This is a genomic window from Sporocytophaga myxococcoides DSM 11118, from assembly GCF_000426725.1.
In the GTDB taxonomy this organism is placed as follows: Bacteria; Bacteroidota; Bacteroidia; order Cytophagales; family Cytophagaceae; genus Sporocytophaga; species Sporocytophaga myxococcoides.
On record NZ_KE384560.1, the window covers coordinates 1,149,015 to 1,206,685 of the forward strand.

At 35.5% G+C, this 57,671-nt stretch carries 59 protein-coding genes (2 of these 59 cut by a window edge); 31 read left to right on the top strand and 28 right to left on the bottom strand.

The annotated features are described in order from the left end of the window. The 3 genes in view from K350_RS0123185 to flxY are tightly spaced (at most 12 nt apart) and all read left to right on the top strand, a layout consistent with a single transcriptional unit that may run on beyond the window. Positions 1-796: the final stretch of a C45 family peptidase gene (locus tag K350_RS0123185; protein WP_037577078.1), read on the top strand. The gene continues 869 nt to the left of window position 1, outside the view; only the last 796 of its 1,665 coding nucleotides appear in the window; its start codon lies off the left edge, out of view; its stop codon occupies positions 794-796. Then, positions 786-1,484 carry a hypothetical protein gene (locus K350_RS0123190; protein WP_028981951.1) on the top strand — a complete coding sequence of 233 codons (699 nt, stop codon included), beginning with the start codon at positions 786-788 and terminating at the stop codon, positions 1,482-1,484. Before K350_RS0123185 ends, K350_RS0123190 begins: the two co-directional genes overlap by 11 nt. Positions 1,485-1,496: 12 nt before the next feature. Then, the gene (gene flxY / locus K350_RS0123195; protein WP_028981952.1) at positions 1,497-2,801 is read left to right on the top strand and encodes a flexirubin biosynthesis putative acyl-CoA ligase FlxY; all 1,305 of its coding nucleotides are present in this window, start codon (positions 1,497-1,499) and stop codon (positions 2,799-2,801) included. Here flxY and K350_RS0123200 read toward each other — a convergent pair whose 3' ends face one another. Next, complete coding sequence (locus K350_RS0123200) at positions 2,802-3,836, bottom strand: alpha/beta hydrolase (RefSeq protein WP_028981953.1); 1,035 nt, start codon at positions 3,834-3,836, stop codon at positions 2,802-2,804. 85 nt (positions 3,837-3,921) lie between these two features. Between K350_RS0123200 and K350_RS0123205 the strand changes: the two genes are divergently transcribed. Continuing rightward, positions 3,922-4,554 (top strand): hypothetical protein, encoded by a 633-nt coding sequence (locus K350_RS0123205; protein WP_028981954.1) that lies wholly within the window; start codon positions 3,922-3,924, stop codon positions 4,552-4,554. Between the two features lie 4 nt (positions 4,555-4,558). Here the strand turns inward: K350_RS0123205 and K350_RS0123210 are convergent, their stop codons facing one another. Together K350_RS0123210 and K350_RS0123215 are read right to left on the bottom strand one after the other, a co-directional pair. Then, entirely contained in the window at positions 4,559-7,024 is a 2,466-nt protein-coding gene (locus tag K350_RS0123210; RefSeq protein ID WP_028981955.1) for a DUF5686 and carboxypeptidase-like regulatory domain-containing protein, read from the bottom strand. 48 nt (positions 7,025-7,072) lie between these two features. After that, positions 7,073-8,311: an NAD(P)/FAD-dependent oxidoreductase gene (locus K350_RS0123215; protein ID WP_028981956.1), complete on the bottom strand. Its 1,239-nt coding sequence runs from the start codon at positions 8,309-8,311 to the stop codon at positions 7,073-7,075. A gap of 557 nt (positions 8,312-8,868) precedes the next feature. Between K350_RS0123215 and K350_RS0123220 the strand changes: the two genes are divergently transcribed. Both K350_RS0123220 and K350_RS0123225 read left to right on the top strand, forming a co-directional pair. After that, entirely contained in the window at positions 8,869-9,774 is a 906-nt protein-coding gene (locus tag K350_RS0123220) for an NHL repeat-containing protein (protein ID WP_037577080.1), read from the top strand. 165 nt (positions 9,775-9,939) lie between these two features. After that, positions 9,940-10,227 carry a muconolactone Delta-isomerase family protein gene (locus K350_RS0123225; RefSeq protein ID WP_037576691.1) on the top strand — a complete coding sequence of 96 codons (288 nt, stop codon included), beginning with the start codon at positions 9,940-9,942 and terminating at the stop codon, positions 10,225-10,227. A 1-nt stretch (position 10,228) separates the two neighbouring features. Here K350_RS0123225 and K350_RS30085 read toward each other — a convergent pair whose 3' ends face one another. Then, positions 10,229-10,891: a DUF2461 domain-containing protein gene (locus K350_RS30085; RefSeq protein ID WP_037576693.1), complete on the bottom strand. Its 663-nt coding sequence runs from the start codon at positions 10,889-10,891 to the stop codon at positions 10,229-10,231. A 447-nt stretch (positions 10,892-11,338) separates the two neighbouring features. Between K350_RS30085 and K350_RS0123235 the strand changes: the two genes are divergently transcribed. Continuing rightward, positions 11,339-12,544 (top strand): aminotransferase-like domain-containing protein, encoded by a 1,206-nt coding sequence (locus K350_RS0123235; protein WP_028981959.1) that lies wholly within the window; start codon positions 11,339-11,341, stop codon positions 12,542-12,544. Between the two features lie 12 nt (positions 12,545-12,556). Here K350_RS0123235 and K350_RS0123240 read toward each other — a convergent pair whose 3' ends face one another. Then, entirely contained in the window at positions 12,557-14,125 is a 1,569-nt protein-coding gene (locus K350_RS0123240) for a hypothetical protein (RefSeq protein WP_028981960.1), read from the bottom strand. 272 nt (positions 14,126-14,397) lie between these two features. Here K350_RS0123240 and ilvB point away from each other — a divergent pair, with 272 nt between their 5' ends. The 3 genes from ilvB (at position 14,398) to K350_RS0123255 (ending at position 16,965) form a co-directional block, all read left to right on the top strand. After that, the gene (gene ilvB, locus K350_RS0123245; protein ID WP_028981961.1) at positions 14,398-16,113 is read left to right on the top strand and encodes a biosynthetic-type acetolactate synthase large subunit; all 1,716 of its coding nucleotides are present in this window, start codon (positions 14,398-14,400) and stop codon (positions 16,111-16,113) included. A 68-nt stretch (positions 16,114-16,181) separates the two neighbouring features. Continuing rightward, positions 16,182-16,478, top strand: a complete 297-nt coding sequence (ilvN, locus tag K350_RS30090; RefSeq protein ID WP_051313552.1) for an acetolactate synthase small subunit — start codon at positions 16,182-16,184, stop codon at positions 16,476-16,478. 55 nt (positions 16,479-16,533) lie between these two features. Further along, entirely contained in the window at positions 16,534-16,965 is a 432-nt protein-coding gene (locus K350_RS0123255; RefSeq protein WP_028981962.1) for a hypothetical protein, read from the top strand. Between the two features lie 62 nt (positions 16,966-17,027). On the opposite strand, the gene K350_RS0123260 is transcribed toward K350_RS0123255, so the two are convergent. From K350_RS0123260 to K350_RS0123275, 4 genes are all read right to left on the bottom strand, one after another. After that, positions 17,028-17,384 carry a diacylglycerol kinase family protein gene (locus K350_RS0123260; protein WP_028981963.1) on the bottom strand — a complete coding sequence of 119 codons (357 nt, stop codon included), beginning with the start codon at positions 17,382-17,384 and terminating at the stop codon, positions 17,028-17,030. Positions 17,385-17,473: 89 nt separating this feature from the next. Further along, complete coding sequence (locus K350_RS0123265; protein WP_028981964.1) at positions 17,474-18,820, bottom strand: sensor histidine kinase; 1,347 nt, start codon at positions 18,818-18,820, stop codon at positions 17,474-17,476. 68 nt (positions 18,821-18,888) lie between these two features. After that, complete coding sequence (locus tag K350_RS30095; protein WP_081671130.1) at positions 18,889-19,434, bottom strand: NUDIX domain-containing protein; 546 nt, start codon at positions 19,432-19,434, stop codon at positions 18,889-18,891. Further along, complete coding sequence (locus K350_RS0123275; protein ID WP_028981966.1) at positions 19,422-19,979, bottom strand: thioredoxin family protein; 558 nt, start codon at positions 19,977-19,979, stop codon at positions 19,422-19,424. The genes K350_RS30095 and K350_RS0123275 overlap by 13 nt, the downstream gene beginning before the upstream one ends. A gap of 80 nt (positions 19,980-20,059) precedes the next feature. Between K350_RS0123275 and K350_RS0123280 the strand changes: the two genes are divergently transcribed. The 3 genes from K350_RS0123280 to K350_RS0123290 are packed head-to-tail and all read left to right on the top strand — an operon-like array spanning position 20,060 to position 22,348. Then, positions 20,060-21,037 carry a YpdA family putative bacillithiol disulfide reductase gene (locus K350_RS0123280; protein WP_028981967.1) on the top strand — a complete coding sequence of 326 codons (978 nt, stop codon included), beginning with the start codon at positions 20,060-20,062 and terminating at the stop codon, positions 21,035-21,037. Between the two features lies 1 nt (position 21,038). Beyond that, a complete protein-coding gene (locus tag K350_RS32475; protein ID WP_156027162.1) occupies positions 21,039-21,215 on the top strand; it encodes a hypothetical protein in 177 nt (58 codons plus the stop codon). Further along, complete coding sequence (locus K350_RS0123290) at positions 21,212-22,348, top strand: glycerate kinase (RefSeq protein ID WP_028981968.1); 1,137 nt, start codon at positions 21,212-21,214, stop codon at positions 22,346-22,348. Before K350_RS32475 ends, K350_RS0123290 begins: the two co-directional genes overlap by 4 nt. Positions 22,349-22,488: 140 nt before the next feature. On the opposite strand, the gene K350_RS30100 is transcribed toward K350_RS0123290, so the two are convergent. Then, a complete protein-coding gene (locus K350_RS30100) occupies positions 22,489-23,115 on the bottom strand; it encodes a type 1 glutamine amidotransferase domain-containing protein (RefSeq protein ID WP_081671115.1) in 627 nt (208 codons plus the stop codon). Between the two features lie 215 nt (positions 23,116-23,330). On the opposite strand from K350_RS30100, the gene K350_RS0123300 reads away from it, so the two are divergent. Together K350_RS0123300 and K350_RS0123305 are read left to right on the top strand one after the other, a co-directional pair. Next, positions 23,331-23,543, top strand: coding sequence for a hypothetical protein (locus K350_RS0123300; RefSeq protein ID WP_028981969.1), 213 nt, complete (start codon positions 23,331-23,333; stop codon positions 23,541-23,543). A 55-nt stretch (positions 23,544-23,598) separates the two neighbouring features. Continuing rightward, positions 23,599-25,059, top strand: coding sequence for a Do family serine endopeptidase (locus tag K350_RS0123305; protein WP_028981970.1), 1,461 nt, complete (start codon positions 23,599-23,601; stop codon positions 25,057-25,059). Positions 25,060-25,180: 121 nt separating this feature from the next. Here K350_RS0123305 and K350_RS0123310 read toward each other — a convergent pair whose 3' ends face one another. Beyond that, positions 25,181-26,272, bottom strand: coding sequence for an AI-2E family transporter (locus tag K350_RS0123310; protein ID WP_028981971.1), 1,092 nt, complete (start codon positions 26,270-26,272; stop codon positions 25,181-25,183). Between the two features lie 209 nt (positions 26,273-26,481). Here K350_RS0123310 and K350_RS0123315 point away from each other — a divergent pair, with 209 nt between their 5' ends. After that, positions 26,482-26,691, top strand: coding sequence for a hypothetical protein (locus tag K350_RS0123315; protein WP_028981972.1), 210 nt, complete (start codon positions 26,482-26,484; stop codon positions 26,689-26,691). A 469-nt stretch (positions 26,692-27,160) separates the two neighbouring features. Here the strand turns inward: K350_RS0123315 and K350_RS0123320 are convergent, their stop codons facing one another. The 9 genes from K350_RS0123320 to K350_RS0123360 form a co-directional block, all read right to left on the bottom strand. Next, positions 27,161-27,565, bottom strand: a complete 405-nt coding sequence (locus K350_RS0123320) for a response regulator (RefSeq protein WP_037576698.1) — start codon at positions 27,563-27,565, stop codon at positions 27,161-27,163. 392 nt (positions 27,566-27,957) lie between these two features. Further along, the gene (locus K350_RS0123325) at positions 27,958-29,034 is read right to left on the bottom strand and encodes a site-2 protease family protein (protein WP_028981974.1); all 1,077 of its coding nucleotides are present in this window, start codon (positions 29,032-29,034) and stop codon (positions 27,958-27,960) included. Positions 29,035-29,088: 54 nt separating this feature from the next. Next, on the bottom strand, positions 29,089-29,604 hold the full coding sequence (locus K350_RS30105) for an SET domain-containing protein (protein ID WP_051313554.1): 516 nt from the start codon (positions 29,602-29,604) through the stop codon (positions 29,089-29,091). A gap of 93 nt (positions 29,605-29,697) precedes the next feature. Beyond that, complete coding sequence (locus tag K350_RS0123335) at positions 29,698-30,381, bottom strand: alpha/beta fold hydrolase (protein WP_028981975.1); 684 nt, start codon at positions 30,379-30,381, stop codon at positions 29,698-29,700. Further along, the gene (locus K350_RS0123340; RefSeq protein WP_028981976.1) at positions 30,368-31,171 is read right to left on the bottom strand and encodes an alpha/beta hydrolase; all 804 of its coding nucleotides are present in this window, start codon (positions 31,169-31,171) and stop codon (positions 30,368-30,370) included. The genes K350_RS0123335 and K350_RS0123340 overlap by 14 nt, the downstream gene beginning before the upstream one ends. A 54-nt stretch (positions 31,172-31,225) precedes the next feature. Further along, on the bottom strand, positions 31,226-32,317 hold the full coding sequence (locus K350_RS0123345; protein WP_081671116.1) for an agmatine deiminase family protein: 1,092 nt from the start codon (positions 32,315-32,317) through the stop codon (positions 31,226-31,228). Beyond that, positions 32,286-33,152 (bottom strand): carbon-nitrogen hydrolase, encoded by an 867-nt coding sequence (locus tag K350_RS0123350; RefSeq protein ID WP_028981978.1) that lies wholly within the window; start codon positions 33,150-33,152, stop codon positions 32,286-32,288. Before K350_RS0123350 ends, K350_RS0123345 begins: the two co-directional genes overlap by 32 nt. Before the next feature lie 90 nt (positions 33,153-33,242). Further along, positions 33,243-33,836: an IMPACT family protein gene (locus tag K350_RS0123355; protein WP_037576702.1), complete on the bottom strand. Its 594-nt coding sequence runs from the start codon at positions 33,834-33,836 to the stop codon at positions 33,243-33,245. Positions 33,837-33,884: 48 nt separating this feature from the next. Then, positions 33,885-35,021, bottom strand: coding sequence for a tetratricopeptide repeat protein (locus tag K350_RS0123360; RefSeq protein ID WP_081671117.1), 1,137 nt, complete (start codon positions 35,019-35,021; stop codon positions 33,885-33,887). A 413-nt stretch (positions 35,022-35,434) separates the two neighbouring features. Here K350_RS0123360 and K350_RS0123365 point away from each other — a divergent pair, with 413 nt between their 5' ends. The 6 genes from K350_RS0123365 to K350_RS0123390 are packed head-to-tail and all read left to right on the top strand — an operon-like array spanning position 35,435 to position 40,564. Continuing rightward, the gene (locus K350_RS0123365) at positions 35,435-35,848 is read left to right on the top strand and encodes a sugar 3,4-ketoisomerase (protein ID WP_037576706.1); all 414 of its coding nucleotides are present in this window, start codon (positions 35,435-35,437) and stop codon (positions 35,846-35,848) included. Continuing rightward, positions 35,826-36,761 (top strand): GNAT family N-acetyltransferase, encoded by a 936-nt coding sequence (locus K350_RS0123370; RefSeq protein WP_211236770.1) that lies wholly within the window; start codon positions 35,826-35,828, stop codon positions 36,759-36,761. The genes K350_RS0123365 and K350_RS0123370 overlap by 23 nt, the downstream gene beginning before the upstream one ends. Before the next feature lie 55 nt (positions 36,762-36,816). After that, positions 36,817-38,061 carry an MATE family efflux transporter gene (locus K350_RS0123375; RefSeq protein ID WP_028981983.1) on the top strand — a complete coding sequence of 415 codons (1,245 nt, stop codon included), beginning with the start codon at positions 36,817-36,819 and terminating at the stop codon, positions 38,059-38,061. Beyond that, positions 38,058-38,996, top strand: a complete 939-nt coding sequence (locus tag K350_RS0123380) for a glycosyltransferase family 2 protein (protein WP_028981984.1) — start codon at positions 38,058-38,060, stop codon at positions 38,994-38,996. The genes K350_RS0123375 and K350_RS0123380 overlap by 4 nt, the downstream gene beginning before the upstream one ends. A gap of 10 nt (positions 38,997-39,006) precedes the next feature. Beyond that, positions 39,007-39,441 (top strand): hypothetical protein, encoded by a 435-nt coding sequence (locus K350_RS0123385; RefSeq protein WP_156027164.1) that lies wholly within the window; start codon positions 39,007-39,009, stop codon positions 39,439-39,441. Then, on the top strand, positions 39,410-40,564 hold the full coding sequence (locus K350_RS0123390) for a hypothetical protein (RefSeq protein WP_028981986.1): 1,155 nt from the start codon (positions 39,410-39,412) through the stop codon (positions 40,562-40,564). Before K350_RS0123385 ends, K350_RS0123390 begins: the two co-directional genes overlap by 32 nt. Positions 40,565-40,567: 3 nt before the next feature. On the opposite strand, the gene rsgA is transcribed toward K350_RS0123390, so the two are convergent. Both rsgA and K350_RS0123400 read right to left on the bottom strand, forming a co-directional pair. Next, positions 40,568-41,476, bottom strand: a complete 909-nt coding sequence (rsgA, locus tag K350_RS0123395; RefSeq protein WP_245598690.1) for a ribosome small subunit-dependent GTPase A — start codon at positions 41,474-41,476, stop codon at positions 40,568-40,570. 64 nt (positions 41,477-41,540) lie between these two features. After that, positions 41,541-42,785 carry a 3-deoxy-D-manno-octulosonic acid transferase gene (locus K350_RS0123400; RefSeq protein WP_028981988.1) on the bottom strand — a complete coding sequence of 415 codons (1,245 nt, stop codon included), beginning with the start codon at positions 42,783-42,785 and terminating at the stop codon, positions 41,541-41,543. 110 nt (positions 42,786-42,895) lie between these two features. Here K350_RS0123400 and K350_RS30110 point away from each other — a divergent pair, with 110 nt between their 5' ends. After that, complete coding sequence (locus K350_RS30110) at positions 42,896-44,197, top strand: MFS transporter (RefSeq protein WP_051313556.1); 1,302 nt, start codon at positions 42,896-42,898, stop codon at positions 44,195-44,197. A gap of 103 nt (positions 44,198-44,300) precedes the next feature. Here K350_RS30110 and K350_RS0123410 read toward each other — a convergent pair whose 3' ends face one another. Continuing rightward, positions 44,301-44,930 (bottom strand): peroxiredoxin, encoded by a 630-nt coding sequence (locus K350_RS0123410; protein WP_028981989.1) that lies wholly within the window; start codon positions 44,928-44,930, stop codon positions 44,301-44,303. A gap of 27 nt (positions 44,931-44,957) precedes the next feature. Then, positions 44,958-45,401 carry a Fur family transcriptional regulator gene (locus K350_RS0123415; RefSeq protein ID WP_028981990.1) on the bottom strand — a complete coding sequence of 148 codons (444 nt, stop codon included), beginning with the start codon at positions 45,399-45,401 and terminating at the stop codon, positions 44,958-44,960. A gap of 655 nt (positions 45,402-46,056) precedes the next feature. Between K350_RS0123415 and K350_RS0123425 the strand changes: the two genes are divergently transcribed. Both K350_RS0123425 and K350_RS30115 read left to right on the top strand, forming a co-directional pair. Beyond that, the gene (locus K350_RS0123425) at positions 46,057-46,533 is read left to right on the top strand and encodes a low molecular weight protein-tyrosine-phosphatase (protein WP_037576710.1); all 477 of its coding nucleotides are present in this window, start codon (positions 46,057-46,059) and stop codon (positions 46,531-46,533) included. A gap of 8 nt (positions 46,534-46,541) precedes the next feature. After that, positions 46,542-47,384 (top strand): fructosamine kinase family protein, encoded by an 843-nt coding sequence (locus K350_RS30115; RefSeq protein WP_037576713.1) that lies wholly within the window; start codon positions 46,542-46,544, stop codon positions 47,382-47,384. Here the strand turns inward: K350_RS30115 and K350_RS0123435 are convergent. Continuing rightward, a complete protein-coding gene (locus K350_RS0123435; protein ID WP_028981992.1) occupies positions 47,352-47,690 on the bottom strand; it encodes a hypothetical protein in 339 nt (112 codons plus the stop codon). The two genes, K350_RS30115 and K350_RS0123435, sit on opposite strands and share 33 nt — an antisense overlap. 77 nt (positions 47,691-47,767) lie before the next feature. Between K350_RS0123435 and K350_RS31620 the strand changes: the two genes are divergently transcribed. Next, a complete protein-coding gene (locus K350_RS31620) occupies positions 47,768-48,370 on the top strand; it encodes a porin family protein (RefSeq protein ID WP_028981993.1) in 603 nt (200 codons plus the stop codon). Positions 48,371-48,482: 112 nt separating this feature from the next. Here the strand turns inward: K350_RS31620 and K350_RS0123445 are convergent, their stop codons facing one another. From K350_RS0123445 to yihA, 3 genes are all read right to left on the bottom strand, one after another. After that, positions 48,483-49,043 (bottom strand): DUF5606 family protein, encoded by a 561-nt coding sequence (locus K350_RS0123445; RefSeq protein WP_028981994.1) that lies wholly within the window; start codon positions 49,041-49,043, stop codon positions 48,483-48,485. A 24-nt stretch (positions 49,044-49,067) separates the two neighbouring features. Further along, on the bottom strand, positions 49,068-49,421 hold the full coding sequence (locus tag K350_RS0123450; RefSeq protein WP_028981995.1) for an energy transducer TonB: 354 nt from the start codon (positions 49,419-49,421) through the stop codon (positions 49,068-49,070). A gap of 65 nt (positions 49,422-49,486) precedes the next feature. After that, positions 49,487-50,098 (bottom strand): ribosome biogenesis GTP-binding protein YihA/YsxC, encoded by a 612-nt coding sequence (gene yihA, locus K350_RS0123455; protein ID WP_028981996.1) that lies wholly within the window; start codon positions 50,096-50,098, stop codon positions 49,487-49,489. A gap of 313 nt (positions 50,099-50,411) precedes the next feature. Between yihA and K350_RS0123460 the strand changes: the two genes are divergently transcribed. The 5 genes from K350_RS0123460 to porT all read left to right on the top strand — a co-directional run. After that, positions 50,412-52,403, top strand: coding sequence for an OmpA family protein (locus K350_RS0123460; RefSeq protein WP_028981997.1), 1,992 nt, complete (start codon positions 50,412-50,414; stop codon positions 52,401-52,403). Positions 52,404-52,463: 60 nt separating this feature from the next. Beyond that, the gene (locus tag K350_RS0123465; RefSeq protein WP_028981998.1) at positions 52,464-54,452 is read left to right on the top strand and encodes an OmpA family protein; all 1,989 of its coding nucleotides are present in this window, start codon (positions 52,464-52,466) and stop codon (positions 54,450-54,452) included. A gap of 32 nt (positions 54,453-54,484) precedes the next feature. Next, positions 54,485-56,749 carry an OmpA family protein gene (locus tag K350_RS30125; protein ID WP_051313563.1) on the top strand — a complete coding sequence of 755 codons (2,265 nt, stop codon included), beginning with the start codon at positions 54,485-54,487 and terminating at the stop codon, positions 56,747-56,749. A 76-nt stretch (positions 56,750-56,825) separates the two neighbouring features. Continuing rightward, positions 56,826-57,554 carry a bifunctional demethylmenaquinone methyltransferase/2-methoxy-6-polyprenyl-1,4-benzoquinol methylase UbiE gene (gene ubiE, locus K350_RS0123475; RefSeq protein WP_028981999.1) on the top strand — a complete coding sequence of 243 codons (729 nt, stop codon included), beginning with the start codon at positions 56,826-56,828 and terminating at the stop codon, positions 57,552-57,554. Further along, on the top strand, positions 57,500-57,671 hold the 5' portion of the coding sequence (porT, locus tag K350_RS0123480; protein ID WP_051313565.1) for a type IX secretion/gliding motility protein PorT/SprT. It continues 551 nt past the right edge of the window; the window shows 172 of its 723 coding nt (coding positions 1-172); the start codon lies at positions 57,500-57,502; its stop codon lies beyond the right edge, outside the window. Before ubiE ends, porT begins: the two co-directional genes overlap by 55 nt.

A 57,671-nucleotide genomic window follows, 5' to 3' on the forward strand; every position in this document is an offset into this window, starting at 1 on the left:
CTTTGTGTCTGAATCTATATTAGTCGGTTCTGCAAATGAAAACAAAGCTGCAATCATAGAAAAATCGCCTAACAAGCAAGGGCTTTTCAAATCAAATCAGAATTACATTGTTTGTTCAAATCACTACCAAAGTGAAGTTTATGCCAATGATCCTCTGAACATTCAAAATAAAAAAGAAAGCTCTTCTCTTTACAGATATGAAAGAATGAATCAGCTTATTGGCAAATATCCTAAGATTGGAGTAACGGAAACAGCCCAGATTTTAAGAGACAAAAATGGATTAAATGATAAAGAACTGGGGTATGGCAATGAAAGAGCCATGAATCAGCTTATCGCTCATCATTCGGTAATATTTAAACCTGCATTGAGACAGGTATGGGTATCTTCCAAGCCCTATGTATTAGGGGCTTATGTTGCTTACGATCTCAATAAAATATTCCAATTGAAAGGTCTTGATAAGGACACTGCCATTTATGAAAAATCATTAGTAATTCCTGCCGATCCTTTTATTTCTACTCAGGAATTTAGAAATTATGAATCATATAAGAGATTAAAGCAATTTCTGAAAAAGCAGATTAGCAAGGAATCTACTGTTGCTGAGGACTCAATTGTAAAAATTGTAAAATGCAATCCGGAAAGTTATGAAGCACATTGGATAGCCGGTGATTGCTATAAATATCTTGGGAAAAGAGATGAAGCTTCTGCCATGTACAAGGAGGCTCTGAAAAAGGAAATACCTACTTTAATTGAAAAGAATAAAATTGAAAAACTATTAAGTACTTTATATGAAAACTAATTTTATTAAATCATTTTTTGCTTTATGCATTCTATTTTTTGCTGTGACAGTTTCTTTCTCACAAGACCTGATTTTGAAAAGAGGAGGAGAAGAAATTTATGGTAAAGTATTGGAAATAAAAGAAGACAAAATCTTTTTCAAAAACAATGTAAATGATTCTATTATCAACAGTATAGATAAAAGACTTGTTTTCATGGTAAAATTTGAAAACGGAGCAAAGATTGTTTTTGATAATCCGATCATAGCTGAGCCTGTAACCGCGGCACCAGTGGAGGAGAAAGAAGAACCTACAGGTCCTATGCTTATTGAAACCAGAGGTAGAGGGTTGTATTATTATAATGGCAGGTATTATTCTTCGAAAAGACTGAGTCCTTTATTGCTTTCAACAAATGATAGAGAAATAAGGGACCATATTACCACTGCAAAAGCTGCGAACATTGGAAGCTGGGTATTATTTGGATTGTCATTCCCTCTGGGTACTGTTGGTTTAGTTGGTCTCGCTGAAATTAACGATGCTGCTACCTATGGAACTCCTCAAGATCCTTTAGCAGCACCTCTAGCCGTTGCTGGCATTGGCTCTTTCCTGATTTGCCAGGTAGGAAATATAGTTCTTAAGAAGGTCGTAAGAGAAAATAGTAGCAGAAAGGCTGTAGAGCGTTACAATCAATTACAACTTTTAAATAAATAATAACCAATTAGCATGCAGGCGCCCGGAATAGAATTTAAGGATAAAGAGCAGGTTAAAAGGTTTCAGGAAAAAAAGCTGGGAGAGTTATTGGACTATCTTCTGGCTTTTTCTCCTTTCTACAAAGAATTGTTTGAAAAAAATAAGATTCAAAGATCTGATATTAACACATTGGAAGACCTTACAAAAGTACCGGTATCTTCTAAGTATGATCTTTATTCAAGAAATTTTGACTTTTTGTGTGTTCCCAAAAATAAAATAGTTGATTATGTTACTACTTCCGGAACACTCGGTGATCCTGTAACATTTGCTCTTACGGATGGCGATTTGGACCGTCTTGGCTATAATGAAGCCATTTCATTCCTGTGTGCAGAATGTGGTCCCGATGATATCTTTCAGCTTACAACTACCATTGACAGGAGATTTATGGCTGGCCTTGCATATTTTCTCGGTGCAAGAAAGCTTGGGGCGGGGCTTGTAAGAGTGGGTTCAGGTATACCGGAACTTCAATGGGATACTATCCAAAGAATAAACCCTACAGTGCTGGTGGCTGTTCCTTCTTTTATTATTAAGTTGATTGAATATGCTGAAGCTAACAATATTGATTATAAATCCAGTTCTGTACAAAAGGCTATTTGTATAGGAGAATCTGTAAGAAATCCGGATTTTTCGCTGAATACATTAGGCCAAAAAATACAGGACAAATGGGGTATTAAATTATTCTCTACCTATGCTTCCACTGAAATGGTTACAGCCTTTACTGAATGCGGAGCTTCTCAGGGAGGACATCATCATCCTGAATTAATCATCGTTGAGTTTCTGGATGATAATAATGTTCTTGTAAAAGAAGGTGAGCCTGGTGAAGTAACCATTACAACACTTGGCGTAGAAGGCATGCCTCTCCTTAGATTTAAGACCGGGGATATTTGTACAGCTAACTATGAGAAATGTGAATGCGGAAGAACCAGTATGCGTCTTGGGCCAATATTGGGCCGTAAAAATCAAATGATCAAATACAAAGGAACAAGTCTTTATCCTCCTGCTTTGTATGATATACTTGATACAATGCCTATGATTAAAAACTACATTGTTGAAGTCTTTACCAACGAAATAGGCACTGATGAAATCTTAATCAGAATAGGATGTTTTGAAGTACTTGAAAATCTTGAAAAGGAGATAAAAGACCATTTCAGAGCAAAGTTGAGAGTTGCTCCAATGATCAGGTTTGAAGATCCGAAAGAGATCCAGTCTCTGCAATTCCCTGAAATAAGCAGGAAGGCAATTAAATTTTTTGACAAAAGAAATACAGTATTATCCTGATCATCGGATATCAAAACCTTTACCATCTTCCCTTTTGGAAAATCTGGACGAATCTTCAAGCGGTATAAGTTGTCCGTGAAGAATGTCCATATAAAATTTCTTTAGACTCGGGTGGGTCCTGAATAACTTTGTATTACGATAATAATTGTGCTCCTTATGCGCAATGTTTTGAAAGTTTATATAATGGCCATTACTTGCTAATGGCTTCTTCGGACGTTCTCCTAACTGCTTTCTGAATGTAATGAAATGGGCTCCGTTTAGTGTATGATCCTTTTTATTATAAGTTATATAAATGTTTTTCTGGATATGACTTTTTTCCAACCAGCGCTTATGTCGCTTTTGCTTTACTGCTGCGGCATTCATAAGTATTGTTTCAAATATTATAGGGCAATCAGCTAATCGATTTTTCTTAAGGGATTCCATATAAACATAATTACCTAAACTGTGCATGTGCATTACTAATGTCAGATTTGGCTGCTGTTCTTTTATCTTTTCTAAGGCTTTTACATATTCTGCAAACAGATTCACAGATTCTTTATAGTTGTGTTTGGAATTATAAAAGTTTTTGATCTTGTTACTTGTGGGCAGCAGGCTTGGTACATCAAAGGCAATGACAGGTATGTCGAAAAGAAGCCTGATATCTGCAGCTCTGTTAATAGCTAATGGAAAATCCTTTCCATCTCCATGAATGAAGGTTACTGCCTCTTTTGTGCAGCCTGATTTTTGTAGGGCTATTTCCAACGATGATACTTCCATAATGTGCCAATCAGGATTTTTCCAAAGACAGATCAAAGTAGTATATTGATCTGGACGAATTGACTTGTCAGAGAAAAGCTTCTGACTTCCGGCAACTTTATCTCTTACAGTAACCATGATAATGGTTGTATCGGAGGAGCTAAGCTGCAAGGCTTCAGCCCATTTAAGGTTGGTTCCGTTAAACTTATCATAAGGGAAGTATGTCTGGGAAAACGAAGTATATTGAAGGGTTGTAAATGTAAAGAACAGAAGTATGCTTATAAGTTTTCCCTGTTTCATCGATCCTGATTTGCTTGTTTTTTTGATTTTAATTTAATTTAATGAGATAAACAGTTTTGTCTCAAATTTTGATTTTAAATAAACCATGAAAAAATTTTTTACATTTTTAATCGTATTTTTTTCAGTAATTTTTACTGTCTCCGCACAAGAAGAATTGTTTCATTCAGAAGAAATTGTGTGGTATGGAATAGACTTTTCGCATGCTAAATTTATAGGTGAATTTAGCCAATTTGCGGATGCGGGAAGCAAAAGTAATAAAGAAATTCAGCTAATGTATTTTCCTGCATGGAATGACCTCATCATAAACGAACCTGGTAAGTATAATATCAGTAAGTTTTACGGCTTTGAATTTTTTGCAAATGAGTCGGATCTGGTGAAGAAGAATAATGCAGCTGCAGACATCAATGTCATTTTTGATCCTTCTATTCCAAATAGACTTTCAAAGGAGAAAATACAGAAATTGATTAATAGTTATAATATCAAGGGGAAAAAAGGGCTTGGTCTGGTTTTTATTGTTGATAGTTTCAATAAATTAGAAGGACAGGGCTATATCTATGTTACCTTTTTTGATCAGGCTACTAAAAAGGTATTAGCAACAAACCTCTATGAAGGAAAACCTGGTGGTATCGGTATCAAAAACTACTGGGCAAGGGTTATTTTGCATGTGATGGAGATTAGTGGTAAAGAATTTAAACAAATGAAAAAAGAAGGATTGTAAGCCTTTAGAAGTCTATATGGACACTGAGTTTTAAATAAAATTTTTCTGTTCCGGGGTGGTCATGATAGTTCAGCCTCCAAATGCCATCTAATCTGATCACCCTGAAAATATTCTCAATTCCCACACCCGCCTCCATAAAAGGTTCTTTAGAAAGGCTATACATTTCAGGTAGCAAAATCATCTGAGCTTTATTCTTGTCTGATAAGGATCCTATAACACCTTTGAAAGATATAACTTCTCTCCACTTTAATTTTCTTATCAAAGGAATTTTATTGAAGAAATACCCATCAAAGTGATGTGAAAGCTGGATGTTTACATATTGATCACTTACAAACTCAAAGAATCGCATTGAATTAAAAATATAATCATCATAGAAGATTGTCTGATTTCCGTTGTGTAGCTCCAGCAAAGGGTAGGGAAGAGTTCCGAAAATTTTTCCTGCTTCAGCGTGGTATCTTGTATATCCGATATTTTTTATCCTCAATCTTTGTCTTATACTCAAAGCTATTTTCTGATAATTATAATTGCTCCCCAATAAATCCTTTACACCGCAAACCACTGCTGCATCAAACACGGGATACGGTGTGCCTAAGCTTATCCTTCTATAGTCTCCTCTAAGGAACTTTTCTTTATAGGCATAATGAGTATAGAAAGAAATCTCCGTCGTCGTAATTGATGATATATTAGCAGTATCATTCGTTTCAGGAATTTCTTTGTTGTATTCGAGCTTGCCTACAGGCCTGATAGTAGCATTCCTTATCTGTAATTTGTTGGATAAGTTTGGCGTCCAAAATTTTTCATAATACAATTTGTATTCATCAATAAAGTTTAATCTGTTTTGTGCGGAAATTTTAAATAGCGCATTTAGCAGATTGTCTGGCCGCATAAAAGTGACCTGACTAAAGCCTAACTGTTCTATGTCATGCTTTACTCTAAAGCTAACTATCTCATCAGGGTCCTTTTTTCTGAAATAAGTAATACCTGCTCCATATTTTATTTTCTCATCCCTAAGCCCATAAGCTCCATAACCATCCAGTAAAATTCTCTTGCTAAATTTTGGATTGGTTCTGAAGCCCAGCCTGAATTTATTTCCTTCAACCGGGTTGTATGAATATACTTTGTAAATAGGACCCAACTCAATTTTTCTTACAGGTATATATCCTTTAAATAAAATCAGATACCTCTTAAAAGCTTTGGTATTTTTGAGGGAATCACTTAACTGGTACAATGCCTGTTCTGAATTTGAAAGGGTATCATGCCTTACTGACTCCCAATAAGTATCATCTTTTTCTCCTGCTTCTTTCTCTACTATCGTAGTCGCTTTGTCATCAAAAAAACTATTTGTAAATGATGGACTCAGATTAAAGTTTTTATTGGAAGTACTTCTTGATGCAAAAAACTTTTGTGTTTTACCTGAATGAGGAATAAGCACCTCTCCATAAATATATAGTTGTTCTGAAGAGGCTAGGGATTTACCTTTTACATCAGTATAGGTTTGTCTCCAACCAAATGATGTAATAAAGTTGAGGTTGATTTCCTGCCCGGCTTTAGCATCAATTTCCTTAATGGTGAATGTGGAGTCCCTTATCCACATGATACCTGATAAAGTTAACTCCTGTTTCCTGGAAGGGAAGTAGCGTACCTTATAACACCAGTTGTTATCTATGTATCCACTGTCAAGCAGCTCATAATCGTAGTGACGAAAACATGAAGAGCTTACAGGACTGATAAAATTTTTGTTAAACATCAGTAAGAAATCGTCATATACATAAACATTCAATGCAAGATTGGAGAATAGTTTGCCAATACTTTCATTTTTCATCCCTGAAAGTCTTGTTGCCTTTATGATTTCCTTTTGTTTATTACCATCTTTCTGATAGAAATTATCTGAAACAGTTTCAAGAAGCATTACAGGAAGATAGGGCTTACCCTCTGTGGTATCCATGTTTTCAAAAAAGAAAGCAAAGGGCTTAAGGTAAAATTGTTTCTTCAAATCTTCATCGAGTTCTCTTAAGCCGATTTTTGACTTATTATAAGATTCATAGGAATAGCTTTTGATGGTCACCCTTCTAAAGTTTACTTTGTTGGACACAACATTCCTTATAATTCTATAAGCTGGATTTTCAGTAACAGAAACTGTAATTTCATTGAGGCTTCCAACTTCTTCTTCCAGATATATATTGATTTGCTGTACCTGATTTTTTTGAATGGAAAGTCTCCTCATAGAATAACCTACGCTTGTGACAATAAGGCTGTCGGGCGCGGTTGATGTTTCTATAATGTAATTTCCTTCAAAATCAGAAACGGTTCCTTTAGACTTATCGGAAAAGTATATGTTGGCAAAGGGTATCAGTTCTTTACTATGAGCATCAATGATCTTACCTGTAACTCTTGTAATCTGTGAAAAGGCGGGGCTTATAAAAAATGAAATGAATAAAATAAAAAATGCAACCCTTGAACAGAGTTGCATCTTCTGATTTCTAAAAATATAACTTAATGAAATGATCTGTTTCAAAGGTTAATTTGCTCCTTCTTCTAATCGGATAAGATGCGAAAGGTTCTTTATAACCCTGTCGTGCTTCTTCACGAAAGGATTGTTTAGATCCCAAACGTAACCTGCAAGCACGGAACAGATCTGCTTTTTGATTTCTTCATCCGGCTTAGGTGCAAAGAATATATCCTGAAGTGTACCATCATACCATCCCATTACATAGCTTCTGAATGTATTGACACCCTGCATAGTTGGCTCCATGAATTCTTTTTCCCAATCAACATTCTGACCTTTTAGTTTCTTTACTACCAGATTTGCGGCAGTTGCTCCTGAAACTGTTGCAAGCGTTACTCCTGAAGAGAAAATAGGATCAAGGAACTCAGTAACGTTACCTGTAAGTACAAATCCGTCACCATAGAATTTATTGGTTGTTACAGACCAACCTTCCAGCGTTCGTGGTTCGAATACAAGATCTACTCCGTCAAACCTTCTCTGAGTATGGGGCTGAGTTTTGATCATTGCTCTAAAGCGTTCTTCAGGTGTTCCTTGGAATCTGTCAAAGAATTCAGTTTCACCAACAAAACCAACTGAAGTATTGCCATTAGAGAATGGAATGATCCAGATCCATACACCTGGTTCGTGAGATACTATAGTTATTCTGTTTGGTTCTTCATCTACAAACCTGTTTACGTCTACGGTGTGTGCAAACAGGGTTCTTCTGGCTGGAAGGTTTGATGGTTGGTCCAGATTGAATAATTTAGGAATTACTCTGCCATAGCCACTCGCATCAACAATAAATCTGGCCTCTATGGAACTCTTGTTACCATCCTTATCTTCAATTGTGGTTATGCTATCGCTACCGTTAAATTTAATATCAGTTACTCCTGTTTCGAACAAAATCGGGATACCTTTGCGCTCCATTTCATCTGTAAGTGTTTTGTCAAAATCAGCTCTGGGTACTTGCCAGGTCCAGGACCAGCCTTGAGTAAACTGGTTGGAGAAGTTAAAATCACAAATTTTTCCATCCTTTACGAATTTGGCTCCAAACTTTTGCTGAAACCCCTTTGCCTTTACAGCTTCAATTAATTCAGCTTCTTCAAGAGCTTCCATACATCTTGGAAGCAGGCTTTCTCCAATTACAAAACGAGGAAATTTCAGTTTCTCAACGACTTTAACTTTTAATCCATGTTTATGGATAATAGAAGCGGCCACGGCTCCGGAAGGACCTGCTCCTATTACCAGTACGTCAACTTTTTCAGAACTCATAATAATTTTAATCTGGTGTTTTTACGAATTAAATATTTAAGAAGGCTACTTTGGAAATAAAATAAATTTTTAATAATCACCTTGTAAAAATTATATTAAATATGATTTAATAATCAACTAATTAATAAAATTACCTTAAATGTAAGAAATTAATAAAGTAAAGGAAAAATTAGAATTGAGTTTGTGGTAAAGTGCTAGAAATCAGAATTTTTATTTTACCTAATTTGAAGAGGCTTTCTTCTCTCATTTTTAACCTGGGATTCAATAGTAAATTTTTCTTTGCAGTGGTTTTAAGAACTGCTCTTCAGTATGCTTTTTTGATTAAAACACTGGGGCAATTTAAACATCTACGGCTCATCTTGCAATTGTCACATTGATGTATATAAATTAGCGCATATATTCTATGTCTGTAACGAAGTGTATTTGTATAAAAGTATTACTTCAACTTAAGGTGAAAAACAATTTCTCCAATTACTGGTTATGCAAAACCCTTCGTGGCAGCTCCATTAATTTTAAAATTATCATCTATTATAAAACCATTTGAAAAATTAGTTATTATGAAAAAGCTCAATTTACTTTTTTGGAATTTTTTAGTTGTACTTCTTATTTCATGTGAAAGCAAGAAGCAGGAGCAGGCGAGCCATGACGTAGATACAATCACAGTTGTAGAAGAGGAGAAACCTGGAGTTGCATTGGAGGAGGTCTGGTCTTCTGATACTACTTTGAAAACTCCTGAGTCTGTTATTTTTGATGAAGGTAAAAAGATATTGTACGTTTCTAACGTTAACGGTGATCCTACTGCAACAGATAATAATGGATTTATTTCTAAAGTAAGTCTTGACGGAAAAATCGAAAACTTGGAATGGGTAAAAGGGCTCAGCGCTCCAAAGGGGCTTGGTCTTAATAAAAACATCCTTTATGTTACAGATATCAATAAGCTGATTGAAATAGACACTGATAAAGGTAAAATTGTAAAAACCTATAACGTTCCAGGGGCTAAATTCTTAAATGATGTTTTCGTTACCCCACAGGGAGTTGTTTATTTCTCAGACAGTGAGACCAATAAAATTCACAAGTTGGAAAATGGAAAAATAACTTTATTCTCCGATCAAAATCTCAATAAGCCAAACGGTATCTTTATTAAGGATAGCACATTGTATCTGGCGTCCATGGGAAGCAGCGATTTCAAAGCTATCAACATGACTACTAAAAAAGATTCTGTTCTGGCTACGGGTATTGGTATGGGAGATGGTGTAGAGTATCTTGGTACTGGAAATGACTTTCTTGTTTCTGATTGGGAAGGTGGTATTTACTATATTTCTAATGGAAAATCTCAAAAGCTGATCGATTCAAAAGAGCAGAAAGTTAATACAGCTGATATTGAATTTATTCCTTCTGAGGACCTTTTATTAGTACCTACTTTTTTCAGAAATAAATTGGTTGGTTACAAATTGAAAAAATAAGTTCTTTTACTAGGACGAAACAAAAAACTACACAAGGGCCTGATTTATAGTGCTTGTGTAGTTTTTCTTTTTTGAGAAAAAGTATTCTCAGTTATTTCCTGAAAAAAAAATCACAATCTCTATCATTTTGATACCCTTTGCCGTTTAAATACAAAAAGGTAAAACATGCAATATCTGGTTGATATATCCTTTCCCATCAATTTTGATGAGAACTTTACGAAGCTTGTTCCAGTTCAAAAGGATCATATCAATAATCTTATTAGCAAAGGTATAGTACTTTCTTATTCATTATCTCTTGACAGAACACGCTTGTGGGTTAATATTAAAGCGAAAAGCGAAGAAGAAATTAAAGATACATTATCTACATTTCCGCTTTATTCTTATTTTAAATACACTGTTTTTCCACTGGCTTTTCATGCTTCAGGGTATATGCCATCCGTGTCTATGAATTAATTTATTCTTCAAATGCCGCAGGGTACAAAAATTCTATAAATGGCAGCATTTCCTTGCTGTATTTTTTGAGTAATCCTTTTAGCTTTCCTTCTTCAATTTCTTTATCAGTAATTACTTTAGAGACTATAAAACTTTTATACTTTAGAAGATCGATATGTTGGTTTTCCTCGTCGTATCCTTTGGGCGCTCTTACCAGTTTTTCTCCTTCCATTGCTCCGAATGTATTTTTGAAACTTGCCTTACTTAAGATTTTTGAAAGATTCTTACCGTTATAGTCTATTTCCTGACGAATTTTTTCAAGCATATCTTTTTCCGGCATATACACTCCACCAGCGATAAAACTTTCGTCTCCAGGCTGAATGTGAATATAATATCCAGGACCAAATGATTTTCTTCCTTTTATACTGATAAAAGCAGAGAAGTTCTTCTTATATGGAGTTTTGTCCTTTGAAAAGCGAATGTCTCTGTTGATTCTGAAAATGGTATTTTTAGCTTCTATACTTTTTATCTTATTGTCAAAATCTGCTATGTCATTAATTACCGTTTGTACAAAAGCCACAAAATCTTTTCTAAGTGCATCATAGGTTGGTCTGTTTTTATCAAACCACTCTTTGTTATTGTTTTTCTTTAATTGTGTTAAAAATTTTAGAAGGTCTTTATTCATGTTTGGATGACTGTTTTCTTTCTTATGCAAAAATATTTGTCTTCAGGTTTTAAACTTAGGATTTTAAAACCTATTTTTGCTAAATATACAATTAGAAATAATCAATGAAAAATACTTTCTCTGTCGTTGCACTAGTCGTGGCAGCCAGACCTAAGGTCCGGAGAAAGTAATCCATTGTATCAATATAAGGATGAAGCCCCGGACCTAAGTTCGGGGCTTTTTTGTTTTAATGCCCTTTATTAAATATTAAAAAAAATATGAATTCACTATATAAAAATATTATTACATGCATAGCGGTTCTAGCCGTGGTCGCGTCAGTGGCAGTCCTTGTGGATAATTCCCCCGGGTAGAACATGCGTATAATTTAATTAATATACATGAAGCCCCGGACTCAAATTCGGGGCTTTTTTTTATTTAATCCAAAAGAAAATCAATCATTTAAATATTATGAAAACTGAAACAGAGTTTTATGAATTTTCGGAACGGACGAATTCCATTCCTGTATCCTTTATCAGAGAGATTTTGAAAGTAGCGTCTTCCAAAGACCTGATCTCTTTTGCAGGTGGTTTGCCAAATGCAGGATTCTTTCCAACTAAGGCTTTGCAGGAGATCTCTAATAAGGTTATTAAAGAGGATGGGGCAAAAGCACTTCAGTACAATGTTACGGAAGGGTATTTGCCATTGAAAGAATGGATTGTTAAATGGTATAGAACGAAACGTGGTATTGATGTTTCAACCGATGAAATATTGATAACAAGCGGTTCGCAGCAAGGATTGGATCTTATAGGTAAAATATTTATAAATAAAGGTGATCAGATCTTTATGGAAAATCCCGGTTATCTGGGCGCTATTCAATCGTTCTCTGCTTACCAGCCTGAGTTTGTACCTGTTTCGTTGACTTCTCAGGGTATTGATGTTAAAGAGCTTAAAGAAAAAACTACTCATATTAAAGGTAAGTTTATTTATGGAGTTCCTAATTTTCAGAACCCTACAGGGATAACATATTCTTTAGAAACAAGGATAAAACTTGCCCAACTTTTGGATGAAAAGAAGCTTCTTTTTGTGGAAGATGATCCATATGGTGATATAAGGTTCAAAGGTAAAGCACTTCCGGGCTTACTGACATTAAATAGAAGAAGAACCATTCACCTTGGTTCATTTTCAAAAATGATTTCTCCGGGCTTGAGATTAGGTTGGATTATTGCGAATAAGGAAATCATAAGCAAGCTTGTGCTTGCCAAGCAGGCAAGTGATTTGCATACCAACATGTTATCTCAAATGATAGTATCAGAATTTCTTCATCAAAATGGAATTGAGGACCATCTAGATCTGCTTCATAAAGAATATGGTAAAAGATGTGATCTGATGAGATCACTTATACTGGAGTTTTTCCCAAATACAGCTGAAGTATCTCAGCCAGAAGGAGGGATGTTTATGTGGGTTAAATTGCCTGAAGAATATCCTGTTAAAGATATACTTGAAGAGTCAATCAAAGCAGGAGTTTTGTTTGTCCCGGGAGCTGAATTCTGCACCAGTATTGCAAAAGAAAATGCTATGAGGCTTAATTTTTCCAATGCTTCAGAAGAAGAGATCCTTCTTGGTATTGTTAAAATAGGAATGGCTATTGATAAGTGCAGGAAGAAAGGAAGTTGATCCTTTCTTCTATTATGATGCTTTGTCCGACTTGTATTTTAAAGAGACTTTTTCCTGAATTACATCCTGAATAAGTCTCTTTTCTATTTTACTTTCTAGCCAGGAGATGATGTCAAAATAAATGAATGCGCGCTTCTCGTAAGTGCTGTTAACTAGTGGGATTAACTGGGATTTGAGACGGACAAAGCGCTCATAAAGTTCCTTATCCCTTGTGTTCTGATTCAGATCTTTCAGAAATTTAAGAATGAATTTCTGGAAGAGATGTAAATCCTCTTTCTTCAGTAAGAACCGATAGGTGGATATGATATAATATTTAATTACATCATAATTGCCCAGTTCATAGTGACATATAAGATTAAGTATCCTTGCAAAACAATGAAGATCTTCTCTTATATCACCATCAGGAATATTGATAATTCTATTCAGCCATTTCAATGCTCCGTGAAAATCACTTGCTCCAAAATACAGACACGATAACTTGTAGTTGATGATCAACTCAGAATGCTTGTCTACTACTTCCAGAAGCTCGTAAATCTTGGTATCCGGACTCTTCATTAATACATCAACGCCTTTTGTAAAGTCCCCGGTAATAAAGTATTTGTTTATTTCGTGGATATAATAATATTTAAGAAGTCTGATTCTTATGCTTTCATTTTGTGTCTGGCTGTAATCTGCTGCAATTGCGTGCAGGATTTTGTTTGTTTCAACAAAGTCGTTATACATGTCCAGCTTGTATTGTGCAATGAGTAGATTGTTAAGGCTTTTAATGTATTGTTCTGTACTTGTCTCTTTAAGCTCTTCATGTGTGTCAAAAAGTTTAACTAGTTTCAAAGCATATTCATAGCCATTTCTAAAATCCTGTATAAATAAATAATATCCCACGTAAAGCTTATAAAGATTCAGTTTTTCTGAAATAGATAATTCATCTTCAGTAAAATCAGGAATATTAGAATTGAAGAACTCTTTAACTCTTAGAAAGTCCACCTCATCTCTGATATAGCCGATTTTAGTATAAAATGAATTAAGCTTTATGGATAGGTTAGAGAAAGTGTTAATGTTATTAATTCTTTTGTTTATTGTTCTTGCTTCTTCAATGATTCTGTCAACCTTGTCAACTGTATCGTGATCAATAGTCTGCATTAGCACGCTTTTTTCAAGTTTGATGATCTCCAGTTGCAATTCCAGGTTGTCGTGTACCAGAGCCATTTTTCTTGCTTTTTTCAGGGAGTTCATCCCTTGGGTATAAAGTCTTCTTGAAAAGAGCAACTGTGCATAATCAATTTGTTCTCTTATCTGAAGGTCAAGAATTTTTGGAGCATTAAATAAGCGTATAGCCTGAAGCAATTTGTCATAAAGGTACGCTTTCATGTTTGAAAGCTGCTCGGTTTTGAGGCTGGGTAGTTTATCCGGAATAGAATCTTCATCAAATTCCTTCTGTTTATTCATGTAGTCGAAAAGAATCAGCATTTTTTTGTCTTCTCCATTCCCGGAACCTCCATATAAGAGCTTGAAATACCTTTTTTCATTCTTGCTCATGGATTTTACAAGTTCGTAAAGACTTCTGGATTTTATTCTGGCCACCGTAGTTATTTTATGATTAATTACCTGAAATATAGTGCAAATCTAGTTTATATAATTGAATTTGCAGTAGAGTTATTGTGAAAACTCTATAGAATACGTTAAAAGTTTAAAAACGTAGTAATTCTTTTTTTATTATCTGATATTTAGTTGTTTATGTTATTTGTTGATTTTTTGAAAGCGTATTAAAATTGAAATAAAAAAAATGTGCTTAAAAACAGACAATATATTTGTGACAGTTATACGACTGTTTATCTGATAATAAAATCATACACATGGACAAAGTTAAAAAGAATGGTGCTCAAATGCTGGTAGATTGCCTTGAAAGAGAAGGAGTGGAGTATGTGTTTGGGTATTCTGGCGGAGCAGCTATTCCGATCTTTGATGCTTTATATGATTCTAAAATAAAACTCATATTAACCAGGCATGAACAGGGCGCGACACACATGGCTGATGGCTATGCAAGAGCAACCGGAAAACCTGGAGTTGTACTTGTTACCAGTGGTCCTGGAGCTACTAATACCATTACTGGTATCATGACTGCTCAGATGGATTCTGTACCAATGATAGTTCTTACAGGGCAGACCATTACAAGTTTATTAGGGATGGATGCTTTTCAGGAGGCAGATGTGTTTGGTTTATCAATGCCAGCAGTCAAACACAACTACCTTGTAAAAAGGACATCAGATATTCCAAGGGTTGTAAAAGAAGCATTTTATATAACAAATTCAGGAAGGCCGGGGCCAGTGTTAATAGATCTTCCGAAAGATATTACTTCTGCAGTTTTTGAAGGGCAGATAAAAGAAAGTTTTGAATTACCAGGTTACATAGTACCTTCAAAACCTGATCAGAATTCAGTAGAAGCAATTGCGGATCTTTTCTTTAAATCTAAGAAGCCTTTGCTGTTAGTTGGTCATGGTGCTTTGATTGCAAAAGCAGATGCAGAGGTAAGACAGTTCGCAGAAAAACTTAATGCGCCTGTAACAACGACTTTATTGGGTAAAGGAGCTTTTCCTGAAACGCATGAGCTTTCACTTGGCATGGTAGGAATGTATGGGACAATTTATTCCAACAAAGCAATGTTAGAATGTGATCTTATCATGTCTATCGGTAGCAGATGGGATGACAGAATTAACGGAAATCCCAAGAAGTTTTGTCCCAATGCCAAGAAAATCCACATAGATATTGATCCTGCAGAAATAGGGAAAATAGTTACTCCCGATGCGTACGCTATTGGTGATGCAAAGGAAGTGTTGAAAATGCTTATCCCCTTGGTACAAAAGCTCGATACCGATAAATGGCTGAATAAGTTAAATCAATATAAGAAGGAGTTTCCTTTTACTTACTCAAAGGATGAGCCTTTAAGAGCACAGTATGTTATTGATGAAGCTTATAAAGTTTCTGAAGGCAAAGCTATTGTTTCCACAGATGTCGGACAGCATCAAATGTGGGCAGCTCAATATTACCTTACAGACACTCCTGATCAGTGGCTCTCTTCAGGAGGGGCTGGTACTATGGGGTTTGGGTTTCCCGCAGCAATAGGTGCGCAACTTGGCAAACCAGATCATAAAGTTCTTGCTATAGTAGGTGATGGTGGTTTTCAGATGACGCTTGCAGAGCTTTCGACGGCTGCCATTCATAAGTTGCCGGTAAAAATTCTTGTAATTGATAATAAATACCTTGGAATGGTTCGTCAATGGCAGGAATTTTTCCTTGATTCAAGATACAGTGGGGTAGATATGGTTGTGAATCCTGATTTTGTAAAGCTGGCTGAGGCTTATGGAGTAAAAGGATTTCACATAAGCAAGCCTTCGGAGGTTACCTCAGTTTTAAAAGAAGCATTCGGTTATAATGAAGGACCATGTCTGATACATGCAGAAGTAGTTAAGGATGATAATGTTTATCCGATGGTACCTGCAGGTATGTCAGTAGAGCATATGATAACAGAGGCTCCTACTGTGAAGATGGAAATGCCGGAAGGTAGTACCTAGAAACAAAAGTTTTTCTTTACTTCTTATTAAAATAAAAGGACCAGTTAAAAAAAATAAATTTTAAACCTATGCAGCATATATTCTCCCTATCAATAAATCAAAAGCCCGGAATTATTATTCGAGCAGCTTTAATCTTTGAAAGAAGAGGATTCGATATAGACTTTATGGAGATCTTGGGTGAGGATTCCAATGGGTTAAACAAAATGATTATCAGAGCTACTGGGGATAGTTCAAAAGTTGTACAGATTGAAAAGCAATTGGAGAAACTGATTGATGTAGTGAAGGCTAAATATATTTCAGGTGAACTGGCTGCTGAAAATGAGCTTCAGCTGGAAAGCAAGCCTGCGCTCCTTAGAGCAGTCTAAATCGAACATTTTTTATATCCGGCCTGTTAACTTTTAAGAATTGAAGGGAAGAAATATGAGCAGATCGAAAGCATTGATAAGTGGTTTTGCAGGTGCATTGGCACTTACTGCAGCAAATCAGGGACTACAAAAATATACCACGGAGGCTCCTAAGGTAGATTTCTTTGGAATGAAAATTATAAAAAAGGGTCTTCAGGCTGTAGGATTGGCAAGTCCAGGAAAGAAAAAGCTCTTTGGTTTAAGTTTGGGAAGCGATTTGTTGTTTAATAGTCTTTATTACAGCATGACAGCTTCCGGCAAAACACCTTTAATGAGCGGATCCCTACTTGGTTTGGGTGCCGGAGCAGGAACCTTAAGTCTACCGAGTCTTTTAGGCTTCGGTAAAGAACTAGTCGGTTCAACATTTAAACAAAGATTACTTTCAATGGGAATATACCTTGTTGGAGGTTTGACAGCGGCAACTGCTTATAAATTGTTAAACAGATAAGGTTATACATTAATATTAAAAAGACTTCCATTAAAAGGAGGTCTTTTTGCGTTAAGAGGAGTTTAAAAAAAATATTTTTTGAAAATTACGACTCCGACAATTAGTGCAAAGATGGCAGCAATCAATACTGCTGCAGCTGATAAATCTTTAATCTTACCTGCAGCGGGATGAAATTCCGGGGAGATAAAATCAACTATTTTTTCAATTGCAGTATTCAATAGTTCCGTTATCCATACAATGGTTATTGCTAATACAATCCATAACCATTCTGTTTCTTCTATATTAAAATATGCAGATAAAATCAGGATAAATAAAGTGGCTGCAAGATGGATACGGGCGTTATTTTCAAATATCAGTAAATGCTTCAGGCCTTTTATCGCATACTTGTAACTCTTTAAATTCTTTTTGATGTTGATCATAAGTTTCAATTGAAGCCTAAGTTAAAAAGAAATGTATATAATGAGCCTTAATTTTTAGAATGATTAAGCTGAAAATTCTTAATGAGAAATCAATACGATGCGGGTAAGGTAAAAAGGAAGGTGGTACCTTTAGATTCATTTTTTTCTACCCAGATCTTACCTCCGTTTTTCTCAACAAACTCTTTGCACAATTTTAGGCCAAGGCCGGTACCTTCTTCACCAGCCGTCCCTTTGGTACTATACTTTTGATCAATGCTGAATAATTTCGGAAGTAGATCTTTGGAAATTCCGATGCCATTGTCTTTTACAAAAAGAGTGACAAAGCCTTTTTCTCTAAAGGCATCTATGGTTACAGTGTCATGTTCTGAAGAGTATTTGACTGCATTGGAGATAAGATTTCTCAGAATGGTTTCGACCATATTCTTATCAGCATATACTTTAATCCTGGAATTTATTTTTATATCTACGGAAATCTTTTTCATCGAAAACAAGGGAGAAAGATATTCAGCCGTAGCACATGTAATATCTTTAATTGTAAAGGATTCAGGTCTGTAAGCAAGCTCATTCATTTGTAGCTTAGCCCATTTTAAAAGTACATCTAGCAGATTTTGAATTTTTACCAGACTTTTGTGGAGAAAGAAAATGGTTTCTGATTCATCTTCATTGACGTGATTCTGATCTTTTAGAAATGTTGATAATACGAGGGCAGAATTAATTGGCCCACGTAAATCATGACTAACGATTGAGAAAAATCTGTTTTTACTTTCGTTTAATGTTGCCAATTCGTTTTTAAGTCTTTGCTGAAGTTTATATTCCCTGTAAAAAATATAGACAATCATCAGAGAGGTGATCAAGGCAGATATCCCAGAAAATATAATGGCAATGCTTATTAATTTTAAAGTGGATGCTGCATGGATCTGCTTATTATATAAAACTTTTTTCTCCTGATACTCTACCAGTTTTTTTTCTTCCGTAATTTTGATCTTAAGTTCAGCTGCATAGGAGAGCTTTTCATAGGTAAGTCTTTGACGGCCTTTTCTGATCGCATCTTTGTCTATTAGTCGGCCAATTTCTTTTCTTCTTTGTTCAAAAAGCTCCTCAATAAGTTTTATTCTTTTGGATGCAGGAGGATTGGCATTTACCAGAGCCTTTAGTATGGCTATTTCGGCTTTTGTCTTTCTGGCGTTGTCTTCATATTCATACAAAAAGTGAATATTTGAAGAAAGAATATATCCTCTCAGGTTGCCCTCTGTCTCAGCAAGCAACAGTACAAGGTTGTCCAGGTGATTGATGACAGTATAGGATGCCCCAACAGACCTGAATTCTTCCTTGATTTTTTGAGAATATATGATAGAGTAAATGGATGCGGCTGCAAGAACTACTAACAATAGACCCAGTATAGGAAAAAGGATTTTAAGTTTTACAGAATCCTTCATATTAAATTCCCCTCAACTACAAAAATATGCTTATTGTACGGGATTTAGCTAACGTATGTTTTGGGGCTTTATTTCAGATATTCATCTGTAATGTTCTGAAGTTCTTTCAGTTGCTGTTTGTCGAGACTTTTTAAGAAATCTGGCAATTTGTCAGACTTCAATCTTACTTGAAAAAAGAATACAGCGTCCTGAATTACTTTTATATGGTCAAAAGCGAGTAAGGGTAGGTCGAAAAGGGAAAACCATTTTACGTTTTTTGCATCGTCTCCGGCATTCAGAGTTACTTTATTTGTAATTAAAGTTGTATAAGCAATGGATATGGTTCTGCCTCTTGGATCTCTGTTCACATCCGTATATGTGCCTGTTTGTTCCATTTCATTTACTGCCAGACTAGTTTCTTCAAGTAGTTCTCTTCTTGCGCATTCCAGGCCGTCCTCATTCATTTCAAGGAATCCACCTGGAAGTGCCCAACAGTTTTTATATGGGTCATGTTTCCTCTCAATTAATAAAAGACCCAATGTTCCTGATTCCAGCTTAAAAATGACAGAGTCAGTAGTTACAGCTGCTCTGGGATAGTCATAACAGAATTTGTCTTTAGTTATTATAGTTTCCATTTGATGTTGCATCCTATACTTGGTTTTTGATTATTGCCAACTTCTATGTCACTTAATAAATTATCAAGGGCATTACGAATATCCTTACCATTTACAGGTAAAGAATTTGAAGGTCTTGAATCATCAAGTTGTCCTCTGTATACAAGTGAAAGATTCTTATCAAAAATATAAAAGTCAGGCGTGCAGGCAGCTTCATAGGATTTAGCCACTTTTTGGCTTTCGTCATATAAATAAGGAAATGGATAGCCCAGTTCTTTTGCTGCTTTAGTCATCTCCGCAGGTGCGTCTGCAGGATACTTTTCTGCGTCATTTGAACTGATTGCAATAAATGAAATTCCCTTTGGAATATAATCTTTAGCCAATCGAACCAGTTCATTGTTCACGTGTTTCACAAAAGGACAATGATTGCATATGAACATGATTACAGTAGCTTTCTGAGATTTAATCTGGCTCAGAGATAAGTCTTTTCCTGATACAGTGTCAAAAAGCGTAAATTCCGGTGCAATGGTTCCGAGAGGAAGCATGCTGCTGGGTGTTTGTGCCATATAAAAGTTTTTACGAATATAAATAAAACCTTTAAATTAGTATGATGTTGCTTGGGTAAAAATGCAATAAGATTTTGAATATGAGTACTTATGATATAGTTGTAATTGGGGGCGGACCAATAGGATTGGCCTGCGGCATTGAGGCTCAGAAATCAGGGTTGAAATATTTGATTCTCGAAAAAGGAGCTTTGGTGAATTCCATCTACAATTATCCATTGAATATGAAGTTTTTTTCTACTTCTGAAAGATTGGAGATAGGCGCAGTACCTTTTGTTTCGATTAGCGGTAAACCAATGAGGGATGAAGCGCTTGAATATTATCGGAGAGTAGTAGAGTTTTTTCGCCTTAAAATAAATCTCTATGAAGAGGTACAGAAAGTTAATAGAAAGGTTGATGGCATGTTTGAGATACAATCTTCAAAAGGTATCTATCATTCAAAATATATAATTGTTGCTACCGGATTTTATGATCATCCTATAGGGTGCGGAATAGAAGGAGAACAAATGACAAAGGTTTTTCACTACTATAAGGAACCTCATCCATTTTCATTCAGTAAGGTGGTAGTAGTGGGAGCAGCAAACTCTGCAATTGATGCAGCACTGGAATGTTACAGAAAAGGAGCGGAGGTTACATTGGTTGTGCGAAAGCCAGAAATAAGCCAAAGAGTAAAATATTGGGTAAAACCTGATATAGAAAACAGGATAAAGGAAAATTCAATAAAGGCTTTCTTTAATTCGGAACTTGTTTCAATCAGAGAAAATGAAGTTGATATAAAAACGGCCAATGGGATAGTTACTATAGTTAATGATTTTGTTTTGCTTATGACGGGCTACCATCCCGATTTTAGCTTGTTGTCTAAGGCTGGTATTGAATTTCATTCAGGTGGTCTAAAGATTCCCTATTACAATGAGCATACAATGGAATCAAATGTAAATAATATCTATCTCGCAGGCGTTGTTTGTGGTGGCATGGAAACTCATAAATGGTTCATAGAAAATTCAAGAGTACATGCAACCATGATTATACGTGATATTTTAAGCAAATCTAATTTTATATAGCATGGCAGGATGCGGTTATGTTTGTCCTTTATGTGAAGGACGCGGGATGGATGAGCATGGAAATGATTGTGATCATTGCACTGCCCCCAAAAACAAATCTTTGACAGAGGAGCAGGAGGAATGGATAAGGTCGGTACATGAAGGCCCTTGCTGCAGCCACCCGGAGGAGGAGGAATGAAAATAGTATTGATACCGGATTCCTTAAAAGAATCTTTAAGTGCATTTGAAGTTGCTGAAGCAATGGCCAATGGCATCAGAAAGGTCCTTCCTGATGCTGAAATAATCTCTTGTCCGCTTGCCGATGGAGGCGAGGGAACTGTGGATGCTTTGGTTCATGCTACCGGAGGCTATAAGATTGAAGTGTTTGTTCATGATCCTCTTATGAGAAGTATAAAAGCATCATATGGCATATTAGGAGATCATCAAACTGCAGTGATAGAGACAGCGTCAGCTTCTGGGCTTGCTCTCCTCAATAAACAAGAGAGGAATCCGATGATCACAACCTCCTTTGGCACTGGTGAGCTGATTGTAGATGCTCTGAATAAAGGAATACGGAAATTTATTATTGGTCTTGGGGGAAGTGGAATCAATGATGGCGGTGCCGGTATGGCTCAGGCATTAGGAGTTAATCTTCTTGATGCAGAAGGTAAAAAGTTACAAAAGGGAGGAGGTCCCCTTATTCATCTTGCAAAAATTGATATATCAGAAATACATGAAGGTCTGAAAACAGCGGAGTTTAATATTGCTTCAGATGTAACCAATCCATTAACTGGTTCAAATGGAGCATCCAGGATATTCGGTCCTCAGAAAGGTGCTACTGAAGAAATGGTTACTATTCTGGATGAAAGTCTTACTCACTATGCTTCCGTTATAAAAAAACAAATGGGTAAGGAAATCGCTAACATTGCTGGAGCTGGGGCTGCAGGAGGTCTGGGTGCAGGTATTCTTGCATTCTGCAGTGGAGTTATTAAGTCAGGCTTTCCATTGATAGCAGAATTTGCAATGATGGAAGATAAATTAGAAAATGCTGATATCATTTTTACAGCAGAAGGAAAATCTGATATACAAACACTATCAGGCAAGTTGCCCTATGGTGTGGGGAAAACAGGCCAAAAGTATGGTATTCCTGTATTCCTGCTTACCGGATATGCTGCACCTGGATCAGAGGAATTATTGAAGCATGGAGTTACGAGTATCATGCCATTTCAAAATGGCCCTATGACATTAACAGAATCGGTAAACAATGCTTTTAGTCTTATTAGCCAGACAAGTGCCAATGTACTAAGAATATTTTTAGCAGGAAGAAAATAATAAACCTGCCTTGAGAGCAGGTTTATGGTGTTGGTTGAGTTGGGTAAATAGCTGGTGCTCTTTACATTTTATTGTATAATTGCTAAATGAAAGATCCCGGTTTTTGTTCGGCAGGAATAAATATTTTTAATGAAATCTGTTTATTTTTTCACCTTATCTTTTGATTTGATATCATCCATTGTCTCTCCCTTGACTGGAGGTCGGTTCAATGAATTATTTGAAGAGGATACCAAAGCTGCTAAAGCATTAATGATTCGATCGTTAAAAGCTGGAAGGTCTGAAGGTCTTCTGCTGGTAATAAGATTTTTATCCGTCACTACAGGTTCATCTATCCAGGTTGCTCCTGCATTAGTAAGGTCTGTTTTTAGGGAAGGATATGAAGTAAGCTTTCTACCCTTTATTAAACCCGTTTCAATTAATGTCCATGGTCCGTGGCAAATTGCTGCTACAGGTTTTTGGGCAATCAAAAAGGTTTTAACAAATTCAATAGCATTATTTTTCATCCTTAAAAAATCCGGATTCATTACACCTCCAGGTAATATTAAAGCATCGTAATTTTCAGGGGTAGCTTCATCCAAAAGGATATCAGCAGTTATTTCATCACCCCAGTTTTTCAGGTTCCATCCTTTGATCTTCTTTTCAGGAGCAATAATTTCTATATGAGCATTTGCTTCCCTTAAGGCTTTAACAGGTTCAGTCAGCTCTACTTGTTCAAACCCGTTGTCAACAAGCAAGGCAACTTTAATTCCTCTTAGATTTTTTTGCATATTTTTTAAATTGTTAAATCAAAACAGAGGAGCTTGGGAAATGTTAAACCGGTAGTATATGTTGGGAAAATGAAAAATATAGCGGTAATTTAAATAATGGTTCTTCTTAAAGAAGGCGTTTTAAATATTTAAATGATATGCCTGTCAACAATTGTCTTTCCCTGGGGTTAAGTTAAAACAATACCGGTTTTTAATCCGCAGAAACATATATTATTATGAGATTATCTACTCTTACAGAAGGATACGAGGTTACAGAAATTGCCGATGGTGGAGACAAAGTAAAGATTGCCTATACAAAAGAAGGTATTCAACCTAACGACTTTATCTTTCTCAGCAACTCTCCCTCTCTTGAAGATATCAAATATCAGGTAATTGATATCAAATGGCTGGATGGATTATATTATGCAGATCTCGTGAAGATATCCTGATAAATTACTACTTTTATTTTTTCAGTATAGATTCATTTTTAATGAATAAAAATTAATGAACAGGTTTTTAACTTTATTTCTTGCAGCTATTCTTGGAAGCGCTGTAACGATTATTGCCACTCGATTTATAACAGGTAATGGTAGTGGTGGCGGTATTGTCTCTTACAGTAAAAAATCTAATAGTTCTGATACTACCTATAAAGGGCATGGTGCTGGTATAAATTTCCGTCCGGCTACTGCAAAGGCTTTACCTTCTGTTGTTCATATTCATTCTGCTATTCCAGCCAGTAAACAATATAATGATATGGGGCCATTCAGAGATTTCTTTGGTGATGATTTCTGGGGAAGACCCAGGGAAGAAAAGCAAAGGTTGGAAATGGCAACAGGATCAGGCGTAATCGTCAGCCCTGACGGATATATTGTAACAAACGATCACGTTATAGCAGGTGCAAAAGAAATCAACGTGACCTTGAACGATAACAGAAGCTTTAAAGCTAAGCTAATAGGAACAGATCCTTCAACAGATATTGCTTTGATAAAAGTTGATGAATCTGATCTTCCTTTTATTTCATTCTCCAATTCGGATTTTGTTGAGGTAGGAGATTGGGTGTTAGCCGTTGGGAATCCATTCAACCTTTCATCTACTGTAACTGCTGGCATCATTAGCGCAAAGGCAAGGAACATCAGTATTCTGCAGGATAAGTCAGCAATTGAGTCTTTCCTTCAGACTGATGCAGCTGTTAATCCGGGAAATAGTGGTGGAGCTTTAATAAATCTTGAAGGTGATCTGATAGGTATTACAACTGCTATCGCAACACCTACAGGTGCATATGCAGGTTATGCATTTGCTGTTCCCAGCAATATAGTTGCTAAGGTAATAGAAGATCTTAAACAATATGGAGTAGTTCACAGAGCATATCTTGGAGTGGTAATCAGAGATATGGATTCTGATCTGGCTAAAACACTTGGGTTAAAATCCTTAAAAGGAACTTATGTGGAAAGTGTAGTAGAGAATAGCGCTGCATTTAAGGCAGGGCTAAAGGCGGGAGATGTGATCCTTGCAATTGATGGTGTAGAAATAGGTTCAACTGCAAAACTTCTGGAACTTATTGGAATCCATCATCCTGGTGACAATGTTAAACTGACAGTTTTAAGAGATGGCAAGGAAAAAGAATTTAAGGTAGAATTGAAAAACAGTCAGGGGAAAGTAGAAGTGATCAAAAAAGAAGTTAATGAAGTAGAGGAGAAGTTGGGTGCGGATTTTGAAGAACTTACTGACCAGGAAAAGAAAAAATATGGTATCACAGGTGTTAAGGTGAAATCTCTTGGTTCCGGTATTTTGTCAGAACAGACAAATATGAAGGAAGGCTTTATTGTCACAGGTATAAACCATAAGCCTATTAAGGACCTGAATGAATTCAATGAAGTGCTTTCGGCACAACAGGGTGGGGTTCTGCTGGAAGGAGTTTATCCCGGAAGCCCTGGAAAGTATTACTATGCCTTCGGTCTTGAATAAGTTTGATAAAAGGCAATACGAAAAAGCCCTGCAAATTTGCGGGGCTTTTTTATGCTCTTTAGTATAGGTTGTAGCGTTGATAAACTTTGAAACATTCTATGCTAGGATAAGGCTTTCTGTTTTAAAATTTGTTTTTAATTTTTTTGAATAGCTTTTTGATTTTTTGAATGTTATCACTTTCTTCAGTTGAATCATCTCCTATAAGATATCCTAATGGCTTTAACTCTTCTACATGATCAAAAATTATTTTTAGTATTCCTATTAAAGGAATAAAAAGAATCATCCCGAAAATTCCCCAGATTAAACCTCCCAGGATTAAAGCCATAATAGTTGATAACGCGTTAACTCTTACCTGAGAACCGGTAATGAATGGAGTGAGCAAATTATTCTCTATAACCTGGTTAAACCAAAGTGATCCTAATACAATTAGTGCTGGTCCAAATGCATTTTTAGTTACTAATGTCATAATAAAAGGGAGAAGGCTACCAATGATTACTCCAACATAAGGAATAACATTGAGAAGTGCTGCCAGACATCCGAAAAAGACTGCGTTGTTTACTCCCAATAATAGCAATACTGAGGAATTCATCACCGCCAGAATTAATACCACAATAAAGACACCGGTAAGATATCTTTGAGTTACCTTGCTTATCTGATTTAGTATTAGGGTATTTTGTTGATGAAGAGCCTTGGGACTTACCATCAAAATAAAATTAAAGAATTTATTACGGTAATAAAGAAAGAAGAAAGTATAGACCATTATAAGACCAAAAGTAGCAAGTCCTCCAATGAATCCTGTAATCAGGTTAGTACTGCTTTGAAGAAGGGATTCTGTTTTCTCCCTGATTATTTTGCTTTGTTTGGCCTTTTCCATTCCAAACTTGTTTTGAACGTATTCCTGTATGTCATCAAAAACGTGCTTGAACTGTTGTTCGATTTCTTCCAGGTTGTTTGCAAGATTAAAACCTTGCATAGATAACAAGGTTGTGATCCCCGTAATAACAAGCATAAATAAAGCAATACAGAGTATTATGGAAATAGCTCTTTTTATTCCAAGTGACTCCAGTTTTCTTGCAACAGGTAACAATAGCATAGCCAAGAGGCTTGCAATTGTTACAGGAATTAAAAAGGGACGGGCTAAATATAAACCACCAATAATCAGAAATGCACTAAATAAGAGGCGATTTATATTTCTAAATTTTAAAATTGCCATAAGTATTAGATAATATTAGAAATAAGATTTCCTTATTAAAAAAGTTTTAGTAGATGCTGGATTATACCTTTACAGGAAAATGTATTTCAAGAATTTGCTTTTGGAATACAGGTAATTAAGGGTGTGAAATATTTTGCTTAAATTTCAAATTATGTCCGGAATGATATTTTCTAAAAAATGTTTAATTTCGTTAAATATAAAAGTGATCTATGAAAGTAATTAAAAAAGATACAATCATTAAAGTAGGAGATATTTTAAGAAATCCGGAAAATACAGAGCAGTGGGAAGTGTTGAAAATTGATGGATTTAAATTTCTAGTTAAAAATCCTAAGACAAAAGCTCAGGGAACACTTCTGAAAAATGAATTGCTTGCTAACAATTGGACTGTCCAAATCATGGATGACCGCAATTATTATTAATAACAGTAGTTTTTGAAGGCTTATAAAATATTTAATAAAAAAGAGTCTGGATTACCTGGGCTCTTTTTTCTTTTTACAAGATTACTTTTCTCGACGTTCAATATACTCCTGTCAGTTTCTCCACAATTATAACTTTGAATTGTCTTCTTAATCGAATGTTAGTCACCAACAGGTTATATTGTATGTTATTGGAACCTCGATTTTTTTATTCATTATCAGAAACTTTCGTCATTACATCATAATATTTTCTTAGATCATAATATTTACAATACTTTCCATTAAGTTGGATTTTCTCTTAAAATTTGCATTCACTTAGAATTATTAAGCAAAGCATCTGGAAATGAACAATGATATGTATTTGATGGGAGTCTGAAAGATATTGTAAGTGTGATTCTGCTTTTAAATAGTGAAGTTATGATTCTTAAAAAAAGCAAAATAATTTATACGGATGAGTGAGATTTACTCCTTATTAATTGACCTTTCCGGCAAGGGTCTTCAGATGATCAATATAATAATGATTGAAAGGTTTATGGAGGATTGTCTTAACACCAAGATTTTTTACTTTTTCTAAGTCCTTGTTTCGAGTTGTAACGGTAAGCACAATAATTTCAGGACAATGGCATAAAGTGCCTTTTATTAGATTGAATTCTTCAAGAAATTCGAATCCATCCATGATAGGCATAAACAGATCCATCAGTATAAGTTGAGGGAATGATTGTTTGCCATTTTGTGAACGGAGAAAATCTAGGGCTTGCTCCCCATCTTTTACACTGTGTAACTGTTCGGAGATTTGGTAACGGGAAAAGAATTTTGTTGTAATGAAATTACAAATGTCGTCATCCTCAATTAATAAAATGGATTTAAACTTTTCCACGCAGACATTAAAAATATAGTTCTGGAAATTTTAAACAAGTGTGTGGAGCTTGGGCTTTATGCTCCTGGGAACCGCCATCCCCCGATTCACATAAAAAAACCAAGTCCACACATGTAGTGAACACTAGTTTCCTCCGGTGAATCTTTATAAGGCGGTATTTGGAGCCGGAATAACTAATGAAAAGCATTAAAGTTATGTTCAAATATATGGTTTTTATCGATAAAAAGGAACTAATATATTTCAATCATGATGAATTTTACGGAGCGTTTTTCTTTTGGGTTAGATTATAGGATAATAAAATGTTAGGATATTCCTATTTTAATGTAATATTTTTACACCGAATTGATTTTTGCTTTTAGAAATCGACAAATAAAATTTTATGCCCGATGAAATTAATATTTTAGGGCAGACTGAATCATAACGAATTCGTTTAAGTTGTCCAGATTTATAACACCTGTAAGTACACCATTATTTAACACTGGAAAATATCCTTTAGGATCTTCTTGTACAAAGTGATAGATTTTAGAGATTTGATCATGCTCATCAAAAGTTCTGAAAGTGGTTTTCATAATGTCTTTAACAGGAGCTAGTGGATTGTAGGATCTAAGGCTGCTGAATAATGATTCTCTTTTTATAATGCCTTGAATTTCTGAATTCTCAGTGATGATGAAATTATGGTCCCATCCTTCCAGCAGTTTGTCTGCAGCTTCTTTTATGGTTGTTTGTGGATTAATGGTGATAAAATGTTTCATCATAGCTTCTTTCACAACATGCCCTCTAAGAAATTCCATCTGTTGTACAGACATATTTTCTGCATATGCTCCAAAAAATATGAATGCAGCAATAAACATTAGTAAAGGGCTGTAGAATAAACCAAGGAAAAAGAATCCGACAGCTACAAACTGTCCTAAGCGTGAAGCAATTTTAGTTGCTCGGAACCTACCGATTTTTATGGCAAGCAGAGCTCTTAGTATCCGACCTCCATCCATAGGAAAGGCAGGGATGATATTAAATATTACTAATGTAACATTTATCCAAAACAAGCTTTGAAAAAAAGTATTTGCTGAAATAATATTAGTACGATCTTCTGTCGGAATTACTTTATCTCCTAGGATAAGATAAAGCACAAGAGCTATGATTACATTCACCATTGGTCCTGCAAGGGTAATCCATAATTCTTTTTTAGGATCTTCAGGTATACGTTCAATACTAGCCAGGCCACCGATAGGGAGGAGAGTGATCTTTTTGGTAGCTATGCCGAATTTCTTTGCTGTCAGGGCATGGCCAAATTCATGCAGTAAAACACAAATAAACACTGTTAAGATAAAACTCACAGTCAGCAATATTTCAGGAGTAGTTGCTCCTTGTCTATAAGCGGAGAATCCGATCCATAGAAGCAACAGGAGAAATGTCCAGTGAATTAAAACTTTTGTGCCGGCGAATTTACCAATGTACAAAGACCATCGCATAATATATGAAGGTTAATCTAAAGAGTTAACCTTCATATTTATTGATTTGTTAAATCAGGATTTTTTCTTTTTATAAAAGCCCAGCGCTCTTCTCATATCTTTGCCGTAGTTTACAAGCAATTCTTCACCGGCTTTGATATCTTTGATAGCAGTAATCTCTACACGTCTTCCTGTAGATTCGAATTTTACATTGGCTGTTTTTCCAGAATTAAAAAAGTCGCAGATGTAACGGGCTATTCCTGCAGAAGTCTCTCTGGCATCTATTACAGTAGATTTGTTCAATGTCATTGCATATGAGCCAAACCCGTCATCTCCGTATCTGTCTTGAAACACTTTAGTGGAAATGTGCTCACCTGTATACTCCATCAAGGTAGTACCTTTTTTCAGATCTCTGTCAGTATAAAGGCCATATCCGGCACCTTCTATGCCTGACTTGGCAACGTAAAAGCCGGTAGTGATTTTGGTATGGTGATTACAGTAAGGGTGTGTTTGTGTAGTTTTTTTGCCGCATTCACCTTTATCGGTTTGATAGGTGCAAGTGGCAGTTACTTTAATGGTATGATTTTTCATTCAATGCGGAATACAATTTGTTACAGTAAATTTGATAAAAATATTGCATTATTTTAAAAGGCTGCTTTAAAAATCTATTGATTTTTTTGAAAGTTAAGTCTTTGTGTAATCTTTTCCCGGAGTATTTTCAATTAAAGTGCGTAAAATGTTGTTTACATTTTCTGCGTCTTCCAGAATTATGGAATGACCTCCCGGTATACAGCAAGCGTCTTTGATTTTGCTTATAGGAAATACTCTGTCATTTTCTCCGTGAATCCGCATCAGAGCTGAAGGTATTGTCTTATTTCTCCACTTTATCAGAGAATGGATGGCCCATTGAATAAACTGTATATTGGAATTCTTTAACATATCCAGAAAAATCTTCTTTCCTTGATCTGTCTGCAGTCCCATACTGTGTAAGATAAACTTTTGAACAAGGGTATTGCTATAAGCAGATTCAGGAGTCATTTTGTATAAAGGGATGCTGGAAAAGAACTTTAAGATTAATGGATACTCCTGGTATGTAGGTACTGAGCTGATGAGAATTGTTTTTAGAGGGTTTAATTTTTTAGCAATTTCCACAGCTATAATTCCTCCGAAAGATACGCCTGCAAGAATAAACTCCTCATTGGTATCAATACTTTTGGCTAGTCTTTCCGAATAATCCTCAATGGATTCCTGAGCGTGAGGAGTTATCCATTCAAGAACTTCCATTTCAAATCCAGCATCTCTTTGATTGGAAAAGAGATCTTTATTGGCACCCATTCCGGGAATGAAATAGATTTTAGGTTGCTTCATTTGTTAGGAACTGATCAAGGCTGGTATGGTACAAACTAAACTTCGAAATATTACCATGCTTACCCTTTTCAATTGTTACAAAACAGTCTGTTTTTTTTAGGTATTGCTTGAGTCTAAACGCTTGTTCATAAGGAATAAGTTCATCTTCGGTACCGTGGATGGCTAATATCGGACATTGAATTTTGGTCAGCCATTTGTAAGTTGGAAGTTTGTACCTTAGTATTAGCTTAACAGGAAAAAAGGGCATTTGTAATCTTGCCATTTCCTGCATACTGTAATAAGGGGTTTCCAGTATAAGTTTCTCTGGTCTTTTCTGAATAGCAAGCTTTGCGGCAAAGCCGGATCCTAATGATCTTCCATAGATTATTATTTTTTTTCCTGGCTCTAATCTTGAAGCATATTCATACATGAGAGAAGAGTCTCTGTAAAGATCTTTTTTAGAAAGTTTTCCTGTGCTTTTTCCATAACCCCTATAGTCAAATATGAAGAAGCTGTATCCTCTTGGCAGAAATATTTCAGACACTTCAGCCCATGTTCTCATAGATCCCGCATTTCCATGAAGGTAAAATATGACGCCTTTGCTTGAGGGGTGTTGAAAGTATAGTGCGTTGAGTACTGCGTCTTTAGTGGTAATGAACAGTTCTTTATATGGATGCTTAAACTTAAACTCAAAAGTTCTGGATAATTTTTCAGGTAAGAAGATGAATTTTTCCTGAAAAAACCAGACGGCTATTGTTGCTGCCAGATAAAGAACTGCCAGAAATATCAGTAAGAGAATTAAAAGTTTCATATTCCTATTCCTCCGTTTATATGAAACGTAAATTATACTTACTGGTTCAAATAGTTATACCGATGGTTCCTGTTGGCTCAGACAATGGAAGCTTCCAAGTCCCCAGATGATATCTGTGCTGTCCAATCCTATCACTCTTCTGTCGGGGAATGCCTGTGTCAATATATCAAGCGCTTTCTGATCATTTTTGTCATTGAAAACTGGCACTGCCACAACATCATTAGCAATGTAAAAATTAGCATATGATGCAGGAAGTCGCTGATCTTCGAAGATCACTGGAGCCGGCATTGGGAGTTCAAGAATATTTAATTGCTTACCGTTCATCAATCTCATTTTTTTGAGATCTTTCAGATTCTCCTGCAATAACTCATAATTGTCATCCTTCTTATTTTCCTCCACAACAGTTACAACAGTATCCGAATTGACGAATCGGGTTATATCATCAATGTGCCCATCAGTATCATCCCCAACGATACCATCATTAAGCCATAGAATTTGTTCTATGCCGTAATATCTTACAAGGAAATTTTCAATTTCAGCCTGCGAAAGATGAGGATTTCTGTTTTCGTTAAGTAAACAAGCGGTAGTGGTAAGCACTGTTCCTTGTCCGTTGAACTCTACTGAACCTCCTTCCATTACAATGCCCGGATTAAAAACTGGTAAATTATAATGTTTTCCAATCAAAGTCGGAATTACATCATCCTTGTCAAATGGAGGATATTTACCTCCCCAGGCATTATAGCCCCAGTCAACAATAACCTTTTTAATATCGGCCTTAGGATTTATCAGAAAAGCAGGGCCATGGTCTCTGCACCATGCATCATTTGTAGGTTGTATGAAAAAGCGAATATTGGAAAAATCAGCGCCCACTGCCTGAAGACAAGCCTCCGCCTTTTTCTTCATCGCTTCATCATTTACATTGATGTTTACAACTTCTCCCTTGGCGACCTCTTTAATAAAGGTGCAATAAACCGGATAAATAGATTCTATTTTACCTGGCCATGATGCTTCTTTATGAGGCCAGCTAAGCCATGTGGCCGAGTGTTTTGCCCATTCAGCCGGAAAAAAATATCCCAAATCTTTGGGATATTTTTGAGTTATTTCCTGATATAAATTAGTCAATGAATCTTCTTGTAATCTGCTCATAAGAATCTATTCTTCTATCTCTTAAGAAAGGCCAGTGTGTACGATAGTATTCCGATCCTTCCAGATCAACTTCCTGTACATGTATTTCTTCTTCCTTGTGGGGAGCCTGATATAGAACTCTTCCAAACGGATTAGATACAAAAGAGCCTCCCCAGAACTGCATTGGTCCTTCAACACCTGTTCTGTTTACTGCCACTACATGAAGTCCGTTTGCAACAGCATGACCTCTCTGGATAGTCTGCCATGCATTATATTGTTCTTCATTTACTTCTTTTGTCTGAGTGTCTGCCCAGCCTATTGCAGTTGGGTAAAATAAAATTTCAGCGCCCATTAATGAAGTAATTCTAGCTGCTTCAGGATACCACTGATCCCAGCAGATAAGTACTCCGATCTTTGCAAATTTCGTTTCAAAGATTCTGTATCCGGTATCTCCAGGGGTAAAGTAAAATTTCTCATAGTATCCCGGATCATCTGGAATATGCATCTTGCGGTATTTACCAAGATATGTGCCATCGGCATCAAGAACGGCTGTAGTGTTATGATACAAACCCTGTGCTCTCTTTTCAAATAAAGATGCTATAATTACGACCCTGAGCTCTTTTGCTATTTGTGAAAGAGCATCTGTGGATGGTCCTGGGATTGATTCTGCAAGTTTAAAGTTTTCATGATCTTCCACATCGCAGAAATAAAGAGAGCGAAACAGCTCCTGGAGGCAGATGATCTGAGCACCTTTAGCTGCAGCTTCTTTAATTTTTTCAATGGTTTTGCTGAAGTTTGCCTGCGGATCTTTTTCGCAGGAAAGCTGTACAAGTCCGATTTTTACTTTCTTACTCAAGGCTGAAAATGATTTTGAAGGCGAAATTACAAGAATTTTACGGAAGGTTAACCAGGGTGTGGAAAATTAGGTTCAATTTCTACTATTAGCCTACAGCTCAATAGATTTTAAAAATGGTGTAAGCTGCTTTATTAAAATTTCACTATCATCTTTTGCAATCTGAACAGATATACTGCAGATTGCCTGAAAATCCTGACTTAAAAAGTCTGTAGAAAAGCTTTTCAGCACCTTCATAACCTCATTCATTTTTTCATATTCAAAGGTCATTCTCACCACGACTTGTTCTGTTTTTTCAATCTTCTCAGCATTTTTTAAAGCTTCCTCGGCAGCCGTTTTATATGCCTGAATAAGTCCGCTTTTGCCGAGCTTGGTGCCTCCGAAATAGCGAACGACTATTACGATGGTATTAGTTAATTCGAAAGACTTTATTTGATTAAATATCGGATCTCCAGCCGTATGAGCAGGTTCTCCGGCATCATTAGCTCTGAATTTTTGTTCTGAAAAACCTATCCTGTAAGCATAGCAGATATGTCGTGCATCATAATACGCTTTTTTAAATCTCTCAAGAATATCCTTTATCTCAGTTTCAGAAGATACAGGAAATGCAAATGATAGGAATTTACTACCCTTCTCCTTGTATAGTCCTTCTGATGGAGCTTTTATTGAGTAATAGATATGTTGCATTAAAATAAAGGATACAGAAAATTTAAATGGAATTTCGGAAATATCTCTTTACTTTCCTTTTTTGAGGTATTTTTCAGCTTCTTCAATTATTGAAGTATATTCGGCCAGTTCCAGAGCCCTTTGATAATAGGCCTTTGCTTTATCACTTTCTCCGCGGCTTTCAGCTATTCTGGCAAGTCCTGCAAAGGCAAAGCTCACATAGTCTTTATTGGGAGTGTTTATTTCAGGTGCCATGTTTACGGCTCTCAGGTAGAAAGCTTTAGCATGTTCAGGCCTTTTTTTTCCTTTTTCATTAATGATCCCCAGAAAGACATAAGATGCCATTTCAAAATATTTTTTTCCACTGCTTCTCAGGGTTAAAGAAAGTTTTTCTGTTTCAGAATATTCACCTGTTCCAATTTGTGATTCAATATGTTTTGATAAAAAGTATAGGTTATTGGGATACTTATTGAACAGCAGAGTTGTATACTTAACAGCTTTTTCGGGAGTATTCTGGTAGCGCAAAAATATATTTGCCAAATAATGGTTGGCCTCAACTTTTGAAAACAAAGAATTTGCTGCAGCTATCTCAAGTTCTTTTATTCCTTTCTCTTTACCTCCTGCGGAGAAAAATACCATAAAAGGTCTAAAGACAGGGTGAGTTTCAGGGAATTGTTCCACATAAAAATCATATAAGCCTGTCGTAAAGTAAAACTCATTGAAAACGTCTTTCAGGCTAAATCCGGTTTTTACATACTCATATGTTTTTTTGGCATTGTTCACTGCCTTCATTGTTTCTTTCATTTGCGAATGATAATGAGCTAGTGAACTGTAAATAGCCAGAGAAAAAAATACCCCTTCCGGATCTTTATTATTTTTAGTAATGCGGGCCTGTGCTTGTTGTAAAGCCGCATCAAGGTATTTAAGATACTCCCCTGAATTTTCCTTAAAAGTATTGAAGTAATACATTTTCCAATAAAGGTTCATTGCTTTCAGGAAATTGTATGCAGGATGTGTAGGATAGGCAGCTTTTACCTCTGATATAACTTCGTCGGCTTCATCAAATTCAAAATTATAGGTTAAATCCAGTGCCTTTAAAATGGTTGTCTTAATCTTTTCATCCTTAAGCATCGATTGGCCTGCTGCTTTAAGACTTAAAGTCACCATTAAAATTATGCCGGTAATATGGACTAAAATAACTCTCATTCGTCAAAACTTATTCTGAACCTTTCCTTGCAAACCGCACGGAATATATGCTTTTTTTTTCTATTGACCTTTCTTGAATTGCAGAAATGACTTCAGGGCCCAATTTTTTATTACGGAAAAATAATACCCCTTAGTGTAAAAATATCCTCTTTAATCCCTGTATATTAAAAAATGTTAACTGTAATAAATATTTAAAACCTAAACAGCTGGTTCTTAAAGAAAAAGAAGGGGGATGATTAATTATATCAGGAATGAAAGTTTACTACCTCTCTCAAAAAGGTATATATGGAAAGTTTACATTTCTAAATTTGCTGTGTAAAAAAGATTAATCAATTTTTCATATTTCCCTATTAATAGCGGTTATTTGCGGAAAAATTGTTTTTATTTAAGAATTAGTTGGATAAGTGGATTTAATGGATATTCCCAGATTAATTGATTTTCAAAAGATAGGCAATCCGGAAATTGGATATATCTCTGTAGCAGAACCTAAAGGAGAGTTACCATTTCCAGTAAAAAGGGTATATTGGGTTTATGGAACACCTGAAAATTCTGAAAGGGGAAATCATGCTTCCAAAACGGGAAAGCAGGTATTGGTGATTGTAAACGGTGAAGCCGAAGTGATTCTGGAAAATCCTGAGGGGAAAATTACCACTTTTAAACTGAATGATCCGAATACCGGATTGTATGTGCCGCCTCTTCACTGGAAACAAATAAGGCTCTCAGAAAAGGCAATTATTTTAAGTCTTGCATCTTCAGAATTTGATGAAACAGATTATCTAAGAGATTATAAATTGTTTAAGTCCTTTGTTGCAGTTCAAAGACGATAGTACTTTTTCTGTCCAAAATTCCTTTAAGGGATTTCTTTTTAACACTGTTGAACAAATTCATTTTCAATCTGCAGGAAATCCCTTTTATTCTTTCATTCTTTTTGACGAAAAAACTTCTGTAGCCAGATTAAGGATGACCTTATTAATCAGGAATTCAGAAGCATATAGTCCATTAAGATCTCCCTTCGGTAGCCTTGAATTTGATGATAATACTAATATTCAGGATATCAATTATTTTTTAAAAGAGCTTGAAAACTGGCTTGTCTCCGAGAATTTACAAAAGGTGTTTATAGTTTCTTATCCCTATTGCTATAATACCAGGCATAGTGAATTACTGACCCATTGTCTTCTTAAAAATGGCTATTCCATTTCTGAATATGATATGAACTTTCATCTTCAGATTTCTTCAAATGATTTTGATAAGGATTTAGATCCTGCCGCTCGCAGAAGATATGCTAAATTTAAAGACACCTTTCAATTTTCGATAGAGGAGTCTCCTGATATAGAAGCTATTTTCAGTTTGATAAAAGAAAACCGCGAGATAAAAGGCTATCCCGTTTCTATCACTTCTGATGTTTTAAAAAAACTTTATAATTCATTCAGGGAAAACTTTAAAGTCTTTTTATTGAAGGATGGAGAAACACTGATCGGCTCGGCTTTTGGTGTAAGGGTTTCGGAAAGGGTTTTATATTACTACCTGGCCACAGATTCTTATAGTTATAAAAAATACAGTCCTTCTACTATCTTGATTGGACATATTTATAACTACTGCAGACAAGCTGGTATATCAATATTTGATTTAGGAATTGCAACAAGCAAGAGTGTTCCAAACTTTGGCCTTATAAAATTTAAGCAAAATATGGGAGGTAAGGTTTCATTAAAACTTTCCTTTGAAAAAAATCTTTTGTGTTAATTTTGTGCAAGCAGAGAGACGGTTTCTATAAAAAGATGTAATTTCAAATCCAGGAATGAAATTTATTAAGTCATCTTTGTGGACCGGTGTTTCCGTAGGGGCGAAAACGATTGGAAGTGTAATCGTTAATAAAATTATTGCCCGCTTTTTTTTGCCTTCGGATTTTGCACTCATTTCTCATTTCCAAAACCTCATGAATATAATCCTTATGATTCCCTCTGATGGAATCAATAAGGGTCTTGTGAAATATCTATCGGATAAAAGTCTGTCAGAAAATGAGTATACCAAGTATCTTGGTACAGCTGTCTTGCTTAATTTTGTCGTATTTATAATAGCTGCTATTGGATTGGTTATTAAATATGATTATCTGCAGAGCCTCTTTATAACAGGAAATATCAAGCCTCATTTTTGGATGGTTTTATTTCTTGGAGTTATACTAATCAACCTTGTCAGTTATTTTTCTTTTTCGATACTGCTGTCTGCTCAGAAGGTAAAAACCTATGTATTGCTGACAACTCTTTCAACTTTGATTCTTGTAGTTTTGCTTTATGCTATTTCATTTTTTAAGAACTTCAGCATCGTATTATTGCTCTTGGGTGCGGGTCCGGCATTATTATTTTTTCTAAGCATATATATTGCCTTAAAAAATTTAACCTATAAGTTCAGATTCAATTTTACCCTGGATGCTATAAAAGATCTGAGTGGTTTTATACTTATGGCAGCTAGTATGGTACTGTTTGCAAGGGTTGTAGAGTTTGTGGTGAGGATCATTGCTTTTAATGAATTCAGTATATATGATACAGGCTTGTGGCAGGCTGTTGTTAAGTTTTCAGATTATTATGCTATCGCATGTACAAGCATCTTATCTGTTGCTTTTTATCCTAAAGCTTCGGAATTAATGCAAAAACAACTCGCCCTAAAAAAATTCGTCTGGCATGTGCTGATTATAGTAACTCCTTTTGCTGTCATCAGTCTGGCTTTCATTTATTTTTTTAAATCAGAAATTCTATATTATTTCTTTGATGAAAGTTTTGTGGCCGGGGCTTATTTGTTTGATTTTCAAGTAATCGGTGATTTGTTTAAAGTGTATTCTTTTGTATTGGCATTCTTGCTTTCCGCTCAGGCGAGAACCTGGATGTTTATTGGTATACAAGCTTTATCTGCAGCGGTTTATCTGCTTTCCATCTATTGGCTGATACCGATATTCGGACTCGAAGGATTTTCAATGGCGCATGCAGTACGCTTTTTGATCTATTTGCTCGTTCTGGTTTATATACAAAGAAAGCTTCTTTTCTCATGAATACTTTGCCATTGGTTTCAGTGATCTGTCTTTCATATAATCATGAAAGATTTATTGAAGAGGCACTTGAATCTTTATTTAATCAGAATTATGGCAATATTGAGGTGATCATAGTTGATGATGCAAGCGAAGATAAATCGTCCGAAGTAATAGAGAGAATGGTTGCAGAAAGGGCTGATGTGAAGTACTTCAGAAATGAAATAAATCTGGGAAACTGTAAATCATTTAACAAGGCATTTGCTGAGAGTAAAGGAAGTTATATCATAGATTTTGCCCTTGATGATATATTGAGCCCGGGCAGGGTTCAAAAACAGGTCAATTTATTTCAGCACCTTGGGGAAAGTTTTGGGGTGGTTCATTCTGATGCTGCCATTATTGATGAAGAGGGGAGTTTTTTAAGCAAATGGAGTGACAAACTGTTAAAGGTGGACAATGGATTGGTGTTTGAAGCAATATTGAGAAAAAGCTTTATTTGTCCTCCGACTATGATGATCAGGAGGGAAGTGCTGGTTTATCTTGGAGGGTATGATGAATCTCTTGCTTATGAAGATTTTGATTTTTGGGTTAGATCTTCTTTTAAGTTCAAATATTTTTATTCTCCTGATATCCTAACTAAGAAACGTTTGGTAAAAAATTCGTTGTCGACAAAAGGAGAACAAAAAGGAAATAACAGGATTCAGGAATCTACAGCAAGGGTTTGTGAAAAGGCAAACTGGCTGGTAAGAAATGACGCAGAAAAAAAAGTACTGAAAAAAAGGATATTATTTGAAATGCGTCATGCTTTACTGGTGCAGGCTTATGATGCTGTAAAGATTTATTATAAGATTTTGAAAGAAATGGAGGAGACTGGTTTAATTTCTTTTATCATGAGCAAGTTAGCAGAGATAAAAGTACCTACGTTTTTATTTTACAGACTTTATAAAAAGTTATGGTAAATCTATGGAAATGAAGAAGAGACTATTGGCTACAAAAGTATTAGTGATTTTAAGTTTGATCGCTTCTCTAAGTTCCCTGTTAACAGTGAGGATGGACTTGGGAGAGCCATATCCTTTTTTTCATTGGAAATTATTCAGTCAACCAACAGGATGGGATTTACAGGTTCATGAATACCGGCTTTACGGAAAAACCAATACAGGCGAATATATCAGAATAAAAAACGAACAGAGGAAAACTTTTTCAAGTGACGATATCAATTATTTGGTAAGTTATCTTATGCAGCTGTCAGATGAAAAAGCAAGGAATGAAAAGCTAAGAATTCTATGCAGATACATTGCTCCAGAGTTTAAGAGTTACAGAGTGGTGGAGGAGATATACAATCCTCTGGTAATAATGAATGACTTTGAAAATTATGAAAGAAAAGCTGTTGTCGAGATTAATTGATTTTTTTCGAATAGAGAGACATTCGCCTCACTATAATGACAGGGAAGAAAAGGAACTTGCCTTCAATTTCTTTTATGCAGATAGGTTTCTGAGAATTTTTACATTTTTCTGGTTATTCTACCAGGTCTATAATTATTTTCAGCTTCAGGATAGACCAAAGGAATTATTCATAAGGATGAATTATTTCTCCAAGTCATTCATATCTGAATTTCCATCGTCGGCTTATTTCTTTAGTATTATTATTGTTGCTTTAATTTCTAATAGTTTTTCTATTAAAAATTCAAGCTCTATATTGAATAAAGCTTTATTACTATTTTGCATAATGTGGTTCACTTGTCTGAAGTGGAGCTACGGCTTTGCATCACATGTAGGACATTTTTTTATACTTACTCATTTCTTTGGATTATTTATTCCAGCTAAATCAACAGATTCCCAAAATCAAGGAAGTCAAATATGTACTATCCGACTTTTCTATTTTGGATTAATGGTGACGTATACAATTTCTGGCATTTGGAAGCTTGGTGGATTGATCCAAAAGCTTGTTTTTAGCCCACATGTAATTCACTGGCTGCATCCTCAGGCGGCCTTAGTTAATGCTGTTTCAGGATATAGATTCTGGGATAATCAATTAGGGTCTTTGCTTCATGCTTATGACTATCCTATTATTTGGCAGATACTTTTTTTGTTAACGTTGTATCTTCAGATAATTAGTTTTGTTGCTTCGGTCCGTTTACCTTTATTTTATTGGATTGGCTTGGGAACTATCATCTTTCATATTCACAACATAGTGTTTATGAGAACAGAATTCTATGTGACGCCAATAATAATTACCATACTTTTTTTTCCATATCATCTGATATTAAAAAAGAAATCAACAGCTATTAAATATTTGAATTTTGAAATTCAAAAAAGTGGAGAAGGGAAGGAGTTTCAATACAAAAGGATTTATGAGAATGGAATATCTGATGAGTTTATAGGTTTCTATGCATTCCGAGAACAATGTAGGGATAGCAGAAAGTGGTATTATGGCTTTTTGTTTTTTCCCGGGATTTCTCTATTTGCTAATTTCTATTTGTTGTTAAAAAGTAAATTATTTTTTAACAGAAACTCATATTCACAATAATGTTTATCTTCGGCTATCTTCATTAGTAAGCATGCTTAAATAGCTTTCATACCTGGATAAAGCAATTTCACCCTTTTCTACCTGTTGGATGATGGTGCATCCTGGTTCATTGAAGTGCTTGCAGTTATGAAATCTGCAATGCCCCAGAAGGTCTCTCATTTCTGGGAAATAATGACTGATTTCTTCTTCCTCCATGTCAAAGATCCCAAGTTCTTTAATACCTGGAGTGTCGATAATGTAGGTATCAGGTTCCAGTTCGAACATTTCAGCAAAAGTAGTAGTGTGCTTACCTTTCAAGCTGAAATCGGAAATATCTCCGGTTTTAAGTTCGAGATCAGGAGCAATCAAATTTACAAGAGAAGATTTACCAACCCCTGAATGTCCGCTTATGAGGCTCTTTTTATTTTTCAGAATATTTTTAAAGTCTTCGATACCTTGCCCTGTCTGCACTGAAGTCAGAATACATGTGTATCCCAGGCTTTCATATGTGTTTATAAGATCCTGCTGATAAGCAAAGAGCGCTTCGTCGTATAAGTCAATTTTATTAAAGACCAAAACTGCTGGTATCCTGAACGCCTCGCAGGAAACAAGAAACCTGTCAATAAAACCCAAAGATGTTCTGGGAAGTACGAGCGTAACAACAAGGATACTCTGATCTATGTTGGCAGCAATCATGTGGCCATGTCCCGTCTTGTGGACTGACTTTCTGATCATGTAATTTTCTCTTGGATGAATTTTTTCAATGAGGACAGTACGTTCAGCTGTATTCTCAATGGAAAAATCTACATAATCCCCTACAGCAATGGGATTGGTTACTTTAAAATTTTTCAATTTGAATTTTCCGGGAAGCCTGCCTTTAAAGATCTCTTTTTGATCCGTTATTATTTCATACCATGATCCTGTGGATCTCATTATCATTCCTTGCATGTTCAGCCCTGGATTTTATCTTTAAATAAGAGAAGTCTTGTAGTTCTGTTTATTTGTTCAGTAATAAACCTGAATAACCAATGATTCTGTCAGTAGCGCCTTTATTGGCTTCTATAAAGTTTTTATTTTTATTGATGATTTCCTGATGAAGGTTTTGGTTATTCATTACTTTGAAAAAAGCATTTTCAAATTCTATAGCAGATGTTATTGAAAAAGCTCCTCCAATGTTTATCAGGTCCTTTGCTTCCTGAAACTTTCTATAGTTAGGACCAAAGAATAGTGGTAATCCGAAGGTTGCAGCTTCTAGTGTATTATGTAAACCTTTTCCGAATGCACCACCAATATATCCAAAATCACCATAGGCATAAACACCGGACAAAATACCTATACAATCAATTATCAACACTTCATAATCACTTACCTGTTCCTTGTCAGCCTTAGTATATCTTACACTTTTAAGTTTACAGCTTTGCATAAAATTATTGATCTCATGATCGTGAATTTCATGTGGTGCTATTATGAATTTTAATCCATTAATTCCTTTATTGATTAATGGCATTAATATTTCAATATCTTTTGGCCATGTGCTTCCAGCAATAAAAACTTTTGAGGTACCCTTAAACGATTCAACAATAGGAAGGGGGTGAAGTGATTTTCTGATTTCAAGAACTCTGTCAAAACGAGTGTCACCGGCAATCTCACCAGTATTAATATGATGTTCTGTAAGTAGATCCAAAGATTCTTTATTCTGGACAAAAATTTTGGAAAGCCTTTTAAGTATTGCCAGATAAAACTTACCATATGGTTTAAAGAATAGCTGGTCCTTCCTGAAAATTGTAGAAAATGAGATCACTGGGATTTCGGACTCATTCAGGTTATAGATATAATGATGCCAGAACTCATATTTAACAAAAAAAGCAATTTTAGGTCTCGTAATTTCAATAAAGAACTTTGCATTTGCATGAGTATCGAGCGGCAGGTATACAATAAAATCAGCTTTTGAATAATTTTTCCGGATCTCATAACCACTTGGAGAAAAGAAGGTGAGGAGAATTTTGTATCCCGGAAAATTTTCCCGGAAATTTTCAAGCACTGGCCTCGCCTGCTCAAATTCACCTAATGAAGCGCAATGAAACCAGGCAACCGGAGCTTTATTAGTGTCAAATTTACTTGCAAGGATTTCTTTCCACTTTTTCCTTCCTCTAAGCCATAATTTAGCTTTGGAATTAAATGGTGAAATACTGATAATGAGCAGATAGTAGAGATAAATTCCGGCGTTATAGAATATAATCATCAAGGATATCTAAAATGACTACAAGTCATCTTCTAAGTGAAATTTTTTATTTATTTTAGGAGGTTAAAATTAACGAAAAAAGACGAATCTAATTACCATAAAGGTTTATTATGAATAAAGAAAAAGTCAGCTATAAAGATGCCCTCAATCTTGCTGTCATTGTTGCCGCTTTAGGCTATTTTGTAGATGTTTATGACCTTGTTTTATTCCTTATAGTAGGATTAAAAAGCCTGGAAGACCTGAAAATTCCGGGGGAACCGGTAAAAAATTTCCAATTTCTGCTGAATGTTCAGATGATTGGCATGCTGATAGGTGGAATATTCTGGGGAGTTCTCGGGGATAAGAAAGGCCGTCTTTCAGTACTTTTTGGATCTATATTGCTGTATTCCCTTGCAAACCTTGCGAACGGAATGGTGGCTCAAATAAGCGTATTCACAGGTTTATCTCCAATGGATACTTATGCAATTCTACGATTTTTAGCCGGTCTGGGACTGGCGGGAGAGCTTGGAGCTGGTATCACACTTGTTTCCGAAACAATGCCAAAAGAAACCCGAGGGTATGGCACAATGATTATAGCATCCGTTGGTGTTACAGGCGCAGTAGTTGCAGCATTGGTAGGCAAAATAGGATGGGAGTTATCATATTTTATCGGTGGTGGACTAGGTATATCCCTTCTCTTGCTTCGTATCGGAGTTTTTGAATCGGGCATGTTTCAGGGCCTGACAGAAAAGAAAGTGAAGCAAGGTGAGTTTATGATGCTATTTCAAAATAAAGAAAGAGCTCTTAAATATTTAAACTGCATCTTAATCGGATTGCCAGTATGGTTTATTATAGGAATTCTAGTAGGTCGTGCAGGATTGATTGCAAAAGAACTTGGAGTGCAAGGGAAGATAGAGCAGGGCTATGCAGTAATGCTTTGCTACGGAGGGTTGGTTTTTGGCGATCTGTGCAGTGGGATGATGAGTCAGGCTTTGAAAAGCAGAAAAAAAGTATTTTACTTTTTTTACTTGCTATCAACACTGATTATTATCTTTTACCTAAGGCAATTTAATGTGCCAGTGGCTACATTTTACTTGTTTATCTTCAGCTTAGGATTTTCAGTGGGCTTCTGGGCAATCTTTGTAACTGTGGCTTCTGAGCAATTTGGTACAAATATTCGTGCTACTGTTACTACGACAGTTCCGAATTTTGTCAGAGGTTCTCTTGTACCTATTTCTATTCTGTTTGACTATCTGCTGGAAAAGGAATTAGGATTGATTAATACGAGCTATATAGTAACGGCAGTAATAGTAGTGATATCGTTGATAGCTTTGTATAACCTTGATGAGACTTTCGGAAAGGACCTTGATTATCTTGAAGAGGAAGGAAGCGGAAAGCTTAAAGCTGAAAGCGTAAAGAGTGTTAACAGTTGAAAAGTTATTTGGCAATGAGGTAGCTTTATATTTTATAGAAAAAGCCCTGCAAATATGAATTTGCAGGGCTTTTTTACTTTCAGCTTTTCGCTTTTAGCTTAAATTAGTGTTTTGCCAAATAATCAGCAACACCTTCTCTCGAAGCTTTCATCGCATCTTTACCTTCTTCCCAGTTAGCTGGACAAACCTCACCATACTTTTCATTGTGACGAAGTGCATCAACAATTCTGATAGCCTCATCAATGCTTCTTCCTAGAGGAAGGTCGTTTACAAGTTCGTGTCTTACTATACCATTTTTATCAATTAGGAAAGTAGCTCTGTAAGCGATTGGAATACCTTTAAATTCCATCATTCCTTCTTCGTTGTACTCATATTCACCAGCAAGTACACCATAGTTTAATGAAATTGTCTTAGCTACGTCTGCAACGATAGGGTAAGTTACGCCCTGAATACCACCTTGTGCTTTAGGAGTTGTAAGCCAAGCCAGGTGTGAGTTTTCAGTATCTGTAGAGCATCCGACAACAGCTACATTTCTTTTGTCAAATTCTGCAAGCTTTTCCTGAAACGCAAGGATTTCAGTAGGGCATACAAATGTGAAGTCTTTTGGATAAAAGAAAAAGATAACATCTCTTTTTCCTAAATACTGCTGAAGACTGAAACTTTCAACAATTTCTTCTCCGTTAATTACTGCCGGAGCATTGAATACAGGAGCTTTTCTTCCTACTAATGCCATGATTATTTCTAAAGTTTTAGGTTAATATTAGTTAATTTGATTTTCTGTCATGTCAATTTTTTCTCCATGAATCTGGAGCTTAAAATCTTTAATTTTTAAATTCGGGAGGCTTTTCTTGTTAAAAAAAGCAATAATCATATCCTGCAACTCTGAATCATAAAAGTCAACTATTTCTTTTGTATCAGTATAATAGATATGATGATGTGAATTTAAATTAGCATCATATCTGTAACTGCCGGTTTCGGAAAGGACTTTCTCTGCAAGTCCCGTTTGGACAAATGTATCAAGTGTTTTGTATACTGTGCCTAAAGAAATGCTGGGATTATTGATTTTTAGTTTTTCAAAAAGAAGCTCTGCAGTAGGATGCTCAAAAGAATTAAACAGCAGATGATAAATCACAATTCTTTGATGTGTGGCTTTTAATCCTTTGCTGATTAGTAATTCTTTTATTTCAGAAAAACTTTTTTCCATGTTCCCTCCATTCTTTTAAATAAGAATAATTCCTATTTGAGAATTTTTAGAAAGACAAAAATAGACGGATTATAAGAAAAATCAAATCGTAGATAAACAGGAAGGGGATAAAACTAAAAAAAGCCCTGGTGAAAGGGCTTTTCCTAGAAGAAATTAAACAGGTTATGAATAAAATTATTAAGTGTATTCTGAATATTAATACAGAAACGTTACAAAATGTAACCAATTACTCTAAAAAAAGATTCATAAAAAAACCTCTGCGAGAGAGGTTTTTGGGAAATTCTTTAAATATTTTAAATGATTGTTAAAATTTTACTTTTTTTAGTAAGTGTTGAGTCATGGCTAACTTTTCCATTTCAACTTTTTTATCTGCTAATTGTGAGGTGTCCATTTTTTTGTGAAGAATAGAAATACCCAGAAGCACAAAGAGACAAAATATTTTTAACAGAAATCTCAAATTTGACATAACCTCTATTTAGGCCTTACAGAATTTTAATTTTAATACCTGAAAATAATAAAAGGTAACTTAAAAAAGAGTTTTTATTAATTTTCTCATACTAAATTTAGTGAAAAGTGTCTAAAATTATTAATAAATTTCAATTTATTCGATAAATAGTGTTATTATTTATTTACCCATATTTATAATTTACTGATAATGAAGAAAATTTTATTTGTCTGTTTGGGAAACATTTGCAGATCCCCAATGGCAGAAGGTGTTTTTAAGAAAGTTATTGAAAATAAGGGTGTAACTCATCAATTTTATTGTGATTCTGCCGGGACTTCTGCCTATCATATTGGCGCTCTGCCCGATGAGCGAATGCGGGCTACAGCTCAAGAACGAGGTATTATCTTAGATCATTGTGCAAGACAAATTACAGTAAAAGATTTTGATGACTTTGATTATATCCTTGCTATGGATACTTCTAATTTCAATAATATAAAAAGTCTTACCAAGGACAAATCCAAGCAAGATAAGGTCTTTATGATGAGAGCTTTTGATTCGGATAAATGCACAATGGATGTCCCTGACCCATACTATGGAGGAATGTCAGGATTTGAAGAGGTGTATGAAATACTCTGGAGATGTTGCAATAATTTTTACAACTATATTTCAGAAAATCAAAAAATCTAAAAGCTGGAATGGACGTTCTTGTTAATCTTTTAAAAGAAGGTATTCTGGAAGATATAAATTCAATTGTACCTGTCGGAGGTGGAAGTATTAATGATACTTATAAAGTAAAAACTTCCGATAAGATATATTTTGTAAAGGTTAACAGAAATGTCCCAGATGATTTTTTTGAAAAGGAAGCGGAAGGCTTGACATTATTATTAAAGGCAGGCAAAATAAGGACCCCTGAAGTAATTTTCATTGGCCGGAATTTATTGGTAATGGAGTTTATTGAAAGGGGAAGGGAATCTAAAGAATTTTGGAATAGTTTGGGGTGTCGCCTTGCTGACATTCATAAAGTTACTGCTTCTTCATTCGGATTAGATAATCACAACTATATAGGTAGTCTTGAACAGCACAATGGTTGGTACAACAATTGGCCTGAATTTTTTGTAGAACGAAGGCTTTTTCCATTAGCTCATCGTGCTCTGACAAGTGGAAGGCTTGAAAGAAGGGGAGTGGAGCTGATTGAACAACTTTCAAAGAAAATTAATGAGCTTTTAGTTCATGAAAAGCCATCATTACTGCATGGAGATCTCTGGAGTGGTAATGTAATGGCAGACTTGTCACAAGAGCCTGTACTCGTAGATCCTGCAGTATATTTTGGAAACAGGGAAATTGAAATTGCCTTTACGACCTTGTTTGGTGGTTTTGATTCCTCATTTTATGAATCTTACCGTGAATCATATCCATTGGAGGAAAACTTTGATAAACGAATAGATCTATATAATCTCTATCCATTACTGGTTCATGCAAATTTATTTGGTGGTGGGTATTCCAATTCAGTGATGACTATCCTCAGAAGATTTGCCTGAATATTTTTGTCTAATCTGAATTCTTTGAATCTGCCTTTCTACCATTTTTTGAGCAAGAGTAAAACAAAGTTCTTCTCCGGCTTTTTCCTTAAACGCTGCTTTCACAATATTTTCATTTACATCAAGTCTGTAAAGAATCTGAAATAGCTTCTCGGGCTGACTTTGTAAAAGTTGAGCAATAGCTTTGCTCAGTATCGCAATAAGAGCATCGAGCGAGCTATTTAAATCATTTGGAGTTGAAAGGCCAAACTCCTGTCTCAGACTAATTCCTGCAAGGTGCTCAATTTCTTCTTTGTTGTCTGGCATATATAAGGAAAGGTATAAGGACCAAATCTGCTTGCAAATAAGTAATTACTTTTGAATATTTATCCCCACATTGTATTATGAAAAAAGCAATTATTCCTTTTTGGGCTTTAACTGCCTTATTCTTTTTAAGTTATAATACTTATGCTCAATCAATCAGTGGCAAACTTATCGGAGGCATTAACGCCGGTCAGGTGGATGGCGATGATTATTCAGGCTTTGATAAACCAGGACTGATACTAGGAGCAGCAGTAGCATTTCCTTTATCTAAAAAGATATTTCTGCAGCCAGAGGTATTCTATTCTCAGAAAGGCGCAAAGAACAGTGAGAATAACCCTGCGTATTTCAGATGGAGATTAAATTATATCGAAACTCCTGTTGTCTTTCATTTTAGAATTGTGAAAAGATTTGGAATAGATGCCGGAATCTCCCCCAATTTTTTATTAGAGTCCAAAATGGATTTAGGTACTGGATATGATGATAATACAAAGGATTTTGATAAGGTCAATCTATGTTTCCTAGGTGGTTTAGAATTCAGAATTGTACGTGGACTCGATTTAAATTTACGCTATTCAAGATCTGTTATGCCTATCAATTCTAAAGAGGGCTCTTCGTATAGCCGCAAATTTTATACAAGTACTTTGTCATTGTCTCTCAGACTGACCTTGAATAAAGTTGAATGAAGCTGAATGCTTAAGGCTGAAAGCTAAAAGCTAAAAGTAAAAAGGTTAGGGGGGAGCTTCATTTACTTTGAAAAGGCACAAAAAAAACCGGAAGTAATTCCGGTTTTTTTATTTATGATTTTTTGGCTGCTGCCTTGGCTTTAGGTTTTGCCTCTTTTTCTTCTTTGTCAGCGGCTTTTTCTTTAGCGGCTTTAGCTTTAGGCTTAGCTGCTTTTACTGATTCTGTGTCTTCTTTCGCTTCTGATGTTTCCGCAGAAGTAGTCTCGGATGAAGATGCTGCAGTAAATCTCTCAGGAAAATAAGTTGAAATAGTTGTGTACCATACAACTAATTTTTTCATATCTGATTGGTATACTTTTTCTTTGTCGTAATCAGGAACAACTGACTCTACAAATTTTTGCAATTCTAGAGGAGTAGATTTACCAGAAACAGCAATAGTGTGCCCGAATTTTTCAAAAATTCTTGAAAATACGTCCTCTAAAGGAAGAGAAGCTTCTTTGCCGTCTGTATAAATTGAAATTTCTTTTAAAAGAGAAACTCTGGTGTTAGCATTGGCAATGAATTTAGTTTTTTGCTCATCAATACTTTCCAGGATTACACCATTCCTCGTAGGTTTTAAAACTTTGTAAAGACCACTTTTTCCCGAAACTGCTGCAATATCTTTTAAATCCATTTTAAATTAAATAAGGTTAAAAATCTATAGTTTGAAATATATAGGAATACTAGTTTGAATTTTATATCCTGGAGCTTTGAATTTCAATAGCTTTGCTACCCTTAGTGCTTCCTGGCCGCAACCTCCTCCGATATTTTTTACTATTGTAGGACTATAAATAGTCCCGTCTTCATTAAGGATGAAATTGATAATACACTCTCCTGAAATTCTGTTTTTCTTTGCAAGAATAGGGTATACCTTATGTTTATCAATGAAGGCATACATAGAATCTTGTCCTCCTGGATAAAATTCTGCTGCTGGTATTACTTTTCCACTTTGAGCAAAAATCACAAAGTTGATTCCAAGGAAAAGAAGGGACGATAAAATGAGTTTTTTCATATTTTTACTCGAAATTATATTAAAAGCATTCGCAAAAATACTTTGAATTATTTACTAACCAAATTTTAATTTTTCTGTTCTTCGAAATTTTTTACCAGGCTATCCAGATAATTGAGCACTTCTTCTTTGCCAAAACCTGTTTCGGATGAAGTAACGAAGATTGGTGGTAATTCTTGCCAGGTTTTTAACATCTCATTCTCAAACTTTACTAAGTTACTGCTTGCCTGTGTTCTGGAAAGCTTATCGTATTTTGTAAATATAAGTGAGAAGGGGATTCCATTTCCCCCTAACCAATTAATGAATTCAATATCAATAGCTTGAGGTTCGAGCCGATTGTCAATCAAGACAAATACACAAAATAAATTTTCTCTTAAAGTAAGGTAATCTTTAACCATTTTTTCCCACTTGGCTTTGGATTCTTTGCTTACCTTGGCCCATCCATAGCCCGGCAAGTCGACCAGATACCATTTTTCATTGATAATAAAATGGTTGATCAATTGTGTCTTACCTGGTTTCGCACTGGTTTTTGCCAATCCTTTTTGTCCGGTAAGCATATTTATCAGAGATGATTTACCAACATTAGACCTACCGATAAATGCAAATTCACATTTATCTGGCAGTGGGCAATCTTTGTAACTGGTTTTACTCTGAACAAAATCAGCCTTTTTTATTATCATAACTATACCTTTCGTTGCGGATTTCGCCCGTTGAAATTTCTAAAAGAAAAGCAAAATTAAGAGAAATGACTTAATATAACATAGCGTATTCTAAGAATTACTCTTTAGGAAATACAAAACCAATTTTAATGCTAAGCCGTATTGAACCGATTGGAATAATTTCTCAAAATAGTTCTTGATTGAAAAAAATATTTTAAATTGACTTTAAGGTAGAAAAAATATTATCAAATTAAGAAGTAGTGATAGAGAACTCTCATATATTCTAAATCACTTCGTTATTATCCTGCCTGATCCACGCTTAAGTTTATCAAATATGAGAAAATCGTATCTCCTGGTCCTGTTTCTGATTTGTTCCTTTGCCGGAATGGCTCAACCTAATATCAAAAAATCTCTAAAAAAGGCTAATTATTACTACGATGAACACAAATATAAGGAAGCAATTGCTGCTTACCTTGAGGTGCTTGATCTCGAAAAAAATAATGCAGAAGCCAATTTTAAGCTTGGAGTTTCTTATTTGAATACTATTCACCACACCAAATCTCTGCCTTATCTGACAAAAGCCTATGAAGTAAATCCTGATATTGACCCTAAAATCCTTCAACTTTTGGGTAAATCATATCAATACAATCACCGGTTTGAAGAAGCATTAAAATATTTTCAGGATTACAAAGCAAAAATTGATAAGAAGGATTTAGAAGAGATCAAAAAAACGGATAGGAAAATTTTCGAATGCGAAAACGGTGCTGTTTATGTTAAAAATCCAGTTAAAGCTAAGATTGAAAACATGGGACCGGTAATTAATACCAAGTTTATAGACCATGGCCCTGTCATATCTGCTGATGAATCTGTACTCGTATTTACCAGCAGAAGGGAAGGGGGGACTGGAGAAGCTCTTGATGAACAAGGATTACTTTTTGAAGACATCTATATTTCCTATAATAAAAACGGTCAATGGACTGCTCCTCAGAATATTGGAAAACCAATCAATTCTGAAGTGCACGATGCCAGTATAGCGATCTCTCCGGACGGAAGTCAGATATTTGTATACAGAGATAGTGATGATAGTAAGGGAGATATATTCTTATCTACATTGCAAGAAGGTAAATGGTCTAAACCTCAGGATCTTGGTAAAAACATCAATACCAAAGCGGATGAAAAATCGATATCTATGACTGCAGATGGCAATACTATTTATTTCACAAGTGATAGAGAAGGTGGATTGGGAGGTCTTGATATATACATGAGCAAAAAGGATAAAAAAGGAAAGTGGGGAGTAGCTGTAAATTTGGGAAAGACCATCAACACTGAATATGACGATGATGCTCCTTTTATCCACCCTGATGGAAAGACTCTTTATTTTAGCTCAAAAGGTCACGCTGGCATGGGCTGGTATGACATATATAAATCCACTCTGAAAACGGATGGAACATGGTCTGCTCCCGAAAACCTGGGTTATCCTATCAATACTGCTGACGACGATATATACTTTGTGCTTTCAGCAGACAATAAACATGGTTACTATGCAAGTGAAAGAGAAGGTGGTGAAGGAGAGACAGATGTATATATGATTAGCATGCCAAAACCTGAGGCACTTGCGGATGTTTCAGGAAAAAGCGTTACTGAGAATAAAGAGCCAGGAAAGAAAAAACTTGTACCAATAGCAAAAGTAGAAGCTTTTAACCCGATTACCATTTTAAAAGGCACAGTTACAGATGCACTCACCAAAGCCCCACTTGAAAGTAAATTGTTGATCATTGATAATGAAAAAAATGAAGTTATTCATGAAGTAACGACCAATAGTCTAACTGGCGGCTATCTTGTTATTCTTCCTTCAGGAAAGAACTATGGAATTGCAGTTGAAAAGAAAGACTATTTATTCCATTCTGAAAATTTTGATATACCGGCAAGTACAAACTATCAGGAAATTGTGAAGGATGTGGAACTCAAGAAGGTTGCTGTTGGAACAAAGATCGTCTTAAGAAACATATTTTTTGATTTTGATAAAGCAACTTTAAGACCAGCTTCAACTGCTGAATTAGAAAGATTGTATGATTTACTTGTTCAAGTGCCCAATTTAAAAATAGAAATCTCTGGACACACTGATAATAAAGGCTCTGCAGATTATAACAAAAATCTTTCCCAAAAAAGAGCACAAGCTGTGGTAGACTATCTTATCAAAAAGGGAATTGATCCTGCAAGATTGAAATATGCCGGATATGGATTTGACAGGCCAATGGAAACCAATGACACCGAGGAAGGCCGTCAGCTCAACAGAAGAACAGAATTTGAAATCATCGGAAACTGATTAGGTTTTAATTACCTATCTTGCATTTACTATTTAGGCAGGATAAGTATATAAGATGAAATGAAAAAGCTTGTTTTTTTTATAATATGTCTTTTATTCTCTTTGATGGCAAGCATTTCAGTGCAAGCTCAGGGAGAGAAAAAACTTATTAAAGAAGCAGAAGCCGCATTGGTTCAAAAAGATAGGAATAAAGCACTCGAATTATATCTCAAAGCTTGGGAAATAAATCCCAATAAGTCTGAGGTCAATTATAAAATCGGAATCTTATATCTGGAAAGCAATTTTAAGTTTAAGGCATTGCCTTATCTGGAAAAGGCGTCAGTATTGGGACTTTCTTCTGATTACCAAATCAATAAATATCTTGGAATTGCCAATCAGCTCAATCACAATTTTGAAAAGGCAATAGAAAATTATCAGAATTATAAGGCTTCTATAGCAGATAAAGAAGAGATCAAAAAAGTTGACCGCAGAATTTATGAATGCAAGAATGGACTCGAGTTTATCTCAAATCCTGTTCCTGTGAAAATTGATAATTTAGGACCAGTTATCAATTCGTCCTTCCCCGAATATGCTCCTGTTATTTCAGCGGATGATTCTCTCCTTATATTTACTTCAAGACGACAAGGTTCTACTGGCGGCACAATGGATCAGTCGGGAATGTATTTCGAGGATTTGTATTCTAGCAAAAAAACAGAAGGAGGCTGGAGTACACCTCAAAATTTAGGTTTTCCGGTAAATTCCAGCTCACACGAGGCCTCTGTAGGAATCTCTCCTGACGGAAATCAATTATTTATTTATAAAGATAATGGAAACGGAGATATCTATGCTTGCAGTTTTTCTGAAGAGCACAAATGGTCAAAACCTGTTTCTGTAGGAAGTGAAGTAAATTCTGCAAAATATTTTGAGAATGGAGCTTGTCTTTCTTTTGATGGAAAGAAATTCTTCTTTGCAAGCAATCGCGAAGGGGGAGCAGGGGGAAATGATATTTGGGTGGTAGAAAAACAAGATAATGGAAGTTGGAGTAAGCCCTCTAATCTTGGTCTTCCCATTAACACAGACGCAGATGAAGAAAGTCCTTTTATGGATCTGGATGGAAAGACACTTTATTTCAGCTCACGATCACATAAGGGTATGGGTGGTTTTGATATATTCAAATCAGTTTTCAGTGAAGAATCGAAAAAATGGTCAATACCTGAAAATCTCGGATACCCAATAAACTCAGCTGATAATGATCTTTACTTTATCCTATCCGGAGATGGCAGACATGGATATTATGCATCGGTAAAAGCAGGAGGCTATGGAGACAAAGACATTTACCGAATCTCAATGCCTCCAAGATCCGACTTTCAGGACCTTCAGGCAAGATTACAAATGATTAGGGAAAAGAAATATTTATCAAATCAATCTGTTGTCAAGCCCCAATCTTATACATTTTCCGGAAAGGTAATGGATCCTGGAACCAGTAAACCAATATCCAATGCATTGGTGCAGTTAAAAGATAATAAAGGGAATGTTATCAATGAAATAACCAGTAAGCCAGATGGAGATTATCATTTTAAAATAATGGTTGATTCTGTAAATACTTATTTGCTTACAGCTTATGCAAAAGGTTATGGTCCTTTTTTGAAAGATGTTGAAATATCTAAAGACAGGAAAGGAGTCAATAGTCAGGTGAATGATATAAATTTGAAAAAACTGAATTTGGGTGAAAGATTTGTCCTCAGAAATATTTATTTTGATTTTGATAAATCTGAATTAAAACCTGAATCTAAAACAGATCTGGAAAATTTAATTATACTTTTGAATGACAATCCTTCTGTAAGGATAGAAATTGGTGGGTATACAGATAGTAAAGGAGAGAAGGAGTATAATCAGAATTTATCTCAGAAAAGAGCAGAGGCAGTGTTGAACTATCTGGTATCAAGAGGTATCTCTAAAAAGCGACTGATAGCAAAAGGATATGGTGAAAGCACATCTGTCAATAATGGTCAGCCTGTAAAGCAAGAAGAAATAAGCAGAAGAACAGAGTTTGTAATCATAGATAAGTAATAATACCGTAATTTATAAGAGTAAATAATACTATGAAGTTGAATGTCAGATTTTTTTTAATTCTGGTAATGGCTCTTGGGCTCTTTGCTCAGGCAAATAGTCAGGATGTCTCGGATGATTTGAGGGAAGGGAATCGCCTTTTGAAGCAAGAACATTACAGAAATGCTTTGCCTTTTTTTGAAAAGATTCTGACTAAAGAGCCTAAAAATACTAAAGCATTGTTTGGTGCAGCTGTCTGTTATTTGCACAGATATTCCAAAGAAAAAGCGCTGACATACATAGAAAAAGTTTATGCTTTGGATTCTACGGTAGATAAACATATTCATTTCTGGATGGGGAGAGTATATCATCAAAACTACATGTTTGATAAAGCTCTTGAACAATATAACATTTACCAGTCCAATCTATCAAAAAAAGATCTCCGTCAGAAAGATCTTGCAAAATATATCAATCAGGTAAATACAGCGAAAGAATTTGTAAAAAATAACCAGAATTATCTGGTTTCAAATTTGGGCCCTGTTATTAATAGCTCCTATTCGGAGCACAGCCCTGTTACCTCAATGGATGACAAATTACTTTTATTTACCTCAAGAAGGTCAAATGAAACTAGTAAAGAAGATCTGGATGGTGAACCTTTTGAAGATATCTTTCAGTCAAAGAAACTTGATGGAGGTAAATGGTCTGAACCTCAGAAAATTCAGCTGAATTCAGGTGGACATGATGCTTCGATTCAGCTGTTTGATAATGATACCAAGCTGCTTGTGTATAAATTTACAAAAGGTGGAGATATCTATTATACTGAAAGAAATGGAGACAAATGGGGAGATCTCAAACCTTTTGCAGGGATTAATTCCAGAGATTTTGAAGCAGATGCATTCATTTCTGCCGATGGTAAAACTGCCTACTTTGCTACCAACCACTACAAAAGAAATGGAGATCTTGATATTTACTATGTAAAGAAAAATGCGGACGGTTCATGGGGCGACCCCGCTGAACTCAGGGGTGGAATCAACAGTGATGAAGATGAGGATGCTCCTTTTATTACACCTGATGGAAAGACTCTTTATTTTAGTTCCAGAGGGCATAAAAACATGGGAGGGTATGATGTATTCAAATCTGTACTTGGTGATAGCGGTAAATGGTCTGAACCGGAAAATATGGGCTATCCGATCAATACACCGGATGATGATGTGTACTTTTATCTTTCATCCATATCTAAGAAGTCATACATATCCTCATACCGCGAAGGTGGATTTGGAGAAAAGGATATCTATGAAATTTCATATATACCATCAGTAAAAATCAATGGTACCGTTACAGAAGATCGGACAGGCAAAAAAGTAAATAACCTTCAGATTTTATTTGTCTCCACAAGAAATACAACCAAACCTGTAAATGAATCTACAAATACTCAGGATGGCAGATATTCAGCAACACTTACAGCGTATAATTCATATAGAATAAAGCTTATTGACGGAAAGGATACATTACTGACTCAAGAGTTGGATATTCCTTTTACTGCAGATGAAAACATGACAATAACCAGGGATTTCGTCATTCCATTTATTCAGAAAGATTCTGAGGTAGCTATTAAATTGCCTGAGAAGTTTTACTCTGGAAAATTTCTTTTAAGAGACATACATTTTGAAACAGGGAAATCAGTTTTAAGTACCCTAAATCAAAATGAACTGGACAAGGCAGCAGAGATCTTAAAGAAAAATCCTGAGGCAAAACTTAAAATAAAAGGATCTGTACAAACTAATGAAAACCCTACGCTCGCCCAAGAAAGAAGTAAGAGCGTTTCTGAATACTTGAAAGGCAGAGGTGTGTCTGCGACACAGCTGGAAGTGGTTGATGGTTTTACAGATGGCAGTATTGTCGGTCTTGAAAGCAATTTTAAAGGTACACCTACCATGGAATTTGACAAGAGTATCATTAACTCAGCAGCTGTAGGAGCATCCTTTATATTAAGGAATGTTCACTTTGAAACTGCTAAATGGGATTTGAATGAAGTATCCAGAGACGAGCTTGACCTGTTGATCAGTATTTTGAAAGAAAATCCAACATTAAATATTGAGATAGGTGGATATACTGATAATCTTGGAGAAGATGCTGCCAATCAGATCTTGTCAGAAAAAAGAGCTAAATCAGTTGAAGAATATCTACTTAATAATGGCATAGATAAAAGCCACTTGTCAGTGGTCGGATATGGAGAAGCAAGTCCTCTGGCACCAAACGATTCAGAGGAGGGGAGGGTGCTAAACAGAAGGACAGAGATCAGGATTTTGGGGAAGTAAATTCCAATCTGAAAAGTTTATAAAGGCTAAACCATTCGGTTTAGCCTTTTTTTATTTATTTTGCGCAAAATTTTGACTGATGGTATTACCTTATAAGGACGATTTAAGCAAAGGCAAAAAGGAGCAGGTTTCTCAGATGTTCGATAATATTGCGCCTAAATATGACCTGTTAAACAGGGTTTTAAGTGCAGGAATCGATATCAGATGGAGAAAAAAAGCTATCAGTAAATTAAAAGCAAATCAACCCAAACTGATACTGGACATCGCAACGGGAACAGGAGATCTGGCTATTGAAGCTCTTAGCCTTGACCCTGAAAGGATTATCGGTATTGATATTTCTGAGGGTATGCTTGCTGTTGGAAAAGAAAAAATTGCCAAACTTGGCCTTTCCGGTAAAATATTGCTTCAACAAGGAGATTCGGAAAATATTATATTTCCGGACAATTATTTTGACGCTGTTACCGTTGCCTTTGGTGTAAGGAACTTCGAAAATCTGGAAAAAGGTCTTGGTGAAATTTTCAGAGTGCTGAAACCGGGAGGCGAAGTAATGATACTGGAATTTTCTCAACCAGAGAGTTTTCCATTTAAACAATTGTATTCTTTTTATAGTAAACAAATTCTTCCTCTCATCGGAAGACTGGTATCAAGAGACAAGGCTGCGTATACATATCTTCCTGAATCAGTTAAGAAGTTTCCTTATGGAAAAGAGTTTGTCGGTATTTTAAACAGAATTGGATTTAAATCAGCAACATGTCAATCTTTAAGTTTAGGAATAGCCTCAATTTACGTGGCAAAAAAACAATAGCTCTATTTTTTTGTTTATTCACCCTGAGCAAGTCTTTCGGTCAGTTTACGGCAAATACCAATTTGCCTTACTATGATGATAAACTTTTGCACTATGGATTTTTCCTTGCTGCCGGTT

Bases quoted from the DNA above. Each gene is read 5' to 3' on its own strand.
- K350_RS0123190 (WP_028981951.1), top strand. From the start codon at position 786: ATGAAAACTAATTTTATTAAATCATTTTTTGCTTTATGCATTCTATTT.
- flxY (WP_028981952.1), top strand. From the start codon at position 1,497: ATGCAGGCGCCCGGAATAGAATTTAAGGATAAAGAGCAGGTTAAAAGG.
- K350_RS0123200 (WP_028981953.1), bottom strand. From the start codon at position 3,836: ATGAAACAGGGAAAACTTATAAGCATACTTCTGTTCTTTACATTTACA.
- K350_RS0123205 (WP_028981954.1), top strand. From the start codon at position 3,922: ATGAAAAAATTTTTTACATTTTTAATCGTATTTTTTTCAGTAATTTTT.
- K350_RS0123210 (WP_028981955.1), bottom strand. From the start codon at position 7,024: ATGCAACTCTGTTCAAGGGTTGCATTTTTTATTTTATTCATTTCATTT.
- K350_RS0123215 (WP_028981956.1), bottom strand. From the start codon at position 8,311: ATGAGTTCTGAAAAAGTTGACGTACTGGTAATAGGAGCAGGTCCTTCC.
- K350_RS0123220 (WP_037577080.1), top strand. From the start codon at position 8,869: ATGAAAAAGCTCAATTTACTTTTTTGGAATTTTTTAGTTGTACTTCTT.
- K350_RS0123225 (WP_037576691.1), top strand. From the start codon at position 9,940: ATGCAATATCTGGTTGATATATCCTTTCCCATCAATTTTGATGAGAAC.
- K350_RS30085 (WP_037576693.1), bottom strand. From the start codon at position 10,891: ATGAATAAAGACCTTCTAAAATTTTTAACACAATTAAAGAAAAACAAT.
- K350_RS0123235 (WP_028981959.1), top strand. From the start codon at position 11,339: ATGAAAACTGAAACAGAGTTTTATGAATTTTCGGAACGGACGAATTCC.
- ilvB (WP_028981961.1), top strand. From the start codon at position 14,398: ATGGACAAAGTTAAAAAGAATGGTGCTCAAATGCTGGTAGATTGCCTT.
- ilvN (WP_051313552.1), top strand. From the start codon at position 16,182: ATGCAGCATATATTCTCCCTATCAATAAATCAAAAGCCCGGAATTATT.
- K350_RS0123255 (WP_028981962.1), top strand. From the start codon at position 16,534: ATGAGCAGATCGAAAGCATTGATAAGTGGTTTTGCAGGTGCATTGGCA.
- K350_RS0123260 (WP_028981963.1), bottom strand. From the start codon at position 17,384: ATGATCAACATCAAAAAGAATTTAAAGAGTTACAAGTATGCGATAAAA.
- K350_RS0123265 (WP_028981964.1), bottom strand. From the start codon at position 18,820: ATGAAGGATTCTGTAAAACTTAAAATCCTTTTTCCTATACTGGGTCTA.
- K350_RS30095 (WP_081671130.1), bottom strand. From the start codon at position 19,434: ATGGAAACTATAATAACTAAAGACAAATTCTGTTATGACTATCCCAGA.
- K350_RS0123275 (WP_028981966.1), bottom strand. From the start codon at position 19,979: ATGGCACAAACACCCAGCAGCATGCTTCCTCTCGGAACCATTGCACCG.
- K350_RS0123280 (WP_028981967.1), top strand. From the start codon at position 20,060: ATGAGTACTTATGATATAGTTGTAATTGGGGGCGGACCAATAGGATTG.
- K350_RS32475 (WP_156027162.1), top strand. From the start codon at position 21,039: ATGGCAGGATGCGGTTATGTTTGTCCTTTATGTGAAGGACGCGGGATG.
- K350_RS0123290 (WP_028981968.1), top strand. From the start codon at position 21,212: ATGAAAATAGTATTGATACCGGATTCCTTAAAAGAATCTTTAAGTGCA.
- K350_RS30100 (WP_081671115.1), bottom strand. From the start codon at position 23,115: ATGCAAAAAAATCTAAGAGGAATTAAAGTTGCCTTGCTTGTTGACAAC.
- K350_RS0123300 (WP_028981969.1), top strand. From the start codon at position 23,331: ATGAGATTATCTACTCTTACAGAAGGATACGAGGTTACAGAAATTGCC.
- K350_RS0123305 (WP_028981970.1), top strand. From the start codon at position 23,599: ATGAACAGGTTTTTAACTTTATTTCTTGCAGCTATTCTTGGAAGCGCT.
- K350_RS0123310 (WP_028981971.1), bottom strand. From the start codon at position 26,272: ATGGCAATTTTAAAATTTAGAAATATAAATCGCCTCTTATTTAGTGCA.
- K350_RS0123315 (WP_028981972.1), top strand. From the start codon at position 26,482: ATGAAAGTAATTAAAAAAGATACAATCATTAAAGTAGGAGATATTTTA.
- K350_RS0123325 (WP_028981974.1), bottom strand. From the start codon at position 29,034: ATGCGATGGTCTTTGTACATTGGTAAATTCGCCGGCACAAAAGTTTTA.
- K350_RS30105 (WP_051313554.1), bottom strand. From the start codon at position 29,604: ATGAAAAATCATACCATTAAAGTAACTGCCACTTGCACCTATCAAACC.
- K350_RS0123335 (WP_028981975.1), bottom strand. From the start codon at position 30,381: ATGAAGCAACCTAAAATCTATTTCATTCCCGGAATGGGTGCCAATAAA.
- K350_RS0123340 (WP_028981976.1), bottom strand. From the start codon at position 31,171: ATGAAACTTTTAATTCTCTTACTGATATTTCTGGCAGTTCTTTATCTG.
- K350_RS0123345 (WP_081671116.1), bottom strand. From the start codon at position 32,317: ATGAGCAGATTACAAGAAGATTCATTGACTAATTTATATCAGGAAATA.
- K350_RS0123355 (WP_037576702.1), bottom strand. From the start codon at position 33,836: ATGCAACATATCTATTACTCAATAAAAGCTCCATCAGAAGGACTATAC.
- K350_RS0123360 (WP_081671117.1), bottom strand. From the start codon at position 35,021: ATGAGAGTTATTTTAGTCCATATTACCGGCATAATTTTAATGGTGACT.
- K350_RS0123365 (WP_037576706.1), top strand. From the start codon at position 35,435: ATGGATATTCCCAGATTAATTGATTTTCAAAAGATAGGCAATCCGGAA.
- K350_RS0123375 (WP_028981983.1), top strand. From the start codon at position 36,817: ATGAAATTTATTAAGTCATCTTTGTGGACCGGTGTTTCCGTAGGGGCG.
- K350_RS0123380 (WP_028981984.1), top strand. From the start codon at position 38,058: ATGAATACTTTGCCATTGGTTTCAGTGATCTGTCTTTCATATAATCAT.
- K350_RS0123385 (WP_156027164.1), top strand. From the start codon at position 39,007: ATGAAGAAGAGACTATTGGCTACAAAAGTATTAGTGATTTTAAGTTTG.
- K350_RS0123390 (WP_028981986.1), top strand. From the start codon at position 39,410: ATGAAAGAAAAGCTGTTGTCGAGATTAATTGATTTTTTTCGAATAGAG.
- rsgA (WP_245598690.1), bottom strand. From the start codon at position 41,476: ATGAGATCCACAGGATCATGGTATGAAATAATAACGGATCAAAAAGAG.
- K350_RS0123400 (WP_028981988.1), bottom strand. From the start codon at position 42,785: ATGATTATATTCTATAACGCCGGAATTTATCTCTACTATCTGCTCATT.
- K350_RS30110 (WP_051313556.1), top strand. From the start codon at position 42,896: ATGAATAAAGAAAAAGTCAGCTATAAAGATGCCCTCAATCTTGCTGTC.
- K350_RS0123410 (WP_028981989.1), bottom strand. From the start codon at position 44,930: ATGGCATTAGTAGGAAGAAAAGCTCCTGTATTCAATGCTCCGGCAGTA.
- K350_RS0123415 (WP_028981990.1), bottom strand. From the start codon at position 45,401: ATGGAAAAAAGTTTTTCTGAAATAAAAGAATTACTAATCAGCAAAGGA.
- K350_RS0123425 (WP_037576710.1), top strand. From the start codon at position 46,057: ATGAAGAAAATTTTATTTGTCTGTTTGGGAAACATTTGCAGATCCCCA.
- K350_RS30115 (WP_037576713.1), top strand. From the start codon at position 46,542: ATGGACGTTCTTGTTAATCTTTTAAAAGAAGGTATTCTGGAAGATATA.
- K350_RS0123435 (WP_028981992.1), bottom strand. From the start codon at position 47,690: ATGCCAGACAACAAAGAAGAAATTGAGCACCTTGCAGGAATTAGTCTG.
- K350_RS31620 (WP_028981993.1), top strand. From the start codon at position 47,768: ATGAAAAAAGCAATTATTCCTTTTTGGGCTTTAACTGCCTTATTCTTT.
- K350_RS0123445 (WP_028981994.1), bottom strand. From the start codon at position 49,043: ATGGATTTAAAAGATATTGCAGCAGTTTCGGGAAAAAGTGGTCTTTAC.
- K350_RS0123450 (WP_028981995.1), bottom strand. From the start codon at position 49,421: ATGAAAAAACTCATTTTATCGTCCCTTCTTTTCCTTGGAATCAACTTT.
- yihA (WP_028981996.1), bottom strand. From the start codon at position 50,098: ATGATAATAAAAAAGGCTGATTTTGTTCAGAGTAAAACCAGTTACAAA.
- K350_RS0123460 (WP_028981997.1), top strand. From the start codon at position 50,412: ATGAGAAAATCGTATCTCCTGGTCCTGTTTCTGATTTGTTCCTTTGCC.
- K350_RS0123465 (WP_028981998.1), top strand. From the start codon at position 52,464: ATGAAAAAGCTTGTTTTTTTTATAATATGTCTTTTATTCTCTTTGATG.
- K350_RS30125 (WP_051313563.1), top strand. From the start codon at position 54,485: ATGAAGTTGAATGTCAGATTTTTTTTAATTCTGGTAATGGCTCTTGGG.